Source organism: Winogradskyella echinorum (genome assembly GCF_014297365.1).
Lineage (GTDB): Bacteria > Bacteroidota > Bacteroidia > Flavobacteriales > Flavobacteriaceae > Winogradskyella > Winogradskyella echinorum.
The window spans coordinates 1-57,671 of record NZ_JACOQD010000001.1 but is presented as its reverse complement, the minus strand read 5'-3'; the positions used below and the strand labels follow the sequence as shown (position 1 = coordinate 57,671).

Genomic DNA, 57,671 nt, shown 5'->3' with positions numbered 1-57,671 from the left:
AAAATGAAAAAAATATTTTTATTATTAGGAACATTATTAACAATAACTGCGTGTAATAATGATTTGGATCAAGTTCCACCTAATATTGCTACTGCAGATTCTTTAGACGATTTTGGAGGTGTATTAAATGCAGCATACTATTACCAGCTTGGGTCTGTAACGCCATTAGCTGTAATGGGTGACTTTAGAGCAGATAATGCTTTAATGATTGAAGAACCTTATCCTTCATTTGATAGGTTTAATAGCGATTTATTAGATATGGAAGATCAATTTTTCGAACCTTTTTATATTGCTTTATATAGATCGATAGTAAGTGCAAATAATGTTATCGAAAACTCGGATAGCCCAACAGATGTTGGAGAAGCTAAATTTTTAAGAGCGTTATCTTATTTCAAATTAGTAAAAGTGTTTGGAGATGTTACTATAATTTTAACTCCGGGTACACTAATTACAGATACATCTCTTTTAGTAAGACAACCTGCAACTGATGCTTACAATGAAGTAATCATTCCAGACTTGCAAGATGCTATAGCTTCACTAGATAATTCTGGATTATCAAGTGGCAGAGCAACACAAATTGCTGCACAAGGTTTATTAGGAAAAGTTTATGTTCAAATGGGCAATTTTGCAAGTGCAGAGCCTCATCTTGCGGCCGTAGTAAGCGGAGCAGCAGGAGCTGGTGTCACTTTAGAATCTAATTTTGCTGATGTTGTAACAGATGATAGCTCAGAAATTCTTTTTGCAACTCAAGTATCTAGTTCAATACCAGACGAATATGGTTTTACAGAATTTACAGGATGGTTTATAGGAAATGATTCAAAATCTTTTGAGCCATTAGATATGGATTTAGTAGCTGCTTTTGATGCTGCAGGAGATGTGACAAGAAAAAATTTAACTGTAGATGTACCTAATATTAGATCAATAAAGTATGGGTCAGAAAATCCAGATCAAGACTTTATAGAACTAAGGTTATCTGATGTTATTTTATTGTATGCTGAAGCATTAAACGAAAATAATAATGCAAGTGGTGCACAATCTGCAACTATATTATCGTCTTTAGATGCTATTAGAACTAGAGCTGGTTTAGGTAGCTTAAGTGGAACAGCTACTACTCAAGCAGAAGTTAGACAGGCAATTGCTGATGAAAGAAGATTAGAATTAGCTTTTGAAGGTCAAAGATGGTTCGATTTAGTAAGAACAGGCACCGTTGATGCAGAAATGGGTGAAACAATTAACTCTAATTATCATTTATTTCCAATTCCAGTTTCAGAAATTCTTGCAACTGATGGGGCAATTACTCAAAACGCTGGATATTAATTAAGAATAGTTTAATTAAGTTTTTTTAGTCCCAATATTTTTGTTGCATTCCTGCAAAAAAATATTGGGATTTTTTGTTTAAATATTTATGCATTTGTCAAATATTGCTTCAATTCTAATTCAATAGTTATTTTAATTTGGCAATATGTTGATTTGTAAACATATATGGTTTTTTGCGAGTAATGATTATTGTAGAAATAAATTTGGTTTAACAAAAAAATAACATATATTTGGTAAACCAATCTGGTTAACCAATATAAAGTTGATTAACCAAGAGTTATCAAAGCTCTTTAAATGTAATTAACTAATCTAATCTAATATGAATTTAAAAATTAAACTGACATTAATTCTTGCATTATTATTTAGTGTAACAATTTTTGCTCAAGAAAGTTTTACCATTACTGGTACTGTCACCTCGACAGATAAGATGCCTATACCTGGTGCTAATATCATTGTGGTAAATACTACAAGAGGAACTTCAACAGATTTTGATGGTAAATATCAATTGGTAGTCTCTAAGGGCGATGTTCTTCAATTTTCTTATGTAGGCTATGTATCAAAGACTGTAATCATAGATAATCAAAAAACATTAGAGGTTGTTCTTGCTGAAGATACAAATACTCTAAGCGAAGTAGTTGTTATTGGTTATGGTTCTCAAAAAAAGAGCCACTTAACAGGTGCGATTTCTAAAGTTGTCAATGAAGATTTAGATCAAATAGCAGTGTCTCGTGTAGATGATGCTTTAATTGGTCAAGTTTCTGGGGTCAATATTCAGGCTACAAATGCTGAGGCTGGTGGTGCTCCTACTATAAATATTAGAGGTGTAGGATCTGTTACTGCTGATTCTGGTCCTGCTTTGGTAATTGATGGAGTAGTTGTAAGTTCTGAATTTCTTGGAAATTTAGACATGAATGATATTGAATCTTTTGAGGTTTTAAAAGATGCAGCTTCGGCGGCTATTTATGGTAGCGAAGGAGCAAATGGTGTTATTATAATAACAACAAAGAGTGGTAAAGAAGGTAAAACAAAATTTAGTTTTCAAACTTATACTGGTTTTAAAGAGGCTCATGGAAGTGATGACTACAGAAAAAGTGTTTCGGATTGGGCTAAGGCTGAACAAGCAGCAACTGGTACACTTTCTGGGGAAACTTTATATGCACAATTATTAGTTGCTACTACGGGAGTAGATAGGGATTGGCAGGATGTTTTCTTTAATGGAGGTGTTATTACTAGTCATTCTTTTTCAGCACGTGGTGGTAGCAAAAACACTAAGTTTAGTACATCTTTAAGGTATTTAGATGATGAAGGAGTTGTAATAACTGATAATTATAGATTATACACTGGTTCGGTAAAGATAGATACTAAGTTTGGTGATAGGCTTAAATTTGGAATTAGAGCAACACCGTCTTACTCTAAGCAAAGACGTTTGCCAACATCTATTCATAACCCTACAAGACAGTCACCTTGGTTGCCAATATATCACACAGAGGAGACTTTACAATTTATTGATCGTGATAGTTATCCAGATGTTGGTGTTGGAGATTATTTTTGGGAAGACCATTTAGATAATTTAGATTTAGATGATGATGGAAGTACAGAAAGGCCGCGTACTTCAGGTGATTCTAATCCGTATCAACAATATGTTGAAAGAGAACATTACGAGTTTAATACAAAATTATTGGGCTCTACATATTTGAGTTATAAGATTTCCGACGGTTTAACAGCTAAGACGTCTTTAGGTATTACTGTAGATCAAAGAACAAGAGAAAGATGGGATGGTACCAATTATCATGCTTCAGGAGCAAGTAGATCATTATATAATTTGCAAAATAGATTTAGAACTAGAATTATTTCTGATAATACTTTGAATTTTGTTAAAGTATTTGGGGATAATCATGAGATTAATTTACTTGCTGGGCTTACCATACAAGAAAGAAAAAGCAAAAATAGTGATGTAACAGGAAATGGTTATACCAATGATTTTCTTCCAAATCTGCAAGGTGCAACTTCCGTTTCAGAATTTGAAGAGATAAAAACAACTAGAAGAAAAATAGGATATTTTGCAAGGGTAAATTATGCATATGCAGATAAATATTTAATTAATGCGTCCATTCGACGAGATGGTAGTTCCGTATTTGGCTTAGATACAAAATGGGGTACTTTTCCGGCTGTATCTGTAGGTTGGAATGCGCATAATGAAGATTTTTTGGCTGATAGTGATTTAATTAGTAGATTAAAATTTCGAATGAGTTATGGACTCACAGGTTCGGAGAATTTTAATGTTGGTAACGATATAGTAAATACTTGGCCTTATTTAGCGCTTTTAGAAAGTACTAATGCTATTATTAATGGAAATGTTGCTACAGGTTTTTCTGCATTAAATATTGCAAACGGTAGTTTAGGTTGGGAAGCTTCAGAAGAGTTTAATCCTGCAGTTGACTTCGGGTTTTTTAATAATAAAATTTCAGGTTCAGTAGATTATTATAGAAGAACTAGTGATGAGTTACTATTATTAAATCCAGTTTCATATGTCACAGGTTTTAATTCTGGAATTATAAACTTAGGTAAAGTGCAAAACAGAGGCTGGGAAATTGAACTGAGAACTAGAAATATTTCTAATGAGAAATTTTCATGGACTTCTACTCTTATTGGATCCGCAAATCAAAATGAGTTGCTGGCTTTCGGTGAATCTAATAATGCCTTATTGGAAGATACATACGGTAGAAATTCGCAATGGATTAATAGAGTAGGAGAACCTATATCATCTTTCTGGGGCTATGTCGTGGATGAAGAGGCTTATGATGACACAACCTTTAGAACTACCTATGTTGATAATCCATGGAATAGAATTAATGGACAAGCTGAAGATACCATTGTAAAAGATCTTAATGGTGATGGTATAATTACAGATGAGGATAAAACTATTTTAGGTGATCCTTATCCAGATTTAGTTTGGAGTTTTACAAACGATTTTAAAATTGGCGACTTTGATTTTTCATTTATGTTACAAGGTAGTTTAGGTGCTCAAGTTAATAATATAGGTGATCAATATTTTTATAATTGGTTTGGAAATTCAACTAGAAGTGGAGGTGCAGCACAAGCGGTAGCAGATGGTTTAGTACCACATGAATCTTTTATACAAGAAAAAGTATTAACTAGTGAGGTTATAGCTAGTGCAGATTATTTCTCTTTAAGAAATGTGAGTATGGGTTACAATTTTAATGATGATTTTACTTCAAAAATTGGCTTATCGTCATTAAGAGTATATGCAACAGCGCAAAATTTATTATATATTACTGCAGATGATTATCATGGCTTTAATCCAGAACATGTAGATGGATCCAATCCTAGAGCTTATGGTTCGCAGAGAGCAGGTACTCCGATATTTAGTACAGTAACTTTAGGTTTAAATGTTGAATTTTAATTTTAAAAAAAACGAATTATGAAAAATATAAAATATTTAGTTGTTATCATTTTTGGTTTTATACTTTATGCCTGTGATACTGAAGATTTTTTGAATCCTGATCCAGAATCAGCAATTACTCAAGATACATTTTTTCAAACAGATGATGATGTTTTAGCAGCTATTGTAGGTGTTTATGATGCGTTTCAAGGTGTTAATGAAAATACAGATACAAATATTGGTAGGGTTAATAGAGGAGTGCAATTTGAACACCTTTTAACCGAGCATAGGTCAGATAATACTAGAAATGCAACCTTAGAAGGTTCTAAGTCAGATTTTCATAGATATACTGTAGTAGCAAATAATGTAGAGTCTGAGGATTATTATGCTTCAATGTATCAAGCAATTTTTAGAGCAAATACAGTATTAAATTTTATTGGAGTAGCAGACGAACAAAATCAAGCAAGTTATCAAGCAGAAGCTAAATTTTTAAGAGCTTATGCCTATTTTAAGCTTGTAAGAATGTATGGGGACATACCATTGGTTACTACACCAGTTGAAGCTGAAAATTTAGATGCTCTTTTTACAAGAGTTCCTGTAGCTGAAGTTTATGCCCAGATTGTAGAAGATTTACTAGAGGCTGTTAACAATTTAGATAATACTTATAAGTCTAGAGCGTCTAGAGCAGCAGCACAGGGTATATTGGCAAAAGTATATATGTCACAACCAAATCCTAATTATACAGGAGCTCGACTATTATGTGAAACAATAATCTCTGGAATGGATTATAGTTTGCAGAGTAATTATAATGATGTATTTTATAATGAGTTAAATAGTGAAATTATTTTTGCAATACAATACCAGACAGGTAATGCTCTAGAAAGTCAGAGTTTTTCTTCTGAGTTCACGTCAACTTTCCGTCAAGGTAGAGAGGATGGTCAAAATATTGTTAACGCTAATCTATTTGCAGATTTTACAACATATGGAGGAAATAGAACAGAATTTTCAATTACAAATTTAGGTTTTCTTGGACAAGATGAGAATGAAGTAATAAAGTATTTGCCAGATGGTTCAGATATTACTACATCACCACCAACGTATGGTACAAGTACTCGTGATGCAGGTAATGATTATATTGCTTTACGCTATGCTGACGTACTTTTATTACATGTAGAAGCTGTTATTGGTGATGGTACAGTTACTAGTGATCCAGATGCATTGAATTCTTTTCAAGAGGTGAGAAATAGAGCAGGTTTAACTGATTTAGTTACTAGCGTTTCAAAATCCGATTTATTAAAAGAAAGACGAGTAGAGTTGGCTTTTGAAAATCAACGTTGGTTTGATCTACTTAGATTTGGTGTTGCAGATACAGTATTAGCCTCGCATGCAGCTGATAGAGGATATGTTTTTAATCCAGGTAGAGATTTATTGTTACCAATCCCAGCAAGCGAAATAAACTTAAGTGGTGGTCGTTTAACACAAAATCCAAATTATTAAATAAAAAATGTAATTATGAAAAATAGTAAAATAAACATTTTTAGGCAGACATCATTATTACTAACTAGTATAGTTATTGCTGTATTCTTAGTTGGATGTGTTGGTGACGAACTTTTTAGAGATGAATTGCCAGATTCAAATAGTAAAGAAGATTTAAAAGGTCCAGAAGCTAATTTTTCTTATGCTTCTACTCTTGAAGATTTTAGAACAATTAATTTTAGTAATCTTTCAAACGAGTCAACGACATACTTATGGGATTTTGGAGGCGGAAATACATCGACTGAGCAGAATCCTACATTTACTTTTGAAGATGGAGAAGGAACCTATCCAGTAACATTAACGGCTAGTGATGCCTTAAATGCAATTGGTACAATAACTATTGATGTAATTGTAGTTGAAGGTCCATTTCAACCAATTATTTTAGAGCCAGGTTTTGAAGATGATACTTTACCAGGTGGTGGTGGAGATGGTAGAGATTCTTGGAGAAATAATGATTTAGGAGGAGTTATTCAAATTACGGGTAGCCCTGTAACTTTTGGAGATCAAGGAGCTAAATTGCCAACACCAGCAGGAGACCGAATCGGATATCAAGAAATCACAGTTGAGCCGGATACTAATTATGATCTTAGGTTTTACTATACAATGTTAAACAATGCAACAGATCCTTGGTTAACCGTTGCTGTTCTAGGTGTTACAGAACATGGATCACCGACTAATACACAAGAAGTTCTTGATGCCACTATCGCTTCTAAAACTGTAAACGATACTGAAGATCCTTCAGTTTATATCCAAGAAACTTTAGCTTTTAATTCAGGAGTTAATAATACTGTTGCTATTTATTTTACCAACGGACCTGTAGAATGTAGATTAGACGATTTTACTATAGATGTTGGTGCTGATGGAGCTGTACCACCTTCTGCAGGATTTAGTTCTGAACAAAGTGAAATTAATTATTTAGAGTATACATTCTCTAATACATCCACTGGTGCAACAAGTTACTTATGGGATTTTGGTGATGGCAATACATCAACTGAAGAATCCCCAACACATGTTTATGATGTTCATAATACATACACGGTTACACTTACAGCCACAAATGATGCTAATTTGTCAACAACTCTAACTCAAACTATAGACATTCAAGCACCTGTAACTGCTGATTTTACATATGAAGTAGATCCAAATAATTACAGAACATATTCTTTTATGGATGCTTCTGAAGATGCTGTAATGTTACTTTGGGAATTTGGTGATGGTTTCCAATTTACAGGAATGAATCCATCACATACATATGCAGAAGATGGTATTTATACTGTAACGTTAACTGCTACAAGCGTTACTGGTAGTATGAGTGTAGCTAGTGCAGAACTGGTTGTTTCACAAGGCTTTGTAGTACAAGTTCTAAATGGTACTTTCGACCTTTATGGAACTACAGTAGGATGTGATGGAGAAAGTACTGGAGATAACGCAGATGCTTGGGATATGACACCTAATTCTACGATAAAAGATTGTGATGGTAATAATATTCCTAGTCCATATGATCCTCTTTGGGATAATGGTGCTTTGGATTCTTGGCTAGATAGCTTTTATGGAGATGACAGTGAGCAAGCTGGTTCTACAAGTGAAGGAAATAACGGTACAAGAGGAGCTAAATTAGATGAAGCAGGTCGTCGTCTGTATCAGGTAGTTACAGTACAGCAAGGTGAGTCTTATACCTTTTCTATTGATGTAAAAGGGGATAGTGATGGATTAACACCAGAAGTATTTCTATTAAATACTGAGATTCAAGATGAAATAGGAATTAATGCTTCTACTTCCGATGCTGCAGTGGATGCATATTCTCAAATTGCTGCAACTACTAGTTATGAGACATATTCTTTCGATTTTACGGCATCTTCAGGTCAGATAGTAATCTATGTAAGAAATGTAGTCGGTTCAGTTAGAATCGACAATATAACTATACAATAATAAATGAAGAGTTTGATCACCTAGACTAGACTTAAGTCATTATTCTAGCTAGGTGGTTAATTAATAAATTAATAATTGGAAATAAGTGGTATAATTTTTAATACCTGTGCTATTAATTTTTTGTATTGAATGAAAAACTTGAGAAAAAAAATATTAATTACTTTATTCGCAGTAGCAATATCTGCTAGCGTAACTTCACAAGAAAAGAAAAGTGAAACTACTGGATCGGATACAAAAATTGAAAAAACAAAGAAAAAAAAGAAGAAAAAAAAGAAAAAAGTAAAGCTCCCAAAAATTGATTTAAGTCATTGGAAAGTAACATTACCTATTACAAATGACAAGGGCAAGCCTTATGAGATAGAGCCACCAGAAATTTCAGAATTTGCTTCTAACGAAATTGCAAAACCTTATATGTATATTGATTCTACTCGAGGAGCCATTGTTTTTCATGCTATGCCTACAGAATCTAAAACGAGAAACACTAAATATACTAGGTCAGAGCTTAGAGAACAAATGGTACCTGGTGATAATAATGCAAATTGGACATTTAAAGATGGTGCCTACATGAAAGGTAAGATTGCAATCGATGAGGTTACAAGAGATAAAGATGGTAAATACCATAGAGTTATTATAATGCAAATTCATGGTAGATTAACTAATGAACAAAGAGATTTAATAGGCGAAGATGATAATAATGCTCCACCAATGTTGAAAATTTATTGGGATAAGGGTAAAATAAGAGTAAAAACTAAGGTTTTAAAAAATCTGAGTGCTTCAGATACAGAGATATTACATGAAGATGCTTGGGACAATGATGAGGGATTTAATTTTGAACAAAAAGTTGGGTTTAGAAAATTTACTCTTGAAGTGAAGGTTTCAGATGGTAAAATGGTAATTATACTTAATGAAAATGAATATAAAGTATATGAAAATATCCACATAAAAAAATGGGGAATATTTGAAAATTATTTTAAAGCAGGCAATTATTTTCAAACAAGAGATGAAGGTGCATATGCTAAAGTTAGGTTCTATGAATTAGAAGTGAGTCATTAAAAATATTTTGAGTTAGTTGCTTATTGAATTCTGCTATTTTAATTGATTTAGGTAGGATTCTTTAAGCACTAATAAAAGTAAATATTTTATTACAATTAGTGTTTAAATTCCATAAATTTAGCATATAATTCAAGTTTGTTAACGTAGAAAATTTAAGGTATGAAACTAGAAATATTAGCAAAAACGGATAGCCAAAACTTACAAAAGACAATTATAGGTAAAATAGGTGACCTTATTAATTATAAGAACCTTGAACCAGGTGATAAATTACCTTCTGAAAGAATGTTGTCTGAAAAGTTTGAGGTGAGTAGAAGTAATGTTAGAGAAGCAATTCAAAAGCTAGAATTTTACGGACTATTAGAATCTAAACCTCAAAGTGGAACCTTTATTGCTAATATTGGAGTGGTTGCAATGAATGGTATGATTGAAGATATTTTAAGGTTAGAAGATCCAGATTTTAAATCTTTAGTTGAGACCAGAATTTTATTAGAACTTAAAACCGTTCGCTTAGCATCTATTAGAAGATCAGAAGATGACTTAAAGAAAATCAAAGAAGCTCTAGAAGCATATACAAAAAAGGTGTTAGAAGGTGAAGATGCAGTTCAAGAGGATCTATTATTTCATCTTGCCATTGCAAGAGCTAGTGGTAATAGTACTATGAATACGTTTATGTTAATTATTACTCCAGAGATTATTACCAATTTCGAAAAATATCATGTTTGTGATACTGGGCTTTCAAAAAGAGGAATAAAAGAGCATGAAGAAATTTTTGATGCCATAAAAAAGCAAAACCCTCAATTAGCAAAAGCAAAAATGAAAGAGCACTTTAGTGTACTATATCAATATTGCTATAATGTTTAAAACTAAATAAATGAAAGAAGTAGGAAAAAAAATGAAAGGCCTAAGATGGTGGGTTGTAGGCCTTGTGGCATTAGCAGCTATTATAAATTATATTGATAGACAAGCATTTGGTGCATTATGGCCAGATATTGCTAATGATTTATTTCCTGATATGGATAAAGATGGACATAAGGCCATTTATGGTACTATATCTACTGTATTCATATTGTCTTATGCTGGAGGTCAAGCACTCTTTGGTAAAATTTTCGATTGGATAGGAACCAGACTCGGTTTTGCACTATCCATAGGTGTATGGTCTATAGCAACAATGTTGCATGCCTTTGCACAAGGACTGTTAAGTTTTTCAATTTTTAGATCAATATTAGGTATTGCTGAAGCTGGTAACTGGCCAGGAGCAGCAAAGGCTAATGCAGAATGGTTTCCAACGACGGAGAGAGCACTTGCACAGGGTATTTTTAATTCTGGTGCTGCAATTGGCGGTATAGTTGCATATCCAGTAATTGGTTTGTTATCGTATTACTTTGATTGGAAAGCAATTTTTATTGTAGTAGCTGTACTTGGTTTTTTATGGTTAATACCATGGTTCTATGTCGTAAAGAGCCCACCAAAAACTCACCCATGGTTAACCGATGATGAAAGAAAATATATTCTCTCTGGGCAAAGAAATCAAGATATTAATGAAGATGGAACTTATGATGAAGGCTATACACCAACGACTGGTGAATTATTTAAACATAAAGAGAGTTGGGGAGTTGTAATTGCATCTGCAGCAATAGATCCAATTTGGTGGTTGTTCATTGTTTGGATTCCTTTATACTTATCAGAAGTTTTTGGGATGGATGTTAAACAAATAGCATTCTCGGCTTGGGTACCATACGTTGGTGCAATGATTGGTGCCATATTTGGTGGTTTACTTGCTAAAAATAGAATAAAAGCAGGCTGGTCTGTGGATAAAACACGAAAGATGACAATCACTTTAGGAGTGGCATTAATGATTCCTTGTTTTTTCCTTTTAAAAGCACCAGGAACTGCTATTAATGCTGTAATTATCATGGCAGTATTACTTTTTGGATTTCAAGTGGCAATTGGGAACATACAAACCTTGCCAAGTGATCTGTTCAGCGGAAAAATTGTTGGAACATTATCTGGCTTTGCGGGTATGGCAGCAAAACTTGGAGCTGCAGGATTAACTGCCTTAGTTACATTAATTACAACTGGAGGAAACTATACACCAGCTTTTATAATAGGTGGAGTATTAGCAATAGTTGCACTTTTAGCAGTTTGGTTTTTATGCCCTAAAATAGAACCGTTAAAACCTAAAATTTAAATTTATTACTAAAACATAAAACAAGAATAATTTAAGAATTAATAATATGAGTAAAAACACTGGAAAAGTTGCTATTGTCACAGGAGCAACAGGAGGAATAGGATTTGAAGTAGCAAAAAGATTAGGCAAAGATGGTTATACAGTAGTATTAAATGGTATTGAAGACAGTGCTGGTGCTAAACGAGTTGAAGAACTTAAAGCAGAAGGTATTAATGCCGAATATTATGGGTTTGACGTTACAAAAGAATCAGAAGTTACTTCAAACATTACAAAAATCGGTGAAAAATACGGTAGAATAGATGTACTAGTAAATAACGCTGGTGGATTAGGTGGAAGATCTCGTTTTGAAGAGATGACAACAGATTTTTATAGATTTGTTATGGCATTGAATTTAGATTCAGTCTTTTTTGCATCAAGAGCAGCAATACCATTTCTAAAAAAAGGGGAACATCCTTCAATCATTAACTATACATCTAATGCAGGTTGGACTGCTGGTGGACCAGGTGCAGGAATCTATGGTACATCTAAAGCAGGTGTGCACGCTATAACTAGAGCTTTGGCAAAAGATTTAGCTGAATATGGAATTAGAGTAAATGCAGTATCTCCTGGTACTATCGATACACCTTTCCATGCACAGATTAAAGCAACTAAGCCAGAAGTATTTGCTTCATGGGCTAATAATATTATGTTAGGAAGATTAGGCCAGCCAGAAGATGTTGCAGGAGTTATTTCTTTCTTAGCAAGTAAAGATGCAGCATTTATTACAGCAGAAACTATTCAAATTGGTGGTGGACAAGCATTAGGTATATAATTAGAAAATTTTACTAAATGAAATATGCCTTTCTACTTTGAAAGGCATTTTTTTGTAAATTAATTGAAAATAAACTAACCATGAATCAAACAGTAACATTTGGCGAAGTCTTAATGCGACTTTCCCCTGAAGGAAATAAAAAGTTTATGCAATCTAACCGTTTAGAATTTTATTTTGGAGGTACAGAAGTTAATGTTGCTATTTCAATTGCAAATTTTGGTGGAAAAGTAAGACATGTTTCATCTATTTCAGATGATTTTATTGGTGATACTGCAAAATCATATTTAAGAAAATTTGGGGTAAGTACATCTGCTATTGTCAGATCTAAGCGTCCGTTGGGTGTTTATTTTTTAGAAGTAGGTGCAGTGATGCGTCCAAGTTCTATTTCTTATAATAGGTCGCATTCTGCCTTCTCAGAGATTACGCCAGATATGGTAGATTGGGAAAAATCACTCAGAAAATGTACTTGGTTTCATTGGACAGGTATAACACCAGCACTAAGTGAAGGAGGTTATCTTACATTAAAAAAAGGATTAAAATTAGCAAAAGAAAAGGGTATAGAAGTCTCTGTAGATCCTACGTACAGAAGTGGATTATGGAAATATGGTGCTAACCCACAAGAAACACTTTCGGATTTAATGGACTATTGTACCATTTTTATTGGTGGTATCAATGAAATGAATGAAGTTTTAGGAACTAATTATAAGTATTCTAATGAAGATTTTATTGAAGCCAGTAAAGCCTTAATCAAAAAATTCCCATCCATAAAGAAAACATTTGATAAAATTAGAACTCCAATAAATGCCTCTTGGCATAAAATACGGTCTAGAATGTGGAATGGAAGCGAGTTTAGAGAAACTACAGACTTAGATATAACTCATATAGTAGATAGAATAGGCACTGGTGATGCTTTTGCTGGTGGCTTAATATATGGATTACAACATTTTGATGACTATAAAGCTATGGAGTTTGCTGCAGCTGCGAGTGCCTTAAAACATACTTACGAAGGAGATGTTAATTTTTCTAATGTAGATGAGGTAATGAATATTTTAGGAGGCAACACATCCGGAAGATTCAATCGATAAGCTATCTGTTTGAAGAGCTTCTTATTATCAACTCAGATTTTAAAATATTTTTTTCCAATTTTGGAGTCCAATTGTCTGTATTAATTCTTTTAATAAATGTTTCTGCTGCAATTTTACCAATTTCATTACTGTGTTGATTTACAGTAGAAATTGAAGGGCTAACTAAAGAGGTAAAAGGTTCATTACCAAAACCTACTAAACAAATATCTTCAGGTACTCTTATCTTCTGTTCATTTAAAACTTGAAGTGCTCCCAATGCAGCATAATCACCAGCAACATAAACTGCGTCTGGTGGGTTCTTTAGTTTAAGTAATTCCTTCATCTTTGCCCTTCCATCTTCAAGTGTTAAACTACTTTCCAACAATAAATGATCCTCATGTGGTAAATTATATTTATGAATTGCATCTACATAGCCTCTAATTCGGTTATTAAAAATTCTTGTACGTCTAAAGCCACCAATATGAGCAATACGTTTACAACCTTTAGATATTAAATGCTTTATAATCATATGGCTACTTTCGTAATCGTCAATACCAACATAATCTACATTTAAGTCATTTTCACCTCTATCAAATAAGATTAACGGAATACCTTTAGATTTAACTTTTTCATAATAAGATAAATCTACAGTCTCATTAGCCATTGAAGCTATAATACCATCAACTTGTGTAAATAATAATGTATCAATATTACTACACTCTTTTTGGAAAGACTCATTAGATTGTGTAATTATAATATTATAGCCTTCTTTATTAAGTACTTCTTCCATATTTTCTATTACGGAAGAGAAGAAGTTACTATTCGTTCTTGGAACAATAACACCAACCAAATTACTTTTTCCTTTTCGTAAAGCACTCGCTATATGATTAGGTTGGTAATTCAATTCTTTTGCAACACGATTAACAGCTTTCTTTGTTTTATCACTTATCCGAGAGTCATCGTGCATTGCTTTAGATACTGCAGCAGGAGAAATGTTTAACACTTTTGCTATGTCTTTGAGTGTTGTTCTTTTTTTATTGGCCAAGTTTTTATATATTTGCTTAATCGATTAAGCAAATATACTGTTTTACTAAGAACCTTCAAAGTTTTAAACATTTTGATTTATTTTTTAACTAATTTGCTTAATCGATTAACCAAACAACAATTATATAACTAATTAAACTAATATTAAAGAATGAAAAAAGTAGTCACTTTTGGCGAAATAATGCTAAGATTAGCGCCACAACAATTTTTAAGATTTTCACAGGCATCAAGTTTTGATGTGGTTTATGGTGGTGGAGAATCTAACGTTGCAGTATCATTAGCTAATTATGGAGTTCCTGTAGATTTTGTAACTCGTTTACCAAAAAATGACATTGGCGAGTGTGCAATGATGGAAATGCGAAAAAGAGGAGTTGGTGTAGATAAAATTATATACGGTGGTGATCGTTTAGGAATTTATTTTTTAGAAACTGGAGCCGTAAGTAGAGGTAGTAAAGTGGTTTATGATAGAGCACATTCTGCAATTTCCGAAATTGAGCCAGGTATGGTCGATTGGAAAGCTGTTTTTAAAGATGTAGCTTGGTTCCACTGGACAGGTATAACACCTGCAATTTCTCAAGGTGCTGCAGATGCGTGTTTAGAGGCTGTTAAAGTTGCCAGTGAAATGGGAGTTACTATTTCTACAGATTTAAATTATAGAGCAAAATTATGGACTTATTGTGATGATGCGCACAGAGAAAAAATAATGACTGAACTTACTTCGTATTGTGATGTTGTTTTAGGAAACGAAGAAGATGCTGAAAAGCACTTTGGGATTCATCCAGAAGGTTTAGATGTTCATAAACATGGACACGATGTAAAGGCTGAAGCTTTCTTATCAGTTTGTAAACAAATGATGGAAAAATTCCCAAGAGCTAAAAAAGTAATTACTACTTTAAGAGGTTCAATTTCTGCATCGCATAATACTTGGGCAGGTGTTTTATATGATGGTAAGAAAATGTACGAAACACGTCAGTATCAAATTACTGATATTGTCGATAGAGTAGGTGGAGGTGATTCATTTATGGGTGGATTAATCTACGGATTATTAAAGTATCCAGAAGATGATCAAAATGCATTAGATTTTGCTGTTGCAGCTTCATGTTTAAAACACACAATTAAAGGAGATGCTAACTTAGTAACAGTTTCTGAAGTGGAAAAATTAATGGGAGGTGATGCCTCTGGACGTGTAGCAAGATAAATTATGGCAAATTATACAAGAATTGAAGTTGCAAATGTTATGAAACAAACCGGAATGGTTCCTCTGTTTTATAACTCAGATATAGAAATTAGTAAAAAAGTAATAAAAGCAACCTACGATGGTGGAGCACGTTTATTAGAATTTACTGCTAGAGGTGATTTTGCTCACGAAGTTTTCGGTGAATTAAATAAGTGGGTACTTAAAGAATTACCAGGAATGATTATGGGAGTTGGTTCTGTAACAGATGCTGCTTCTGCTTCTCGTTTTATGGCTTTAGGTGCTAATTTTATTGTAACACCTGTTTTAAGAGAAGATATTGCAATAGTTTGTAATAGACGTAAAGTAGCTTGGTCACCAGGATGTGGATCGTTAACTGAAATTTGTAGAGCTGAAGAATTGGGTTGTGAAGTTGTAAAGCTTTTTCCAGGTGGTATTTATGGACCAGATTTTGTTAAGGCTATAAAAGGGCCTCAGCCATGGACAAGTGTTATGCCAACTGGTGGTGTTTCTCCTACCAGAGAAAATTTAGAAGGTTGGTTTAAAGCCGGAGTAACATGTGTTGGTATGGGTTCTAAGCTCATAGCCAAAGGTGCTGATGGTACTTATGATTTGGCTAAGATTGAATCTGACACTAGGAATGCATTGTCAATTATTAAAGATTTAAAATCATAGAATTTGAAATCATCGGCTGTTACAATAAAAGAAATTTCTTCTCTGTCTGGATTTTCTATATCGACGGTCTCTAAGGCTTTAAATGATAAATTAGAGATTAGTAAAACCACACGAGAAGTAATTAAAACAATAGCAAAACAGCATAATTATGTACCAAATAATTATGCTGTATCGCTTAGAACGCAAAAAACAGGTTCCATTGCCGTAATATTACCAGAGGTAACTAAGACTTGTTATAGCCAATCATTAGGTCATCTTCAAAAAACAGCTGAGAGTTTTGGATATAGAATACTATTTTATCAATCCCATAATTCTTACACTAAGGAATTAAACTATATAAAAAGTCTTAGTGATGGTTCTATTGACGGAATTATTATTATTATTTCAGAAAAAAGTAAACAAATAGATCAATATGGTAGTCATGCAATACCAATTGAATTTCTAAAAATTAACCTAGATCAATCTATTGAGGAGATAAAGCATCGCTCTCATAAAAGTTTGATAGAATTACTTAAAAGTTAAATTTGTTTTTTGGTCAGTGTCCTTCATTATATTTGAATTACATTGTTTTAACTTTCAAAATTTAATAATAGTTTATAAAGCAACACTCTGAAAAAAGTAATACTATACATGGTAATTAGTGCTTTGGCATTTACATTTTTAAATGTATTTGTGAAGTCATTAAAAGATTTTAGTGTTTACCAGATTGTCTTTTTTAGAGCCGTTGGATCTTTGTTTTTTACAATTCCTTTTTTATTAAAAAACAAAATTTCATTGTTGGGTAATAAAAAGAAATTATTAGTAATACGAAGTGTATTCGGTCTTATCTCAATGACCTTATTCTTTTTATCCTTAAAGTATATAGCTGCCGGAACAGCAGTTTCAATAAGATATATTGCTCCAATTTTTGCAGCATTCTTTGCTTTAATTATTTTAAAAGAAAAGGTAAAGCCTATTCAATGGTTGTTTTTTGCAGTGGCTTTTTCGGGTGTTTTAATATTAAAAGGTTTTCAAAAAGACGTACAATTAGAAGGTGTTTTATTCGCTTTAGTGTCCGCCATATTTGCCGGATTGGTATATATTACAATTAGAAAAATTGGTAATGCAGACCATCCTGTAGTAGTGGTTAATTACTTTATGATTATTTCTGCAGTAGTTGGTGGATTATTATCTATTAACGGTTGGATAAATCCTATCGGTATAGAATGGCTAATCTTACTTAGTTTGGGTAGTTTCGGTTATTTTGCCCAATTGTATATGACCAAAGCTATGCAAGTTGGTGAGACTAACCAAGTAGCTCCTTTAAAATATATGGAGGTTCTTTTTACCATATTAATTGGGGCAATTTGGTTAAATGAAACTTATACTATAATTAGTTTATTAGGAATATTATTAATTTTAATAGGACTAATATTAAATTTTGTTGTAAAACGCGAAATAAAATAAAAGTAATTTACAACAAGAAAATAATTCTACTTTATTTTTCAAAATAGTGATTACCGATTATGTTTTCATTTTATTTAGAAATTTTTTACTTAAGTTTAGTATATCTATTTTAAGACCATGCAAGAAGATTTTCTTCATTACATCTGGAAACACAAAGCATTTGGTTCCTCTCGGATTAAAACAACAAAAAATGAACCTATAAGCATTAAACAACTTGGGCAACATAATCGCAATTCAGGTCCAGACTTTTTTAATGCGCAATTAACTATTGGAGAGCAACTATGGGCAGGTAATGTTGAGATTCATATAAAATCATCTGATTGGTATGTTCATAATCACGAAGTTGATGCCGCTTATGATAATGTCATTTTACATGTGGTTTGGGAGCATGATACTGAAATTTTTAGGAAGGATAATTCAGAAATTCCTACTTTAGAAATTAAGAATTATGTTGATAAAAGTTTAATCCATACCTATCAGAAATTAATGAGTTCTAGGTCTTGGATTAATTGTGAAAACGATTTTCATCAAGTTGATGATTTTTTGTTAAACTATTGGTTAGAAGTCTTGTATATTGAAAGATTAGAACGGAAATCTAAAGGTATTCACCATCTTTTAAAAACATCAAATAATGATTGGGAGTCAGTGCTTTTTAAGATGCTAACTAAAAATTTTGGTCTTAAAGTAAATGGAGATTCCTTTCTAAGTTTAGCTAATTCGTTTAATTTTTCAATAGTTAGAAAGCTTCAAAATGACGTTTTAGATTTGGAAGCTTTATTCTTTGGACAAGCCAATTTACTCAGTGATGATGTACAAGAGACTTATTATTTAAATCTTAAAAAACGATATCAGTTTTTAAGGCATAAATTTAATATTGATAGTCAGGGTGTGTTACCTCTTCAATTCTTTAGATTAAGACCTCCAAATTTTCCAACAATTCGCTTATCGCAACTAGCAACCTTATACAATAGAAATACAAATATTTTTTCAGAAGTTATAGCTGTAAATTCTAGAGAGGAAACTTATAAAATATTCAATATAGAAACTTCAGATTTTTGGAAATCTCACTACACATTTTCTAAAAAATCTAAGGTGTCTAAAAAAGCACTAACCGCTTCGTTTATAGACTTGCTAATTATTAATACTATTATACCTTTAAAATTTACTTATTCAAAATCTCAAGGTAAATCAATAGATGATGCTTTATTTAATCTTATTAGAGAATTAAAAGTTGAAAATAACAGTATCGTTACCAAGTTTTTAGATTTAAAATTAATAGAAAAAAATGCTTTAACGTCACAGGGATTAATTCAATTAAAGCAAGAATATTGCGATAAAAATAAATGCTTGCAATGCGCTATTGGTAATAGTTTAATAATTAAAAATTAACTAAATTGCAGTATGAGTTTATTCTATACTTTGCTGCATTATTTTCAAAAACGAGGATATTATGTTTGCCAGCGAATAGCAGACCGTTTAGGCATTAGAGCCAAAATTGTAAGAACATCATTTATGTACTTAACTTTTGTAACTGTTGGCTTTGGTTTTGCGTTATATTTGTTTTTAGCGTTTTGGATGCGAATTAAAGATATTGTTTACACAAAACGCTCATCGGTTTTTGATTTATGAATGTAGATAATCCATTAATTAGACTTTTTAGATCTAAAATTTATACAGCAATAACGTTATTTTTTTTGTTATTGTGTATAGGTGTACTTGGATTTAGAATTATTGCTGATTACGAATGGATTGATGCTTTATACATGACGGTTATAACAATGACCACGGTTGGTTTTGCAGAAGTAAATCCACTAGATGTAAATGCTAAAATATTCACTATCTTTTTGATTTTAGCAAGTGTAGTAATTGTAGGTTACGCAATTTCTATAATTACTGAATATATACTCAGTAGAAATAATTTTGATGATATAAAACAGAGGAAAATGCAAAAGAAAATTGATGCCATGACTAACCATATAATTATTTGTGGTTATGGACGTAATGGAAAGCAAGCGGCTAAAAAATTATTAGCATACAAAAAGTCTTTTGTTGTTATAGAGCGTGATAAAGAAGTAATAGAAAAGTTTCAAGAAGACGATATTCCTTTCATTTTTGGAAATGCTAATGAAGACGACATTCTTTTAGACGCAGGTATAAAACGTGCAAGTACTTTAATAAGTGCATTACCAAGTGATGCTGATAATTTATTTGTTGTACTGTCTGCTAGGCAAATGAAAAAAGACTTAGTTATCATTAGTAGAGCATCACAAGAAACATCCTATAATAAGCTAAAACTGGCTGGTGCCAATAATGTTATCTTACCAGATAGAATTGGAGGTGACCACATGGCTTCATTAGTCGTTATTCCGGATTTAATAGAATTTATTGATAATTTGGGTATTGTAGGAGAACGTAATATTAATATTGAAGAAGTTAAAGTAGAACTACTTTATGACGCTTCTGAAGAAAAAACAATTAGAGATCTAGATTTACGCAAAAAGACGGGTTGTACAGTGATTGGATTTAAAGGCAGTAAAGGGGAATATATAGTTAATCCAGAGGCTGATACAAAGTTGATTCCTGGTTCAAAAATAATTGTTTTAGGGAGGCCAGAACAAATACATAAGCTAAACTCAGAATATAATATAGCTTAAGTTACTCAGCCATTTTAACGCTATAGGCTTTAAAAACTCAAAAATTTTTAGCATCTTGTCACCATTAAAACTAAAAACTAACTAATAACTACTCTCATGAAGAAATATCTTCTATCTATTTTTGCTTTAGTATTACCATTATTAAACTTTGCTCAAGAGACCCAAGAAATGGGTATTGACCAAAAAATCGACCAAGCATTCGGTAATGCTACAGGATGGTTTGTAGAAGCCGTATTTTATCAAATTCCTTTCACAGATACTGTTAGTGTTTATTGGGTATTATTTCCTTTGATTTTAGGAGCACTATATTTTACATTTTATTTCAATTTTATAAATTTTAGAGGATTTTTAACTTCTATAAATATTGTAAGAGGAAAATATGATGAAATAGATCATCATGAATCTTTGGTTGCTGCAGGTGATGCTACTCCAGGTGGTGATATTAGAGAAACAATAGCCGTTGAAGATCATGACGGTGAGGTGTCTCATTTTCAAGCATTAACAGCTGCATTATCCGCAACCGTTGGACTTGGTAATATTGCAGGCGTTGCCATAGCAGTTTCAATTGGTGGTGCGGGTGCTACGTTTTGGATGATTATCGCTGGTTTCTTAGGGATGGCATCAAAATTCGTCGAATGTACACTTGGTGTTAAATATAGAGATATTGGTGAAGATGGAACTGTTTATGGTGGTCCTATGTATTACTTAACTAAAGGACTAAAGTCTAAAGGTATGGGTGGATTAGGTAGAGTACTAGCTGTTTTATTCGCCATTTTCGTTATTGGAGGATCTTTCGGTGGTGGAAATATGTTCCAAGTTAATCAAGCTTTTCAATTAGTTGAAAATATTTCAGGTGGAGAACAATCTATACTAAATGGTTATGGTTGGGCATTTGGATTGGTAATGGCAATACTAGTTGGTATCGTAATTATTGGCGGTATCAAGAAAATTGCGAAAGTTACTGATAAGATTGTCCCTTTTATGGTTGCTATATATGTAGCAGCGTCATTGTTCGTTATTTTTGCCAAATTTGATATGGTAGGTAGTGCATTTGCAGCAATATGGAATGGAGCTTTTAGTCCAGAAGGAATTGCAGGTGGAGCAGTTGGTGTTTTAATTCAAGGATTTAGACGTGCGGCTTTCTCAAATGAAGCAGGTATTGGTTCGGCTTCTATTGCGCATTCAGCTGTTAAAACTAAATATGCAGCAAGTGAAGGTATGGTAGCATTGTTAGAACCTTTTATAGATACAGTTGTCGTTTGTACAATGACAGCTTTAGTATTAATTATTACTGGTTTTGTAGATCCTTTAAACCCACCAGCAAATGATGCGCAAGCTATATTATTAACTTCTAGTGCATTTGAATCTTCTATATCATGGTTTCCATATGTATTGACAGTTGCAGTGGTATTATTTGCCTTTAGTTCAATGATTTCTTGGTCTTACTATGGTTTTCAAGGGTGGTCTTATTTATTTGGAAGATCTAAAAAAACCGAATATACCTACAAAGTGATTTTCTGTATTTTCGTTATTATTGGTGCGGCAGCTAGTTTAGATTCAGTTATTGGTTTTTCTGATGCCATGGTATTTGCAATGATGGTACCAAATATGGTAGGTTTAATACTCTTAGCACCAAAAGTAAAAGAAGAACTAAAAAGATATATGAAAGCAATTAAGGTCTCAAAAGCCTAAATTTCATTCATAAGTTTAATAGTATATGAAATCCCATTTCCAGTTTTCTAATCAACAACGGAATGGGATTTTTTTATTGATTTCAATTATTCTTGTGGCTCAAATAATTTACGCATTTGTAGATTTTTCAGAAGATGAACCGCAATCAAATCAAAATGAACTTGATGCTTTTAGAAAAGAGTTAGATTCCTTGCGTTTAGTTGAATTAGAAAAAAATAAGCCAAAATTATATCCATTCAATCCTAATTATATTACAGATTATAAAGGTTATACTCTAGGGTTATCGAATGAAGAAATTGACAGACTTCATAAATTTAGAGAAAGTAATCAATGGGTAAATTCAGCTAAAGAATTTCAACAGGTTACTAAAGTTTCAGATTCTTTATTGGATAAAATTTCACCATATTTTAAATTTCCAGAATGGGTTACTAATCCTAAATCCAAAACAAATTCCTATAATAATGCTTATTCAAGTAATAATACTCCAAAAACCTATGCTCAAAAAGTTGATTTAAATAAAGCGACGTCAAGTCAATTACAAAAAGTAAATGGAGTTGGTGAAAAACTCTCCGAGCGTATCGTTAAATATAGAGATAAATATAAGGGAGGTTTTATTTCAGATGTGCAATTAGCTGAAGTTTGGGGTTTAACTCCAGAAGTGATTAATCGTATTAAGAATGATTTTACAGTAAAAACTCCAAGACCAATTCAAAAGTTTAATCTCAATACAGCAACAAGAGATGAACTAGTTACCATTCAATATATAGACTACGAAGTGGCTAACAATATTATTGAAGAAAGAACCCTAAGAGATGGTTTTAAATCGCTAGAAGAATTAACAAAAGTTGAAGATTTTCCTGTAAAGAAGATAGAGATAATTAAGTTATATTTGCACTTATAACAAATTGTAATACATGTCTAATTTATATTTCACGGAAGAGCATAATTTATTTAGAGAAAGTCTAAGAGATTTTTTACAAAAGGAAGTTGTTCCTCACATTGATAAATGGGAAGAAACGGGTCATATAGAGCGTTTTATCTGGAAGAAATTTGGAGACATGGGTTACTTTGGTTTAGCAACTCCGGAAGCTTATGGTGGATTAGATTTAGACTTATTTTACACCGTTATTTTTCTTGAAGAAATGCAGCGTATTAATTCTGGTGGTTTTGCTGCTGCGATGTGGGCGCATGCATATTTAGCAATGACGCATCTTAATAAGGAGGGAAATCACGAACAAAAAGAAAAGTATTTAACACCAAGCGCATCAGGTGATGCTATAGGTTGTCTTTGTATTACTGAACCTTTTGGTGGTAGTGATGTAGCAGGTATGAGAACTACTGCTGTTAAAAAAGGTGATACGTATATTATTAATGGATCTAAAACTTTTATAACAAACGGAGTTTATAGTGATTACTTAGTAGTTGCTGCAAAGACAAATCCAGAATTGGGAAATAAGGGTATTAGCATATTTGTAATGGATAGAGATACACCAGGCATTTCTGCTACAAAATTAGATAAGTTAGGTTGGAGAGCATCAGATACAGGAGAAATTGCTTTTGATAACGTAGAGATTCCTACTTCAAGTTTAATGGGTGAGGAAAACCAAGGTTTTCCATATATAATGCAACACTTTGCATTAGAACGATTAATTATGGGAGTTAATGCGCATGCACGTGCTGAATTCGCTTTAGAATATGCAAAACAATATATGTCTGAGAGAACAGCTTTTGGCAGAACTATAGATAAATTTCAAGCATTGAGACATACTTATGCAGATTGCGAAACACAAATGGAAATTTGTAAGCAATTTAATTATTATGTTACAAAGCGTTTAGATATGGGAGATTATGTGGTTAAAGAAGCTACAATGTCTAAGTTGCAATCTACAAAAATGGCTGATGATGTTATTTATCAATGCCTTCAGTTTTTAGGTGGTTATGGATATATGGAGGAATACCCATTGGCGCGGATGTCAAGGGATAGTCGTTTAGGACCAATTGGTGGAGGTACATCAGAGATACTCAAAGAAATTATCGCTAAAATGGTAATTGATAATAAGGATTATAAACCAGCAACTTAACGATTAAATAGATTTACTTGTTAGGTAAAACATATTGTTAAATTTACGAACCTGTGAAAATATTCACGGGTTTTTTGCGTTTTATCGAATTTATTGCTAAAAAAATAGCGATTTATCAACACGAAAACGTTTTCGTAATATTCTAAATTTTAATTCTATGTGATATTAATTTAGTTTTAGATATAACCAATTTCTAAAATTTATGAAATATTTAAAACTTATTGGTATTACATGTTTAATGTTATGCCTTTTTAATTGTAGTCAAGATGAGATCGCTACAGAAGAGCAATCTAATCATTCAACTAAGCCAAATACTTCAAATGCTAAAAATGGACTAAAACCAATTGGTTCTGGTGTAATGATGCAAGCTTTTTATTGGGATGTACCAGCAGGTGGTACTTGGTGGAATACCGTAAGCTCTAAGGTAGCAGATTGGAGTAATGCTGGTATTGATGCTATTTGGGTTCCACCAGCATCTAAAGCACAAAACGGCCCATTTTCTATGGGTTATGATCCTTTTGATTATTACGATTTTGGTGAATATAACCAAATGGGAAGTATAGAAACACGCTTTGGTTCGAGAACTGAATTAATCAACATGGTTAATGCGGCACATCAAAACGGACTTAGCGTTATTGCAGATATTGTTCTTAATCATAATAGTGGTGGAGATAGTGAAGCAAATCCATATACAGGAGGAAATACATGGACTGATTTTAACCCAATGTCAGGAAATTTTTATCGCTCTGCTACAGATTTTCATGCCAATAACGTACATTCAAATGATACAGGTGCATTTGGAGGATTTCCAGATTTATGTCATCACCAAAATTACGTTCAAGATTGGCTATGGAAAAACTCAAATAGTGTAGCAAAATACTATAGAGATGTCATTGGTTTTGATGGCTGGCGATTCGATTACGTAAAAGGTTTTGAACCATGGGTTGTAAAAGATTGGAAAAATGAAGTTGGAGGTTTTTCTGTTGGAGAACTTTGGGATAGTAATGTGTCTTTATTAGATTCTTGGACAAGTTCTGCCGAAGCTAGTGCTTTTGATTTTGCATGTTACTATAAAATGAAAGATGCTTTTATGGGGAACAATCTAAATGCACTTAATGATAATATGCTATGGAAACAGAATGCTTCTAGGGCAGTAACATTTGTAACTAATCATGATACAGATGAAATTATAAACAATAAAATTCTAGCTTATGCATACATATTAACACATGAAGGTTATCCAACAATCTTTTATAAAGACTATGAAGAATGGTTAAATAAAGAAAGAATGAATAACCTTATATGGATACATAATAATCTTGCTGGCGGATCCACCAATATTTTACACGTAGATAACGATGAATATATTGCAAGAAGAAATGGGTATAATAATTCGGGTCTTGTGGTATATATTAATAACTCAAATTCTTGGCAAGAGCGATGGATAGAAACCAATTGGTCTAGTACAGTAATAAAAGATTATACAGGTCATTCTAATTGGGAGCCAACAACCCAATCTGGTAAATGGGTTAAAATTCAAGCCCCACCAAATAGCTATTCTGTCTGGTCGGTTAAATAATTGATGCTGAACTTTAAATTAAAAATCCTGACATAGTGCAGGATTTTTTTTGTTCAAAATCTAATATAACTTATAACTAATAGTTATATTTAGTATCAATCTTAAAAAGACATGAGCCTCAAAGCATTTTCAGATTATTTATTGTTAGAAAAGAAGTATTCCAAACATACAGTATTGGCTTACTCTAGAGATATTGAAATGTTTAAGGACTTTTTAAACGAACACCACCAATCTGAATCTTTTTCAAAAGTTGGATATTCAGAAATAAGACAATGGATAGTTGAACTCGTTAATAGTGGGATTTCAAATAGAACCATTAACAGAAAAATATCTTCTCTAAATACTTATTATAAGTTTTTATTAAAAATCCAAACAATAGATGTTAATCCTTTAAAACAACACAAAGCTTTAAAAGTTGGAAAGAAAGTGCAATTACCTTTTTCCGAGGAAGAATTAAAAGCGGTCCTCGAAAACTCAATAGAGATAAACGATTTTGAAAGTGCCAGAAACCATTTAATTATAGAATTGTTTTATGCCACAGGTATAAGGAGAATAGAGTTGATAGAAATAAAGATAAATGATATAGATTTTGAAAATAAACATATAAAGGTATTAGGAAAACGAAATAAGGAGCGATATATACCTTTAATAGATTCTTTAATAATTTCTATAAAAAGTTATTTAGAATACCGATCGCAATTAAATGCTATAGATGATAAAGAGATGTTATTTTTAACCCAAAAAGGTCTTAAAATTTACGAAATGCTTGTTTACAGAATAATAAATAAGTATTTTAGTAAAGCATCTTCTAAGGCAAAATGTAGTCCACATGTATTAAGGCACTCTTTTGCAACACACTTATTAAATCAAGGTGCAGATTTAAATGCAGTAAAAGAACTTCTTGGACATACCAGTTTAGCAGCCACTCAAGTTTATACACATAATAGTATAGCAGAATTAAAAAAAGTGTACGCTAATTCTCATCCAAGAAATCTTCGTTAAGTTTTTACTTAGCAATAATTAATTTGTGTTAAATAATTTTTAGCACACATGTTTAATCTAAAAAAAAGTTTGTGAAACATTCATAAATATACATTTCAATAATTGAAGAAATGATTTTTATGAATGTTTCATATATCTATTAATAAATAAAAATAAAGACATATGAAAGTAAACACTCAGTCCGTAAATTTTAATGCAGATAGTAAGTTAATTGATTTCATTCAAAAGCGAATGGATAAATTAGATATGTTCTACGACAAAATAATTCAATCCGATGTCTATTTAAAAGTAGAGAACACAAGTGATAAAGAAAATAAAATTTTTGAAGCCAAGGTAAGTGTACCAGGAGATAGTTTCGTTGTAAAGAAACAATGTAAAACGTTTGAAGAGGGCACAGATTCAGCAATTGCGTCGCTTGAAAGGCAAATCAAAAAAAGAAAAGAAAAATTAAGAGCAAAAGTTAGATAAAATTTTTTCAAAAATGTTTTGAATAAAAAAATAAAACATTACATTTGCAGTCCGTTAGAAATAGCGGGCTTTTTTATGGTCAATTTTTGATAGTAAAAAAGTAAGAAAAAGCCGATATAGCTCAGCTGGCTAGAGCAGCTGATTTGTAATCAGCAGGTCGTGGGTTCGAGTCCCTCTATCGGCTCTTTTAAAAGTCTAAATTTTAATTTAAAGTTTGGATTTTGAAATTGAAATAATGAATTATTTGGGGAGATACTCAAGCGGCCAACGAGGACAGACTGTAAATCTGTTGGTTTTCACCTTCGCAGGTTCGAATCCTGCTCTCCCCACAAACAATTTGAAATAAGAAGTTGTCAAAAGCTAGCTTTTGTAAAACTGCGTTTTAAAATTGTTTGGATTGGTTTACCAATCCAGGATCACCGAGCGTAGCGAGGTAATCTTCAAAAACGAAGTTTTGGTTGATGAAGATTGAACTCAGCGAAGTAATCCAAACTTTGAAATATTGAAACCAATCAATCGTCAAAGATTAAATCATTTTTCATTTTTGGAATTTTGAATTTGATTTTTTTGAAATTGAAAAAAAGCGGGAGTAGCTCAGTTGGTAGAGCGTCAGCCTTCCAAGCTGAATGTCGCCGGTTCGAACCCGGTCTCCCGCTCTATTTTTTCTGCGAAGGCAGAAATCTCATTTACTAATGAGAATCTAAACACTTTACGCCGGTGTAGCTCAGGGGTAGAGCGTTTCCTTGGTAAGGAAGAGGTCACGAGTTCAAATCTCGTCATTGGCTCTTTTTTCTAAGAATGATTTTAGAATTAACAATTGAACACTAATAATAATTAAGAATAAAATAAATTAAACATGGCAAAGGCAACTTTCGATCGTTCAAAACCACACCTTAATATAGGTACTATTGGACACGTAGATCACGGTAAAACAACTTTAACTGCTGCTATTACTAAAGTATTAGCTGATGCAGGTTTATCTGAAGCAAGATCATTTGATCAAATTGATAATGCACCAGAAGAAAAAGAAAGAGGTATAACAATTAATACTTCTCACGTAGAATATGCAACTGCTAATCGTCACTACGCTCACGTTGACTGTCCAGGTCACGCGGATTACGTAAAGAACATGGTTACTGGTGCTGCTCAAATGGATGGTGCTATATTAGTTGTTGCTGCAACAGATGGTCCTATGCCACAAACTCGTGAGCATATCTTACTTGGTCGTCAGGTAGGTATTCCTCGTATCGTTGTATTCATGAATAAGGTGGATATGGTTGATGATGAAGAGTTATTAGAATTAGTTGAAATGGAAATCAGAGATTTATTATCATTCTACGAATATGATGGTGATAATGGTCCTGTAGTAGCAGGTTCTGCTTTAGGTGCACTTAATGGTGAGCAAAAGTGGGTTGATACTGTAATGGAATTAATGAATCAAGTTGATGCTTGGATTGAAGAGCCTAAGCGTGAGGTTGATAAAGATTTCTTAATGCCAATCGAAGATGTATTCTCAATTACTGGTCGTGGAACTGTAGCAACAGGTCGTATCGAAACTGGTATTGCTAACACTGGTGATCCTGTTGAGATTATTGGTATGGGTGCTGAGAAATTAACTTCTACTATTACTGGTATTGAAATGTTCCGTCAAATATTAGATAGAGGTGAAGCTGGTGATAACGCTGGTATCTTATTAAGAGGTATTGAGAAAACTCAAATCTCTAGAGGTATGGTAATTGTTAAGCCAGGTTCTGTAACACCACATGCTAAATTCAAGGCTGAGGTATATATCCTTAAAAAAGAAGAAGGTGGTCGTCACACACCATTCCATAATAACTACCGTCCACAGTTCTACGTTCGTACAACTGATGTAACTGGAAATATCCAATTACCTGATGGAGTTGAAATGGTAATGCCTGGAGATAACTTAACTATTACAGTAGAGTTAATCAACACAATTGCAATGAACGTAGGTTTACGTTTCGCTATCCGTGAAGGTGGTAGAACAGTTGGTGCTGGTCAGGTAACTGAAATTTTAGACTAAACAATATAGTTGAATTTATAATTAAGGTGTCCCGATTTTTCGGGATGCCTTGATTATTGTATACGGGTTTAGCTCAGTTGGTAGAGCACTGGTCTCCAAAACCAGGTGTCGGGAGTTCGAGTCTCTCAACCCGTGCAACGCAGGTTTGTTAGTAAAAAGTTTACTGAGTAGTAAATAAATTAAAACTCTCAAATCGTTCAAAAATAATTATGGATTAGTTTTTTTTAATCCAAAAAAATAAATCAAATGGCAGGATTAATAACATATATAAAAGAATCTTTTGAAGAGTTAAAGAACAATGTGTCATGGACACCTTGGCCAGAAGCTCAAAGATTAACAGTAATTGTAGCTGTGTTTTCAATTATATTTTCGCTAGCTATTTGGGGAGTTGATACTGTTTTTAGTAGAGCAGTAAAAGCTTATTTCGAAATGATTCACTAACAATTATACAAGTAGAATATGTCTGATAAAAAATGGTATGTTGTTAGAGCGGTAAGCGGTCAAGAGAACAAAATCAAAACTTATATTGAAAATGAAATTTCAAGATTAGGTCTCGATGATTTTGTAGATCAAGTACTAGTGCCTACTGAAAAAGTAATACAAATACGTAACGGAAAAAAAATAAACAAAGAGAAAGTTTATTTTCCAGGTTACATTATGATACAGGCCAATTTAAGTGGTGAAATACCTCACATTATTAAATCTATCACTAATGTGATTGGTTTTTTAGGTGAAACAAAAGGTGGTGATCCTGTGCCATTAAGACAATCTGAAGTAAACAGAATGTTAGGTAAAGTTGATGAATTAGCAATTGAAGCAGATGCAAATGTTGCAATTCCATTTACTAAAGGAGAAACTGTAAAGGTTATCGATGGTCCATTCAACGGATTTGATGGAACTATCGAAAAAATAAATGAAGAAAAGCGTAAGCTTGAGGTGATGGTTAAGATTTTCGGAAGAAAAACACCATTAGAGTTAAGTTATATGCAAGTAGAGAAAGTTTAATAATTGTTACAATAAAGAGCGTTTTATCTATGCTTCCAATATAGATAGGCGTATAAACATTAAGAAATGGCAAAAGAAATAGACAAAGTAGTTAAGCTACAAGTTCGGGGAGGTGCTGCGAATCCATCGCCACCGGTAGGACCCGCTTTAGGTGCCGCTGGAGTTAATATCATGGAGTTCTGTAAGCAATTTAATGCTAGAACTCAAGATAAGCCAGGTAAAGTTTTACCTGTGGTAATCTCTGTTTACAAAGACAAATCATTTGAATTTGTAATCAAGACTCCACCAGCAGCAGTACAATTATTAGAAGCGGCCAAAGTAAAGAAAGGATCAGGAGAACCAAACCGACGTAAAGTAGCAAAAGTAACTTGGGATCAAGTTAAGCAAATTGCTGAAGACAAAATGGTAGATTTAAATGCCTTTGAAATCGGATCAGCTATGAAAATGGTTGCCGGTACAGCAAGATCGATGGGTATCACTGTTAAAGGAGGTGAAGCTCCAAACTAAATTTTTAGAAATGGCAAGATTAACAAAGAAGCAAAAAGAAGCGCAAGCAAAAGTAGATAGTAATAAAGTTTACTCTCTAGAAGAAGCTTCAGCTTTACTTAAAGAAATTACATACACTAAATTTGATGCTTCAGTAGATTTAGCAATTAGATTAGGTGTAGATCCACGTAAAGCCAATCAAATGGTTCGTGGTGTAGTTTCGTTACCACACGGTACAGGTAAGGACATGAAGGTACTTGCGTTAGTAACTCCAGATAAAGAAGCAGAAGCAAAAGAAGCTGGTGCTGATTATGTTGGGTTAGATGAATACTTACAAAAAATTAAAGATGGTTGGACCGATGTAGACGTTATCGTTACTATGCCAAGCATTATGGGTAAGTTAGGACCATTAGGTAGAGTATTAGGACCAAGAGGTCTTATGCCAAACCCTAAGACAGGTACAGTAACAATGGATGTGGCTAAAGCAGTTGCAGAAGTAAAAGCTGGTAAGATAGATTTTAAAGTAGATAAGACAGGTATTGTACATGCACCAATTGGTAAAGCATCGTTTAGTACTGATAAAATTGTTGGGAATGCTCAAGAATTATTATCTACAATTATGAAGTTAAAGCCAACGTCGTCAAAAGGTACGTATGTAAAAAGTATTTACATGTCTAGTACTATGAGTCCAAGTATCTCAATTGACACAAAAATAGGATAGTAGTTAAACTTAGAATATTATGACAAGAGAAGAAAAATCCCAAGTAATTGAAGAGTTAACTGCTCAATTAGCAGATAATACAAATATCTATTTAACAGATATTTCTGGATTAGATGCAGTAGCGACTTCAAATTTAAGAAGAGCATGTTTTAAATCTAACATAAAGTTAGCTGTAGTTAAGAATACACTTTTAGAGAAAGCTATGGAAGCATCGGAAAAAGATTTCGGTGACCTGCCAACAACTTTAAAAGGAAATACATCAGTAATGTATTCTGAAACTGGAAATGCTCCAGCCAAAGTAATTAAAGAGTTTCGTAAAAAATCTGAAAAACCTTTATTAAAAGGTGCTTTCATTGAAGAAGCAATTTATGTTGGCGATGAATTATTAGATACATTAGTAGATATTAAGTCTAAAGAAGAACTTCTTGGCGAGATTATTACATTATTACAATCTCCTGCTAAGAATGTTATTTCAGCACTTAAATCTAGTGGTGGTACAATCGCAGGTATTGTAAAAACATTATCCGAAAGAGAAGGATAATCTTAACAAGTACACACATTAAAAAAAAATAAACACACACACATTATTAAAACAATAGAAAAATGGCAGAATTAAAAGATTTCGCAGAACAATTAGTTAATTTAACAGTAAAAGAAGTTAACGAATTAGCAACTATATTAAAAGAAGAATATGGTATCGAGCCAGCAGCAGCTGCAGTAGCAGTAGCAGCAGGTGGTGGTGCAGCAGGTGGTGATGCCGCTGAAGAAAAAACAGAATTTGATGTAATCCTTAAAGCAGCAGGTGCTTCTAAATTAGCAGTTGTAAAATTAGTTAAAGAATTAACTGGTTTAGGCTTAAAAGATGCAAAAGGTTTAGTTGATGATGCACCAAGTGCAATCAAAGAAGGTGTTTCTAAAGACGAAGCAGAAGGCTTAAAATCTTCTTTAGAAGAAGCTGGAGCTGAGGTTGAGCTTAAGTAAGCTTACCTTAACCTACAACATATGGTTTAGGTCTGGAGTAGTGCTCTAAGACCTAAACCCTTTTGTGTATATAAACGTTATATACATTTATTAGTATTTTTTAATAAAAATCTCGTTCATCAATGTTAGCAAAAAAGGCTGAAAGAATTAATTTCTCTTCTATTGTAAATAGAACAGATTACCCAGACTTTTTGGATATTCAAATTAAATCCTTCCAGGATTTTTTCCAATTAGAAACAAAGTCAGAAGAAAGAGGAAATGAAGGCTTGTACAATACCTTCATGGAAAATTTTCCAATTACAGACACACGTAATCAATTCGTATTAGAATTTTTAGATTACTTTATTGATCCACCTAGATATTCAATAGAAGAATGTATAGAAAGAGGATTAACATATAGTGTGCCTTTAAAAGCAAGATTGAAATTATATTGTACAGATCCTGAACATGAGGATTTTGAAACAATCGTTCAAGACGTATATTTAGGTACTATTCCTTACATGACACCAAGTGGTACATTTTGTATCAATGGTGCTGAGCGAGTTGTAGTTTCACAATTGCATAGATCACCTGGTGTATTCTTTAGCCAGTCTTTCCATGCTAATGGAACAAAATTATATTCTGCAAGAGTCATTCCTTTTAAAGGATCTTGGATTGAATTTGCTACAGATATCAATCAAGTAATGTATGCTTACATTGATAGAAAGAAAAAGTTACCTGTAACAACGCTTTTCCGTGCAATCGGATTTGAGCGAGATAAAGATATTTTAGAAATTTTTGATCTTGCTGAAGAAGTAAAAGTTTCTAAATCTGGATTAAAGAAAGTTATTGGTCGCAAGCTAGCGGCTCGTGTACTTAATACTTGGCACGAAGATTTCGTTGATGAAGATACAGGTGAAGTTGTATCTATTGAACGTAACGAAATTGTATTAGATCGTGACACAATTATTGACAAAGACAATATTGAAGAAATCCTTGAAGCAGAAGTAAAAACTATTCTTTTACACAAAGAAGGTGCGCAACAAGGAGATTATGCAATCATTCATAATACATTACAAAAAGACCCAACAAATTCTGAAAAAGAAGCTGTTGAGCACATCTACCGTCAATTACGTAATGCTGAGCCGCCAGATGAGGAGACAGCACGTGGTATTATTGATAAATTATTCTTCTCTGATCAACGTTACTCTTTAGGTGAAGTAGGTCGTTACAGAATGAACAAAAAATTACAGTTAGATATCGGAATGGACAAGCAAGTTTTGACCAAATTAGATATTATAACTATCATTAAATATTTAATTGAGCTTATCAATTCTAAAGCAGAGATTGATGATATCGATCACTTATCTAACCGTCGTGTACGTACAGTGGGTGAGCAGTTATCTTCTCAGTTTGGTGTTGGTTTAGCGCGTATGGCACGTACTATTCGTGAGCGTATGAATGTACGTGATAACGAAGTATTTACTCCAATAGATTTAATTAATGCTAAGACGTTATCGTCCGTAATTAATTCATTCTTTGGTACAAACCAGCTGTCTCAATTTATGGATCAAACGAATCCTCTTGCAGAGATTACGCACAAGCGTCGTCTTTCAGCATTAGGACCAGGTGGTTTATCAAGAGAAAGAGCAGGTTTCGAAGTACGTGATGTTCACTATACTCACTACGGACGTTTATGTCCTATTGAAACACCAGAAGGACCAAACATTGGTTTAATATCTTCTTTATCTGTATTTGCGAAAGTAAATTCTATGGGATTCATTGAAACTCCATATAGAAAGGTAGAAGATGGTGTTGTAGATATTAAAAATGCACCAACATATCTAAGTGCCGAAGAGGAAGAAGATATGTTAATTGCACAAGCAACTATAGAAGTAGATGAAAAAGGTAAAATACTACCAGAGAAAATTATCTCTCGTCAAGAAGGTGATTTCCCAGTAATTGAACCTACAAGTGTAAATTACACTGACGTTGCACCAAATCAAATTGCATCGATTTCAGCATCTTTAATTCCATTCTTGGAGCATGATGATGCCAACCGTGCATTAATGGGATCTAACATGATGCGTCAGGCCGTACCATTATTGCGTCCTGAAGCACCAATTGTAGGTACAGGTTTAGAGCGTCAAGTTGCATCAGATTCTAGAGTATTAATTAATGCTGAAGGAGCTGGTACAGTTGAGTATGTTGATGCTGAAAAAATTACAATTAAGTACGAACGTACTGAAGAAGAAGGAATGGTTAGTTTCGATAGTGATACTAAAACTTATCCTTTAGTAAAGTTCAGAAAAACGAATCAAGGTACTTCTATTAACTTAAAGCCAATCGTAGAAAAAGGAGATAAAGTTGCTAAAGGTCAAGTACTTTGTGAAGGTTACGCAACTCAAAATGGTGAATTAGCACTTGGTAGAAATATGAAAGTAGCCTTTATGCCTTGGAAAGGGTATAACTTTGAGGATGCGATTGTAATTTCTGAAAAAGTAGTTAGAGAAGATGTATTTACATCTATTCATATCGATGAGTATTCATTAGATGTTAGAGATACTAAGTTAGGTAACGAAGAGTTAACTAATGATATTCCTAATGTATCTGAAGAAGCTACTAAAGATTTAGATGAGAATGGTATGATTCGTATTGGTGCGGAAATTAAGCCAGGTGACATCTTAATTGGTAAGATTACACCTAAAGGAGAATCTGATCCAACTCCAGAAGAAAAACTTCTTAGAGCTATCTTTGGTGATAAAGCTGGTGATGTAAAAGATGCTTCCTTAAAAGCGTCTCCATCATTAAGAGGTGTTGTTATCGATAAGAAATTATTTGCTAGAGCAGTAAAAGATAAACGTAAAAGAGCTCAAGATAAAGAAGATATCGAAAAGCTAGAAGATGCTTACGATAACAGATTTGATGATCTTAAAAATATTCTTGTAGAGAAATTATTTAACATTGTTAATGGTAAAACGGCTCAAGGTATTTATAATGATTTAGGAGAAGAAATTATTCCTAAGGGTAAGAAATATACGTTAAAGATGTTAAATGCTGTAGATGATTACACACATTTAACTTCTGGTAGATGGACTACAGACGATCATACAAATGAACTTGTTGCAGACTTAATCCACAATTATAAGATTAAAGAAAATGATTTACAAGGATCATTAAGACGTGAGAAGTTTACAATTTCTGTAGGTGATGAGTTACCAGCAGGTATCATTAAATTAGCTAAAGTTTACATCGCTAAAAAACGTAAACTTAAAGTTGGTGATAAAATGGCAGGTCGTCACGGTAACAAAGGTATTGTTGCCCGTATCGTTCGTCAAGAAGATATGCCGTTCTTAGAAGATGGAACTCCAGTAGATATTGTATTAAATCCACTTGGTGTACCTTCTCGTATGAATATTGGTCAGATATACGAAACCGTATTAGGTTGGGCTGGTCAAGATTTAGGAAGAACATACGCAACACCAATTTTCGATGGTGCTACTTTAGATCAGATTAATGAATATACAGACGAAGCTGGTATTCCAAGATTTGGTCATACTTATCTATATGATGGTGGAACAGGTGATCGTTTTGATCAACCAGCAACAGTTGGTGTTATCTATATGATTAAACTTGGTCACATGATTGACGATAAAATGCACGCACGTTCTATTGGACCTTACTCATTAATTACACAACAGCCATTAGGTGGTAAAGCACAATTTGGTGGTCAGCGTTTTGGAGAAATGGAGGTTTGGGCACTTGAGGCTTATGGAGCATCTAGTACACTACGTGAGATCTTAACTGTAAAATCAGATGACGTTATTGGTAGAGCAAAAACTTACGAAGCTATCGTTAAGGGTGAGCCAATGCCAGAACCAGGACTTCCAGAATCATTCAATGTACTTATGCACGAATTGAAAGGTTTAGGATTAGATATTAGATTAGAAGAATAAAAAATAGTAGGCAGTCGTCAGTATGTAGTAATCACTGCATACTGAAGACTGAAGACTGAATACTATAAAGAACATGGCAAGAAGACAAGATAAGAATACAGTACAGAAATTTAATAAAATTTCTATTGGTTTAGCTTCACCTGAGTCTGTTTTAGCAGCATCTAGAGGAGAGGTATTAAAGCCAGAAACTATTAATTATCGAACACACAAACCAGAACGTGATGGTTTGTTCTGTGAGCGTATTTTTGGTCCTGTAAAGGATTTTGAATGTGCTTGTGGTAAATATAAAAGAATACGTTACAAAGGTATCGTTTGTGACCGTTGTGGTGTAGAAGTAACAGAAAAGAAAGTACGTAGAGATAGAGTAGGGCACATTAATTTAGTTGTACCTGTAGCTCATATCTGGTATTTCCGTTCGTTACCAAATAAAATAGGTTACCTACTTGGATTACCATCTAAGAAATTAGATATGATTATCTATTATGAGCGTTATGTAGTTATCCAACCGGGTATTGCAATGAATGCTGAAGGGGAACCAGTTCAAAAAATGGATTTCTTAACAGAAGAAGAGTATCTAAATATTTTAGAATCTATTCCACAAGAAAACCAATATCTAGATGATACAGATCCTAACAAATTCATCGCTAAGATGGGTGCTGAGTGTCTTATCGATTTATTGGCTCGTATTGATTTAGATCAGTTATCATACGATTTAAGACACAAGGCTAATAATGAAACATCTAAACAACGTAAAACTGAAGCTTTAAAGCGTTTACAAGTAGTAGAAGCATTTAGAGATTCTAACGAAAATAGAGAAAACAGACCTGAGTGGATGATTATGAAGGCTGTGCCTGTAATTCCACCAGAATTAAGACCTTTAGTGCCTTTAGATGGTGGTCGTTTTGCAACGTCTGATTTAAATGATTTATACCGTCGTGTAATTATCCGTAACAACCGTCTTAAGAGGTTAGTTGAGATAAAAGCACCAGAAGTGATTTTACGTAATGAAAAGCGTATGTTACAAGAATCTGTAGATTCATTATTTGATAACACACGTAAGTCATCTGCAGTAAAAACAGATTCAAACAGACCATTAAAATCATTATCAGATTCACTTAAAGGTAAGCAAGGACGTTTTCGTCAGAACTTACTTGGTAAGCGTGTTGATTATTCTGCACGTTCTGTAATTGTTGTTGGACCAGAATTAAAATTATTTGAATGTGGACTGCCAAAAGATATGGCAGCGGAATTATACAAGCCATTTATTATCAGAAAACTGATAGAAAGAGGTATTGTGAAAACTGTAAAATCTGCAAAGAAAATTATAGATAGAAAAGAGCCTGTAGTTTGGGATATCTTAGAGAATGTTCTTAAAGGACATCCAGTATTGCTAAACCGTGCTCCTACGTTACACAGACTTGGTATACAAGCATTCCAACCTAAGTTGATTGAAGGTAAAGCAATTCAGTTACACCCATTAGTTTGTACTGCATTTAATGCCGATTTCGATGGTGACCAAATGGCGGTGCATTTACCATTAGGACCAGAAGCAATCTTAGAAGCACAACTTTTAATGTTAGCTTCTCACAATATATTAAACCCAGCAAACGGTTCGCCAGTAACAGTACCATCTCAGGATATGGTTCTTGGACTTTATTACATGACCAAACTTCGTAAAACTGATGATACTTATACAGTTAAAGGTGAAGGCTTAACATTCTATTCTCCAGAAGAAGTAACTATTGCTTATAACGAGAAGAAAGTTGACCTTAATGCTGGAATTAAAGTAAGAACTAAAGATTTCAATGAAGAAGGAGAGTTAACAACTCAAATTATTGAAACTACAGTAGGTCGTGTACTTTTTAACGAAAAAGTACCAGAGGTAGCAGGATATATAAATGAAGTATTAACTAAGAAATCTTTACGTGAAATTATTCACGGTATTCTTAAAGTAACTTCTGTTCCTGAAACAGCTGAGTTCTTAGATGAGATTAAGACTTTAGGATATAAATTTGCATTTCAAGGTGGATTATCATTTAGTTTAGGTGATATTATTATTCCACAAGAAAAGCACACCATGATTGATGCTGCAAATAAGCAGGTTGATGGTATTATGGGTAACTATAACATGGGACTTATAACTAACAATGAACGTTATAACCAAGTTATTGATATCTGGACATCTACAAATGCAGAATTGACAGAATTGTCTATGAAGCGTATTAGAGAAGACCAGCAAGGATTTAACTCGGTGTTTATGATGCTAGATTCTGGCGCAAGGGGTTCTAAAGAACAAATTCGTCAGTTAACTGGTATGCGTGGATTAATGGCTAAGCCTAAAAAATCTAATGCAGGTGGTGGTGAAATTATTGAAAATCCAATTCTTTCTAACTTTAAAGAGGGACTTTCAATTTTAGAATACTTTATCTCTACTCACGGTGCACGTAAAGGTCTTGCAGATACGGCTCTTAAAACTGCCGATGCAGGTTACTTAACACGTCGTTTAGTAGATGTTTCTCAAGATGTCATTGTTTACGAAGAAGATTGTGGTACACTTAGAGGAATCGAAGTTTCTGCACTTAAGAAAAACGAAGAAATCGTTGAAAAACTTGAAGCTAGAATTGTTGGTAGAACATCATTAAATGATGTTTACGATCCGCATACAGAAGAGCTATTAGTAGAAGCTGGTGGTCATATTAATGACGTTATTGCTAAGCAAATAGGTGATTCTGCAATAGAATCTATTGAAGTACGTTCACCATTAACTTGTGAAGCTAAAAAAGGTATTTGTGTTAGTTGTTACGGACGTAACCTAGCTACAGGTAAAATGGTACAACGAGGTGAAGCTGTTGGTGTAGTTGCTGCTCAATCTATTGGTGAGCCAGGAACTCAGTTAACATTACGTACATTCCACGTAGGTGGTATTGCAGGTAACATTTCTGAAGAGAATAAATTAACAGTTAAGTTTGATGGTGTTGCTGAAATTGAAGATCTTAAAACTGTAAAATCTAAAGATAACGAAGGAAACGAAGTTGATGTTGTTATTTCTAGAACTTCAGAACTTAAATTAGTAGATGCTAAAACAGGAATTGTTTTAAGTACAAATAATATTCCTTATGGTTCATTTATATATGTGAAACCAGGTGACAAGGTTAAGAAAGGTGATGTAATTTGTCAGTGGGATCCTTACAACGGTGTAATTATTTCAGAATTTGCTGGTAAAGTGAAGTATGAAAACATTGAGCAAGGTGTCACTTATCAAGTTGAGATAGATGAGCAAACAGGTTTCCAAGAGAAAGTAATCTCAGAATCTAGAAACAAGAAGTTGATACCAACTTTATTGATTGAAGATTCTAAAGGTGAAACTATACGTTCTTACAACTTACCAGTTGGAGCTCACATTATGATTGATGATGGAGATAAAATTGAAATCGGTAAGATTTTAGTTAAGATACCTCGTAAGTCTGCAAAAGCAGGTGATATTACGGGTGGTCTTCCTCGTGTAACTGAATTATTTGAAGCACGTAACCCTTCTAATCCTGCTGTAGTAAGTGAGATTGATGGTGTGGTTTCTTTTGGTAAAATTAAACGTGGTAACCGTGAGATTATCATTGAATCTAAATTAGGAGAAGTTAAAAAGTACTTAGTGAAATTATCTAATCAGATTCTTGTACAAGAAAATGATTATGTAAAAGCTGGTATGCCTTTATCTGATGGTTCTATAACACCAAACGATATTTTAAATATTAAAGGCCCTTCTGCTGTACAACAATACTTAGTTAACGAAGTACAAGAAGTATATCGTTTACAAGGTGTAAAGATTAATGATAAGCACTTTGAAGTTGTTGTAAGACAGATGATGCGTAAAGTTAGAATTATTGATTCTGGGGATACAATTTTCTTAGAAAATCAATTAGTTCACAAATCAGATTTCATTGAAGAAAACGATAAGATGTTCGGAATGAAAGTGGTTGAAGATGCTGGTGACTCAGAGAATTTAAAATCTGGTCAGATTGTATCTGTAAGAACTTTAAGAGATGAGAACTCTAGCTTACGTAGAGAAGATAAGAATCTTGTAACAGCAAGAGATGTAAGTCCAGCGACTGCAACTCCTATCTTACAAGGTATTACTAGAGCTTCATTACAAACTAAATCGTTTATATCTGCAGCATCGTTCCAAGAAACAACAAAGGTTCTTAACGAAGCAGCTGTAAATGGTAAAGTTGATACTCTTGAAGGACTTAAAGAAAACGTAATTGTTGGTCATAGAATACCAGCAGGTACAGGTGTGAGAGAATATGAGCACATCATCGTTGGTTCTAAAGAAGAGTTTAATGAAATGATGAAAGCTAAAGAAGAGATGAACTTCAACTAGTAATTGTCATTCCTGCGAAGGCAGGAATCTATATACTATAAGCCTTCACGCATTAATTTGTATGAAGGCTTTTTAATAAATAATAGTAATAAAAAGTTTTTAATATTATGGCAGACGAAAAGAAAAATCCTAAACCAGGACAAATTAATATAGAATTAGATGAGAAAATAGCTGAAGGTACCTACTCAAACCTAGCAATTATTAATCATTCCGTTTCAGAATTTGTGGTGGACTTTGTAAGTATTATGCCTGGTACTCCAAAAAGTAAAGTTAAATCTCGAATAATTTTGACACCACAGCATGCAAAACGATTATTAAAAGCATTAGGAGATAATGTTACACGTTTTGAAAAAGCCCATGGTGAAATTAAGGATTACGAGCAACCACCTATACCATTAAATTTTGGACCAACCGGTCAAGCTTAATTGTAAGAATTCATACAAAGCTTGAATATGTTAAAGTGGTTCTCGAAATGTTTAATTACGAGCAAACCACCTTTACCATTAAATTTTGGACCAACTGGCCAAGCTTAAGAATTGGAATAGATATTAACTATATTAAAAATAGATATGAGAAGTAGTTTTAATAGTTTTTCTCAATTAAATTTGATTTAGTTTAAGCGTGGTTTAAAATGTTTTTAAAATCACTACATATAAATGTAGTTCTTTATGAATTAATCGTCTTAAAACGCTTAAAATGAATTTTAACTGCTAAATTGAGCATTTTACAAACTAAAAAGCCCTTTGAATTTAATTCAAAGGGCTTTTTAGTTGCTTAAGTTGTTTTAGGCAACATCTTTTTTGTGCAGATAATATTTTAATGCACCAGATGGACATTTATCTACCTGATTTATAATTGCATCAGTTTGCGCTCCTTCTAAATCTATCCAAGGAATCACAGATTTTCTAAATACATCTGAAAGTTGTAATGCACAAATGCCTGCATTTGCACAACAGCTCGGTTCGTAGGTCACAGTAATCTTATCGTTACTGTAAACGTTTGCATTAGTTTCCATAATAAGTAGATTAGTTTGGGGTTAATCTTTATATCAATGTATAAATTGACACTCAAGAATAGTTTAAATAACGATAAAAAGCAAAATAATTCGATAAAATGCATTAAAATTTATCACTATTCGACGAAATACTTGCTCTATTTATTTAAATTCTGACGTCATATGGAACGTAATGCTTGGATACTTTTGCTGTGTCATTTGTAAAGAAAACATAGAATCTGCTAAAAATACCAGTTGATTATGCTTGTCTCTAGCGAGGAAACGTTGCTTAACTCTCAAGAATTCTTTAAATTCTTCACTCTTTTCGTTGTCAGTTTCAACCCAACAAGCTTTATGCACATTAAGGTTTTCGTAAGTACATTTCGCACCATATTCATGCTCTAATCTATATTGAATTACTTCGTATTGTAAGGCACCAACCGTTCCGATAACTTTTCTTCCATTCAAATCTAAAGTAAATAATTGAGCGACTCCTTCATCCATTAGCTGATCAATACCTTTATAGAGCTGTTTAGATTTCATTGGGTCAGCATTATTAATATACCTAAAATGTTCGGGTGAAAAACTAGGCACACCTTTATAATTAATAATTTCTCCTTCTGTTAGAGTATCACCAATTTTAAAATTACCAGTATCTTGTAAACCTACTATATCACCAGGATATGATATATCTACAATTTCTTTCTTTTCTGCAAAGAACGCGTTTGGGCTAGAAAATTTTAATTTTTTGTTATGTCTTACATGTAGGTAAGGGGTATTACGTTTAAACTCACCAGATACAATCTTTACAAATGCTAATCTGTTTCTATGATTGGGATCCATATTGGCATGTATTTTAAATACAAATCCACTAAAAGTTTTTTCATTTGGTTTTACTAAACGTTCTTCACTTTGCTTAGGTCTTGGTTTAGGTGCAATTTCAACAAAACAGTCTAATAATTCTCTAACTCCAAAATTATTTAAAGCAGAACCAAAAAATACAGGTTGTAAATCACCATTTAGATACTCTTCTTTATCAAATTTAGGGTATATGCCATCTACTAATTCAATTTCATCTCTTAGTGTTTGGGCAGCTTTTTCTCCTATTAAATTATCTAACTCTTCAGATTTTAAATTAGAAATCTCAACAGTATCATCAATAGCTTTCTTACTATCTCCACTAAATAGATTAACATTCTTTTCCCAAATATTATAGATGCCTTTAAAATCGTAACCCATACCAATTGGGAAACTTAATGGAGTCACTTTTAATCCTAGTTTTTGCTCAACTTCATCTAAAAGATCAAATGCATCTTTTCCTTCACGATCTAACTTATTAATAAACACAATCATTGGTATGTTGCGCATTCTACATACTTCAACCAATTTTTCTGTTTGTTCCTCAACACCTTTAGCAACATCAATGACTACGATTACACTATCTACTGCTGTTAAGGTTCTAAAGGTATCTTCTGCAAAATCCTTATGTCCTGGTGTATCTAAAATGTTAATTTTAATGCCATTATACTCAAAAGCTAATACAGAAGTAGCGACAGAAATTCCACGCTGACGTTCTATTTCCATAAAATCACTTGTAGCACCTTTTTTAATTTTATTACTTTTTACAGCACCAGCTTCTTGTATAGCTCCACCAAATAGTAATAACTTTTCAGTTAAAGTTGTTTTACCTGCATCTGGATGCGAAATAATGCCAAAAGTTCGTCGTCTGTCAATCTCTTTTATAAAACTCATAATAAAATTTAAAATGATTGCGAAGATACTAATATATACAATTGAAAAAATGTTAGGGAACAAATTATAAATTGAAAATTTGGATGTTAAGTTGTTCAGAATAAAATTTAACAATCAATTTTTTACAAATTGGTTAATCGTTATAACAAGTGCTAAATGTTAAAAAAAAGTGTATTTCATCGAAAAAATATGAATTTCCTTGAGGATACAGTAGTCTAAATGTTAAATTGTTAAATAATCAAGTGTGATTTATATTACAAATCGGTAATGGTCCTTTTGATTACATTAATTTTTAAATGTTGACTAATCATTTAAATTTATTTCCCCTTAAGAAATAATTTATTAATGAACACTAATGCGATAGGTCCTTGTAATAAAGGATGTTATGTTAACGCATGCGTCGTGTTCAATTTTACAGGAATCGGCTGAATATTTGGCCAATTGCTTGTAAATGTAATTTAGATTTTAATCTCAAATACTAATAAATTATGTCAACACCTACTTATCACTACTTTGTTTTTAGAAAAGTCTTTCGAGTAAATTCAATGCTTTTTTTGATGGTAATTGCATTGGTCTTCTCTTCTTTTGCACATGTTGATAATCATGGCTTTTACGAAGAGAGCAATCCTATTTTTGGTCCAATTACTATTCCCTGTAACACAGATTTACCCGTTCCTATTTCGTTACCAGAACAAGACGATTTAAATGTAACATCCATTACGACTGGCATATGTGTCTTGGGTTGTGGTGTTCAGGATGCAGATAATTTAATAGATGTTGATCAAAGTAATTTTGCTTCTTTAACCACTGCTATTGGCTTGGGTGTAACCCATACACTTACTGTCTCAGATAATACTGTAGACGAGTTTTATAGTGCTGGCGGTTTTGCAGGATTTTTAATTGAAAACAATTCAGTTTTACAATTAGATTTACTAGACGCGATTGTTATTAGAACATATTTGGATGGAATTGAACAAGAATCCGAATCGAGTAACTCTTTAGCCACAATAAATAGTGCTTTGTTAGTTGGTGATCAATTCTATGTAGGTTTTTACACCACTGAAGATTTTGATACTGTGGAAATTTCAATATCTAGTTTAGCAGGTGTATCGACTACTACTAACGTATACTATGCTGTAACTAACGATTTTTGTTTAGGTCCAGCATTAGAGTGTAATACCCCAACCGTACTTACTAAACCAGATTTTCCTGCTAGGATAATAGATGAACATACAGGTATGGGTGGTCTCTTAGGTGTTGGAAGTGTTATTAATGCTGATGCAGCTGTAGATTCAGATCCTAATTCTTATGCTAGTATAGACTTTAATTTAGGGGTCTTGGCTACAGGTAGTTTATCTATAAAAGATGAATTAACTGATTATTCAGCTAATACTTACGCTGGTTTCGATATCGAAAATTCAACTATATTAAATTTAGATTTACTCAATGGAATTACTGTTATAACCTATCTAGATGGTGTTTTACAAGAAAGTAAAACAGGAAGCTCAGAATTATTATCTGTTGATAGCGGTTTACTGTTTACTGGAGCCGAACGATCTCAAATTGGCTTTGTTGCAACTTTACCATTCGATGAAGTACAGATAGCTATTCAACAAACACTAACATTAGATTTAGGAAGTACAAGAATTTATGGGCTAGTTTTAGAAGCATTTTGTGAAGGCTCATTAGAATGTAATATAGCCACAGTATTAAGTAATCCATCTCAACCAGTAATAATTAATAACCAGAATTCTGGTGTGGATGGTATTGCATGTGTTGGTTGTGTGGTTAACAATGCTACTAATGTTATTAGTGAAGATAATTCTGATTTTGCGACAATAAATGTTGCAGCAGGTGTTGCTAATACAGCTTCAATTTCAGTTGAGAATGTACTGAGTGTATTTCCTGCAGGCAGTCATGCTGGATTTGTTATTCGCGATACAAATGATTTATTAGAGATAGATTTATTAAATTCAATAGAAATTACAACTTACTTAGATGGAGTTGTTCAAGAATCTCAATCAGGTGCTAATCTACTTGCATTAGAAGCATTAGGTTTAATTAATATTACTCCTTCATCAACAGATGGTTTTTATCTATTAGGATTTACGACTACTTCAACTTATGACGAAGTTAAACTTTCGGTTAATGCACTTTTAGCACTTGTAAATAGTATTGAAGTATATGGTAGTTATGTTGATTCAACTATTCAAATTGAAGGAACAGTTATAGATGAAACCTCTATAGGATCATCAGACGGAAGTATAACAGTTTCCGTATCAGGAGGAACACCACCATATTCATATATGTGGAGTCCTAATGGAGAAATAACGGATACAGTAAGTGGTTTATCTCCAGGAACGTATTCGGTAACAGTAACTGATGCTTTAAGTTGTGAGGCAACTTCAGAATTTACAGTGAATACAGTTGGTGTTCAACTTCCAGTTCCTTGTAATACAATAGAGCCTGTTGCTATTGTTGATTCAGGCTTTACAGATTTAACTGTTTCTGAATCTACCACAGGTGTTTGTGTTATAGGTTGCGGAATCACAAATGAAGAAAACATCATTGATTCAGATACTGACAATTACGCTACAGTAGCTACACTAGTTGGTTTAGGAGTAACGCATACTTTAACTGTAACTGATGAAACTAGTGATGAATTTTTTACAGCAGGAGGTTATGCAGGCTTTTTAATTGAGAATAATGCTGTTGTTAGAGCAGATTTACTTGATGCAATTGTTATTAGAACATACTTAGATGGTGTTGAACAAGAATCAAATACAAGTATAAATTTATCGACAATTGAAAGTTCAGTATTAACACCAGATGCTTACTATGTAGGTTTTTATACCACAATGGATTATGATGCTGTTGAAGTGTCTATTTCAAGTCTTCTTAATGTTGTTTCTTCAACCAATGTTTATCATGCAGTAACTAATCGTTTTTGTGAAGGTCCAGAATTAAGCTGTAATGCGCCTATTTCAGTTACTAAACCAGAATATCCGGTAAGAATTGTTAATGAACGTACAGGTATTGATGGCTTGCTGAGTGTTGGAAGTGTTAATAATACTAATAACCTATTTGATGCAAATCTTGGAAATTATGCAACCATTAATTTGATTGCTGGTGTTGCTGCAACAGGATCAATAGCTGTTAAAGACGAAGTTGCTGAATATCCAGCTCAAACCTATGCAGGCTTTGATATTGAAAATGCCACAATTTTAAATTCACAATTATTAGATGCTATTACAATTTCAACGTATTTAGATGGAGTATTAGTAGAATCGCAAACAGGAACAAGTCAATTAATACCTGTTAATTCAGGATTACTATTAACGGGCACTGAGTCTGTAAGAGTTGGTTTTGTTACATCAGCACCTTTCGATGAAGTGCAAATTACATTATCTCAGATAGTATCATTAAATTTAGGCAGCACAAGAGTTTATGGTATGGTGCTTGAAATTTTTTGCGCCAGACCAATAGATTGTGACTCAGCATATGCCTTAGATAATCCTAACGACCCAGTTATAATTAATAACAACTTAACCGGAATAAACGGAATAGCTTGCGTGGGTTGTGAGGTAGATAATACTCAAAACCTTATTTCTGGAGATAATAGTGATTTTGCACTGATTAACATTACTGCTGGTGTTGCAGCAACAGCATCTTTTTCTATAAAAGATGTGCTTTCAGACTATCCAGCTGGTACTATGGCTGGTTATACCATAAGAGATACCAATGGCTTATTAGAAGCGGAATTATTGAGTTCTATTACTATTACAACTTACCTTGATGATGTTCAGCAAGAGCAGCAGACAGCAAGTAATTTAATAGCTTTAGATGCATTAGGAATTATTGATATTATACCATCATCTACAGATTCATTTTATTATATAGGCTTTAATACAACTGTAGATTTTGATGAAGTACAGATGACAGTAGCGTCACTTGCTGGTGTAATTAATTCGCTCGAAGTTTATGCCTGTTGTGTTGATGCCACAAATTTAGATTTATGTGATGATGCAGATATTGCTTTAGTAAAAACGGGTGCTTTTAATGATGAAAATGGAGATAATTGTAGCGATGCAGGGGAAACCATTACTTATACATTTACAGTTACTAATGAAGGTAATTCAAGTATTAACTCTGTTGAATTATCAGATCCATTATTAGGTGGAGTTATTGCGCTAGATTCTGGGGATACTGATTTAGATAATGAATTAGATACTAATGAAATATGGATTTACACAGCAGATTATACAATTCTACAATCTCAAATAGATGCCGGAGAAGTTATAAATCAGGCTACTGTAACAGGTATCAGCCTAGAAGGTAATGCTTTAAGTGATTTATCAGACAATGATAGTGTATTAGAAGATGAAAATACAGTAACAACTTTATGTCAACGCTCAGACATAGCCTTAATAAAAACAGGTGAATTTAATGATGAGAATGGAAACGGTTGTAGTGATGTAGGAGAAACTATCACTTATACATTTACAGTTACTAACCAAGGTAATACAAGCATCAATACAATAGAATTATCAGACCCATTATTGGGAGGAGTAATTACTTTAGGGTCGGGAGATACAGACTTGGATAATGAATTAGATGTAGACGAAATATGGATATATACTTCAGATTACGCAGTTAATCAAACTGAAATTGATGCAGGAATTGTTCTTAACCAGGCCACAGTAACGGGAGTGAGTATAGAAGGAGCAGTTATCAGTGATTTGTCTGATGATGATGCTTCGTCTGAAGATGATACTACTGAAACAACTCTATGCCAAGTAGCAGATATAGCCCTAATTAAAACAGCTGTATTTAATGATGAAGATGGTGATGGTTGTAGTAGTGTGGGTGAAACAATTACCTATACATTAAGTGTTTCTAACCAAGGTAATACAACCATAAGTTCTGTAGAAGTGGTGGATTCTATGTTAGGTGGAGTATTAGTCTTAGCATCTGGAGATATTGATTTAGATAATGAGTTAGATATAGACGAGTTATGGGTTTATACGGCAGATTACTCAATACTTCAAACAGATATAGATGCAGAACTTGTAGTGAATCAAGCTACGGTTACGGCAATTAGTTCTGACGGAGTAGTGTTAAGTGATTTATCAGATAATGATAGTGTTACGGAAGACGATACTACAGATACAGTTTTATGTGATAACCCTGGTTCAATGTCTTTCGAAAAAGTTGGTGTGTTCATGGATGATAATGGTGATAATATGGCAGAAATTGGTGAAACTATTGCTTATACATATAAAATTGAAAATATTGGTTTAAAACCATTATTTGATGTTGTGGTACAAGATGCTATTCCAGGTACTTTAATCGTGGGAGATCCTATAGCTGTATTAATGCCAGGTGATATTGATACTAGTTCCTTTACAGCAACGTATCAATTAACACAAACGGATCTAGATAATATGCAAGTTACAAATCAATCTACTGTAGTTGCTAAAAATGAAGATGATGAGGTAGTTACTGATTTATCTGATGATCCATTTGATTTAGAAGATTTCGATGAAAATAATGATGGAGAACCAGACGATCCAACGGTAACACTATTACCCGATATTCTAGACCCTGATTTCGAAATATTTAACGGAATTTCTCCAGATGGAGATAGCGATAATGAGTTTTTTAGAATTGTAGGTATAGAACGTTATCCGAACAACAATTTAAAAATCTATAATAGATGGGGAATTTTAGTCTACGAGATGGATGGGTATGGTATAAACGACAAAGTCTTTAGAGGTATTTCTGAAGGAAGAGCAACCATTAAAAAGGACGAAGAATTACCTACCGGAACTTACTTTTACATTCTAAGAAGATTCCTAGACAGCGAGACCCTTACCAACAATGGCTATTTATATATAAAGAGAAAATAAACCCCAAAATCGTATGAAAAATTATTACACTTTATTATTAGTTTTAATGTGCGCTTATTTTGGCAATGCACAGCAAGATGCACAATACACACAATATATGTATAATACTCAGGTGATTAATCCTGGTTATATTGGGTCTAAAGAAGCATTAAGTTTTGGTTTGTTGTATAGATCGCAATGGGTCGGATTTGATGGAGCACCTAAAACAGCAACATTTACAGTAAGTAAACCATTTGGTGAGTTAAAGCAATCTAGTCTCGGTTTATCTCTTGTAATGGATAAGATTGGGCCTTCAACAGAAACAAATCTTGTGGTAGATTATTCGTACTCATTAATTTTATCGGAAGAAGGAAGACTATCTTTTGGAGTTAAGGCAGGTGTTGATTTACTTAATGTAGATTATACAAAATTGAATATTTACGATAGCAACGACGTTCAATTTTCAGACAATTTAGAATCTAAATTACAACCGCAACTTGGTGCAGGTGTTTATTATAATACAAATAAATTATATCTAGGTTTATCTGTACCTAATTTATTGAATTCCAAGCACTATAATTCAGAGAATTTAGATGATATCAATGCAGATGCTTATGCTATTGATAGATTACACTACTTTTTTATCGCTGGTTATGTAGCCAGTATTAGTGATGAGGTAAAGTTTAAACCTGCAACTATGCTAAAGTTTGTTAGCGGATCTCCACTACAAGTAGATCTTTCTGGAAATTTTCTTATCAATGATAAGTTTACGATTGGAGCTTCGTACCGTTGGGATGCTGCAATAAGTGCTATGGCAGGATTTCAAATTAATAACAAGATGTTTATTGGTATGGGATATGATTTTCAAACAACTGATGTTGAAGATTATAGTGATGGTTCTTTCGAAATTTTCTTAAAATTCGATGTTTTTGAAAAAATTGAGAAAATATTAACCCCAAGATTTTTCTAAATTATAAAAAATATGAAAACATATATATATAAAACTATTTTAAGCTTTTTAGGCCTTATTGTTTGTGCTAATTCTTTTGCTCAGATATCAAAAATTCAAAAGGCAGATGCAAAATATGACAAGTATCATTATATAGATGCGCGCGAAATTTATTTAAAGGTGGTTGAAAAAGGATATCATTCTGCAGAGATTTATAGAAAATTAGGTGATACATATTATTTTAATAGTGAATATTCAGGTGCTACGAAATGGTATTATAGTTTAATACAAGAATTTCCTAGTGAAGCAGTAACAATAGATTATTTCAGAGCTGCACAATGTCTAAAAAGTATTGGGCAACATAAGGAAGCAGATAAATTAATGGCCATTTATAAGTCCAAAGGCGGAAAGGCTATAGCTATAGATTCTTATAAAAATGTTGCAGATACACTTTTCGAAAAAGGAGTACATGATAAACTCTTTGAAATTGAAAAAATTAAAGTAAATACTGAGTTTTCTGATTTTGGACCGTCATTTTTTGGGGATAAAATTGTTTTTGCCTCAAGTGATAAGTCTATAAATGAATTTGAGGATAAAAATGTAGACCTTTCCGGATGGGATAAACAGCCTTTTTTAGATTTATACCAAGTAGTTGTAGATGAAGACCTAAATCTTCAAGAGGTAGAAATTTTAAAAGGGGATGTAAATACAGAGTACCATGAGTCATCTGCGGTATTTACAAAAGATGGAAATACCATGTATTTTACTAGAAATAATTTTTTATATGGTAAAAAAAGAAGGGATAAAGATCATGTTGTTAGGCTTAAAATTTATAAGGCTACCAAGATTGGCGATACTTGGGGAAATGTAAAAGAACTTCCATTTAATGATGATAGTTACTCAATTGGTCATCCTGCACTAAGTCCGGATGAAGATAGACTGTATTTTGCTTCTGACATGCCGGGAACTCTTGGTATGTCTGATATCTGGTATGTAGACATTTTGAGTGAAGACCTTTATACAACACCAACAAACTTAGGAGATAAAATCAATACAGTGGCTAGAGAGACATTTCCATTTGTTAGTGCAGAAGATAATCTCTATTTCTCAAGTGATGGCCACAAAGGATTGGGTGGTTTAGATATTTTTATTACTAAAGTAATGGAAGATGATTTCGGTGAAATAGTAACGTTTGGAGAACCTATTAATAGTACTAAAGATGATTTTAGCTTTATAATAAAGGAAAATAGAATTGGGTATTTTACATCAAATAGAGAAGGTGACAGAGGAAGTAAAAGTGATGACATATATCAAATTTGGGAGCGTTGCCAAATTACTATTCAAGGCCCAATATTAGATGAAGAAACAAATGAATTAATACCCAATGCAGAAGTTGCCCTCTTAAATAGTAATAACGATGTAATACAGACCATGACAGTTGGTGATGATGCTATTTTTACATTCAATTTAGATTGTAATGAAGCATATGTTTTAAGAGCTAAGAAAGATGGTTATAATCCCGAAGAGAAAGTACTAGAAACTCCTAAAAACCCTAAAACTATCGAAATGCCTATTGTTTTAAATATGCCTATGACCCTAAAAGAGACAGATCCTTGTCCGCCTAATGACTTGGGCTGTAAATTAACACTTCAGCCCATTTATTTTGATTATGATCAGTCTAATATTCGATTAGATGCAGAAATAGAGTTAGCTAAAATTTTAACGGCATTAGATGAATACCCTCAATTAAAGATTAGTATAGAATCGCACACAGATTCTAGAGGTAAAGATTCTTATAATTTAAAGCTGTCACAAGCTAGAGCAAAATCGACTTTACAATGGTTAATTGATAAAGGTGTATCTAAAAATAGGTTGTCGGCTAAGGGGGTTGGTGAATCCCAGTTAATAAACAAATGTGTTAACTCTGTTGAATGTACAGATGCTGAGCATCAATTAAATAGAAGGTCAATGTTTCTTATTAAAGAATAAAATCGTTTTATGTCTAAAGCTTTTTATTACGTACTTTTCAATAATATAGAGTTGTTACTTTTCTAAATTATTTTCACATTTTTATTCTATAATCTTTTTACGCGAAATTGTGTAAAAAGATTATAGAGTTATGCGAGTTAGTAGGATAAACTTCACTTTTTTAAAACCAGGCTATTATCAAATTCGTAAGTATTAAAAAGATGTTATTCTTTTTTGTAATTTTGCGTTAAGAAAATTTTAGAACTGATTTTCTTACATTTTTTTTGAAGTTGACTAATAGCTAATCTCTTCATAAAAAAAGATTTTGATTTTAAAAGCAAAATCTTAATGTGACTTGTAGACATCCTAATGTGTCTTATATATCATATATTTTAAATAAATATTGAATCTATTTTTTATTGATTAATTCTATAAAAATTTGTTTTTATGCGTTTCGTCGGATATATTTGTCACTTTAACGATATTTTTGAATTTAATTTTACAGATAGATTGAATAAGTAATACGCGCTTTATCTAAGAAATATGTGCTTTAGCGAAAATGCTTGGTACAAATTAGGTTTAAGGTGTTTTAATAAAAAGAATAATACTGTAGCATAATTTTACTCTTATAATAATATGAAAATTTCTAATCAATTCTTTTTTAGTAAGAATATCAATTATAATTTATACTTAGACTTTGTTTTGGATAAACTAATCTTACTTAAGGTTAGTTTTATTTTTGGTTTATTATCGTCATTTCTTATTGTCAATGCACAACAAAGTGTTACGACTATATATGGTGACCAAGGAGGGTTTTTTGAGTCGTCAACGGTGTCCTCTGTAATAGCCACAGATTCAAATAATTTATTAGGGTTTATAGCTAATGGAATTACTTATTCTACTGGTGTAGATGATGCAGTACTCACCTCTAATGGAATTACATTTACGCCGACGAATTTTCGTGCTTTCCCCATTCCAGGAGAAATAAATTATAGTAATCCAGAATTATTGGGTGTCGCTTATAACTGGGGAGGGGTTAATCAGACAAATACAGCTTCAGATTATATTTATAGCTATTCGCCTATTGTTCCTACAAATTTCGTTAGGGATGGATCTAATGGTCTAGAAATGAGTACAAATTTTTTTAATATTGATTCACAAGATATTGAATATGATGATTTAACCGTACTTTCTGTAGCAAATATTACTGATAATATTCCAGACATAATTGTAAATCAGACTGGTGCGCCAGGAGGAAGTGACACTTTTAGGTTTGTTGATAATTTAGGTAATACTGTGGGTAATTTAGTTGTAGTAGATTTTTCTTCTACACCTGTAGTTGCTGGGGTTAACTGGACAATTTATAGAGTTGATCCTAATACTGGAAATGTTGTTAGTACATTTGCTGTTAACTCTTATCGAGACTTCAGAGTATTAGCATTTTTATTAAGTGATTTTGGAATAACTGCTGGAAATTCCGCTCAAATAGTAAAGTTTATACATACAACCTCAGGAAACACTGATATAGCTTTTACCGCTTATAATTCTGATAGTTTAGGTTTTAATACATCCATAGATTTAAGTATTGATGCCGATATAGAGTCGTCAACAAGTGTATGTACATCTTCATCGATAAATATTATTACTACTGTTACTAATAACAGTGCAAATTATGCAAACGATTTTGAGATAGAAGCACCATTACCAGCAGGTTTAACTTACACAAATAGCACAGCAATTTTTTCGTCAGGATCAGGATCCGCGACATATAATTCAGTAGATAATAAGTGGGTGATTTTTGGTTTACAACCAGGTGAGAGTGTAACACTTACAGTAGAAACAAGTGTTTCGTCAATTACATTGCCTATAACATATAGTGCAAAAATAAATGGACTAACACAAACAGATACAAATCTTTCAAATAATAAAGTAAGTATCTCTGAAAATGATAAAGATTGTGATGGTGTATTTGATTCGTCGGATTTAGATAATGATAATGATGGGATTTTAGATGCAAATGAAGGTTGTACTCCAATTACCGCTACACCATTTAATTTAAATACGGCTCTTAGTCAAACAGGTGATGTTGATACTCCAGGTCGATTAGTTTATGAAGATGCGCAAGGAAATCAAGTTATTCTGACTGCTGCTGGAGGTAACGGTACAAACAATATACTCGGAGTTGGTCCCAATGATGGTACAATAATAAATGATACAACAAATGGGACTATCTATTTTGAGGTCGGTAGTAATGATCCTAATGATCAACCAAAACTTTTAATAACAGCGGTTTCTGCCAATGGTGTGCCTTTTAATATAGAATCAATTGGCTTTGGCAATATTGGTAATATGGATAATTCTACAGCCAAGGATGTAATAGCCGCAGATGTTACTGGTACATGGTCTAATTTAACTAGTGGAACTAATACACTTGCTTCTGCCCAGATTGTTACATTTCCTGCAGGTGCCACTCCAGTTTCAGGTGTTACTCAAGCAGAACTCGATGGTTGGAATTTTACTAATTTAGTTGCTCAAGGTGCTGTTTCAGAAGCAATCTTTAATAATGGAGACAATGGAATTCAATTTGGTTATGGAGCAACATTTATACCAGATACACCAACAAGCTCTTTTAATTTAATAGTTGATGATATTGATGGTTCTAGAAATATTATTACAGAAATCACAACAACTTCTATTACAATTTCTGGAGTAGTATGTCAAGATACGGATGAAGATGGTATAACCGATAATTTAGATATAGATAGTGATAATGATGGTTGTAATGATGCCATAGAAGCAGGTCATGTAGATGATAATAACGATGGTGAAGTTGATGGTTCGGATTATGACTCTAATGGCCAAGTAACAGGGGCAACGACAGCTTACAGCGGTACTAATAGTAATGTAACAACAGCTACTCAAGTTAATTATACTGCGCCAGCAAATCAATCAGAATTGGCGGGTAATACAGCGACCTTTAGTGTTGAGAATGCGACAATCACAAGTACTTCTGTTTACACTGGTACAGCACCAAATACAACTCCAGATTTCACAGACCCTTCAGCAACTACTGCCGCTACTGGTTTTATATATCAATGGTATTTAGGTGATCCAAATTCAGGTGGGACTACGTTAGTTGATGATGCTACTTATTCTGGTGTAACTACTTCGGTACTTAGTGTATCTACAGATGCTTCATTGGATGGTAATCAATATTGTGTAATTATCACAAATACTAATAATTTATGTGAAAATGTAGAATGTGCTACATTAACGATAAGCCCAGACCCTTGTGATGCAGTGGCATCAGGAAATCCAGATAATGATGGAGATGGTATTAGTGATCTATGTGATGAGGATGATGATAATGATGGTATTTTAGATATTAATGAATTAGACTGTTCATCGGGCTTTGTCACTTTAGGTCAAACATTTAATGATAATTCTAGTGATCCAGTTGTTGTCAATAACATATATGCTTATGGCGGAGTTGATGTTGATGCTACTTTTGATTTACAGGGAAGTGCTGGCTGGAATGGTGGTGTGGAAGATGATACAGCAGCTGGTGTTACAGGTGCATTTGTAAGAACACAACCGAACAATACAGATTTTACCAATGGTGATGTTGCTGTGTATACATATACATTCTCAGAACCTGTATATAATGTAAACTTTAAGTTTGGAGGTTTAGATAATCAGGATAGAGCGGATTTTACTGCAATAAATGGAGCGCAGAATGTTCCAATAAATATAGTGGGTGTAGATCCAGTAGGAGAGCCCAATATTACTATTACTGGGCAAAGCGTAGTGAGTACTCAAGGAGGTGCAAATGCCCCAAATAATGCTATTGAAGTAGATATTAATGGACCAGTTACAACGATCGAGATAACTGTAGGAAAACAAGTTGCATCAGGAGGTAGTGACGTGACTATGCAGTTTTATGAACTTAGTTATTGCGTGTCCTTAGATACAGATAACGACGGTGTCGATGATATTTTCGATTTAGATTCTGATAACGATGGCTGTAACGATGCAATTGAAGCAGGACACATAGATACTAATAATGATGGAGAAGTAGATGGGACCGGTTATGATGGTAATGGTCAGGTAATAACTTCAGGAACTGCGTACACTGGTACAAATACAAATGTAACCACAGCAACAGAGGTTGCAATAGATAGTTCACCAACTAATCAATCAGAAACTGATGGAAATACCGCTGTATTCGCAGTAACTACTACAGCAACAGCTACTACAGATTATACAGGAACAGCACCTAATACTATACCAAACTATAGTGGTGGTTCTGCTGTAAATGTTTCTGGGGCTACTACTTATCAATGGTATTTAGGAGATCCTGCTTTAGGAGGTACAGCATTAGTAAATGATGCCACGTATTCTGGGGTAACAACTGCTAACTTAAATATTATTACAAACCCTACATTAAATGGGAATGATTATTGTGTAGTGATCTCTCATCCCGATTTAGAATGTTCTCAAACCCAATGTGCTACTTTAGCTGTAACAGCCGACCCGTGTGATGCTGTGGCATCTGGTAATCCAGACAATGATGGTGATGGTATAGCGGATTTATGTGATGAAGATGATGACAATGACGGTATATTAGACGTAGATGAAGGATGTGGAAATCTTGTAGTAAATGGAAATTTTGAACTTAGAGATTTTTCTAGTCAAGCAGAATTCCCTGATGCAAGTAACACGAGTTCAGCGGGCACATTTATAGGTGCTACTTATAACACTAATACTTTAACAGGATGGAATTACACGCAGAATTTAGATGGCTGGATAGGTGGACAATCGCCTAGTTGGTCGTCTAATACTTTTGCCAATGCATATAATGGTAATCAATACTTAGATGTATTAGGAAACAATAATGTTACTGGTGGTGTAAATAATGTACTATCTCAGACTATAAATACAATTCCAGGAGAAACTTATACACTTTCTTTTTACTGGGGAGAAGATGTTGGTCATACTACTGGTACTGATGTAACTTTAGATGTTGATGTATTGGATGCAACTAACGCATCGCTTTACAGTCAAACGCTTTCTGCAATTGCTCAAGGAGAAATAGGCGGGATTATTGGTCCAAAAACTTGGTATTTATTTTCACAAACATTTGTAGCTACAACGAGTGCCACAACGATTCAATTTGAAGCAACTCCTCCTGGTAGCTCTACTTCCGCAGGAGCTGCGCTCGATTTTGTTAGTGTTTTCTCAAGTAACTGTGCCGATTCTGATGGTGATGGTGTTGATGATGTTTTTGATTTAGATTCAGATAACGATGGAATATTCGATGTAGATGAAGCTGGTAATGGTAGTCAAGATGATAATAATGACGGAGTTATAGACGCTTCAGATGTTGGTTTTTTCTCAGATCTTGATGGAAATGGTGCTGATGACACAGCTGAGGCT

The 57,671-nt window shown here is 33.2% G+C and carries 39 protein-coding genes and 5 tRNA genes; 41 read left to right on the top strand and 3 right to left on the bottom strand.

Annotated elements, in window-relative coordinates:
- Window positions 1–3 precede the first annotated feature (3 nt).
- From H8K90_RS00220 to H8K90_RS00180, 9 genes are all read left to right on the top strand, one after another.
- Entirely contained in the window at window positions 4–1,317 is a 1,314-nt protein-coding gene (locus tag H8K90_RS00220) for a RagB/SusD family nutrient uptake outer membrane protein (protein ID WP_186843937.1), read from the top strand.
- 319 nt (window positions 1,318–1,636) lie between these two features.
- On the top strand, window positions 1,637–4,741 hold the full coding sequence (locus H8K90_RS00215; protein ID WP_186843936.1) for a SusC/RagA family TonB-linked outer membrane protein: 3,105 nt from the start codon (window positions 1,637–1,639) through the stop codon (window positions 4,739–4,741).
- Window positions 4,742–4,759: 18 nt separating this feature from the next.
- The gene (locus H8K90_RS00210; RefSeq protein WP_186843935.1) at window positions 4,760–6,217 is read left to right on the top strand and encodes a RagB/SusD family nutrient uptake outer membrane protein; all 1,458 of its coding nucleotides are present in this window, start codon (window positions 4,760–4,762) and stop codon (window positions 6,215–6,217) included.
- Between the two features lie 15 nt (window positions 6,218–6,232).
- On the top strand, window positions 6,233–8,185 hold the full coding sequence (locus H8K90_RS17035) for a PKD domain-containing protein (RefSeq protein WP_186843934.1): 1,953 nt from the start codon (window positions 6,233–6,235) through the stop codon (window positions 8,183–8,185).
- A 129-nt stretch (window positions 8,186–8,314) separates the two neighbouring features.
- The gene (locus H8K90_RS00200) at window positions 8,315–9,238 is read left to right on the top strand and encodes a polysaccharide lyase family 7 protein (protein ID WP_186843933.1); all 924 of its coding nucleotides are present in this window, start codon (window positions 8,315–8,317) and stop codon (window positions 9,236–9,238) included.
- 159 nt (window positions 9,239–9,397) lie between these two features.
- Complete coding sequence (locus H8K90_RS00195; RefSeq protein ID WP_186843932.1) at window positions 9,398–10,099, top strand: FadR/GntR family transcriptional regulator; 702 nt, start codon at window positions 9,398–9,400, stop codon at window positions 10,097–10,099.
- A gap of 10 nt (window positions 10,100–10,109) precedes the next feature.
- Complete coding sequence (locus H8K90_RS00190) at window positions 10,110–11,426, top strand: MFS transporter (RefSeq protein WP_186843931.1); 1,317 nt, start codon at window positions 10,110–10,112, stop codon at window positions 11,424–11,426.
- A 46-nt stretch (window positions 11,427–11,472) separates the two neighbouring features.
- Window positions 11,473–12,237 carry an SDR family NAD(P)-dependent oxidoreductase gene (locus tag H8K90_RS00185; protein ID WP_186843930.1) on the top strand — a complete coding sequence of 255 codons (765 nt, stop codon included), beginning with the start codon at window positions 11,473–11,475 and terminating at the stop codon, window positions 12,235–12,237.
- Between the two features lie 80 nt (window positions 12,238–12,317).
- Complete coding sequence (locus H8K90_RS00180) at window positions 12,318–13,322, top strand: sugar kinase (protein ID WP_186843929.1); 1,005 nt, start codon at window positions 12,318–12,320, stop codon at window positions 13,320–13,322.
- Window position 13,323: 1 nt separating this feature from the next.
- On the opposite strand, the gene H8K90_RS00175 is transcribed toward H8K90_RS00180, so the two are convergent.
- Complete coding sequence (locus H8K90_RS00175; protein ID WP_186843928.1) at window positions 13,324–14,346, bottom strand: LacI family DNA-binding transcriptional regulator; 1,023 nt, start codon at window positions 14,344–14,346, stop codon at window positions 13,324–13,326.
- A 150-nt stretch (window positions 14,347–14,496) separates the two neighbouring features.
- On the opposite strand from H8K90_RS00175, the gene H8K90_RS00170 reads away from it, so the two are divergent.
- The 28 genes from H8K90_RS00170 to H8K90_RS00035 all read left to right on the top strand — a co-directional run bounded on the left by H8K90_RS00170 (window position 14,497) and on the right by H8K90_RS00035 (window position 41,109).
- A complete protein-coding gene (locus H8K90_RS00170) occupies window positions 14,497–15,543 on the top strand; it encodes a sugar kinase (RefSeq protein ID WP_186843927.1) in 1,047 nt (348 codons plus the stop codon).
- Window positions 15,544–15,546: 3 nt separating this feature from the next.
- Entirely contained in the window at window positions 15,547–16,215 is a 669-nt protein-coding gene (locus H8K90_RS00165) for a bifunctional 4-hydroxy-2-oxoglutarate aldolase/2-dehydro-3-deoxy-phosphogluconate aldolase (protein ID WP_186843926.1), read from the top strand.
- A 3-nt stretch (window positions 16,216–16,218) separates the two neighbouring features.
- A complete protein-coding gene (locus tag H8K90_RS00160; protein ID WP_186843925.1) occupies window positions 16,219–16,737 on the top strand; it encodes a LacI family DNA-binding transcriptional regulator in 519 nt (172 codons plus the stop codon).
- 87 nt (window positions 16,738–16,824) lie between these two features.
- On the top strand, window positions 16,825–17,661 hold the full coding sequence (locus H8K90_RS00155) for a DMT family transporter (protein WP_343043645.1): 837 nt from the start codon (window positions 16,825–16,827) through the stop codon (window positions 17,659–17,661).
- A 117-nt stretch (window positions 17,662–17,778) separates the two neighbouring features.
- The gene (locus H8K90_RS00150) at window positions 17,779–19,050 is read left to right on the top strand and encodes a DUF2851 family protein (protein ID WP_186843923.1); all 1,272 of its coding nucleotides are present in this window, start codon (window positions 17,779–17,781) and stop codon (window positions 19,048–19,050) included.
- Between the two features lie 12 nt (window positions 19,051–19,062).
- Window positions 19,063–19,290 carry a PspC domain-containing protein gene (locus tag H8K90_RS00145; protein WP_186843922.1) on the top strand — a complete coding sequence of 76 codons (228 nt, stop codon included), beginning with the start codon at window positions 19,063–19,065 and terminating at the stop codon, window positions 19,288–19,290.
- Complete coding sequence (locus tag H8K90_RS00140; protein ID WP_186843921.1) at window positions 19,287–20,315, top strand: potassium channel family protein; 1,029 nt, start codon at window positions 19,287–19,289, stop codon at window positions 20,313–20,315. The genes H8K90_RS00145 and H8K90_RS00140 overlap by 4 nt, the downstream gene beginning before the upstream one ends.
- Before the next feature lie 96 nt (window positions 20,316–20,411).
- Window positions 20,412–22,007, top strand: coding sequence for an alanine/glycine:cation symporter family protein (locus tag H8K90_RS00135; protein ID WP_186843920.1), 1,596 nt, complete (start codon window positions 20,412–20,414; stop codon window positions 22,005–22,007).
- 25 nt (window positions 22,008–22,032) lie between these two features.
- Window positions 22,033–22,908, top strand: a complete 876-nt coding sequence (locus H8K90_RS00130) for a ComEA family DNA-binding protein (protein ID WP_186843919.1) — start codon at window positions 22,033–22,035, stop codon at window positions 22,906–22,908.
- A gap of 13 nt (window positions 22,909–22,921) precedes the next feature.
- Window positions 22,922–24,088: an acyl-CoA dehydrogenase family protein gene (locus H8K90_RS00125; RefSeq protein WP_186843918.1), complete on the top strand. Its 1,167-nt coding sequence runs from the start codon at window positions 22,922–22,924 to the stop codon at window positions 24,086–24,088.
- A 202-nt stretch (window positions 24,089–24,290) separates the two neighbouring features.
- Window positions 24,291–25,667 (top strand): alpha-amylase, encoded by a 1,377-nt coding sequence (locus H8K90_RS00120; protein ID WP_186843917.1) that lies wholly within the window; start codon window positions 24,291–24,293, stop codon window positions 25,665–25,667.
- Window positions 25,668–25,778: 111 nt separating this feature from the next.
- Window positions 25,779–26,669 carry a tyrosine-type recombinase/integrase gene (locus H8K90_RS00115; RefSeq protein ID WP_186843916.1) on the top strand — a complete coding sequence of 297 codons (891 nt, stop codon included), beginning with the start codon at window positions 25,779–25,781 and terminating at the stop codon, window positions 26,667–26,669.
- 162 nt (window positions 26,670–26,831) lie between these two features.
- Window positions 26,832–27,137: a ribosome hibernation-promoting factor, HPF/YfiA family gene (gene hpf, locus H8K90_RS00110; RefSeq protein ID WP_186843915.1), complete on the top strand. Its 306-nt coding sequence runs from the start codon at window positions 26,832–26,834 to the stop codon at window positions 27,135–27,137.
- A gap of 110 nt (window positions 27,138–27,247) precedes the next feature.
- A tRNA-Thr gene (locus H8K90_RS00105) sits at window positions 27,248–27,321 on the top strand.
- Between the two features lie 62 nt (window positions 27,322–27,383).
- Window positions 27,384–27,466 (top strand) — tRNA-Tyr (locus H8K90_RS00100).
- 254 nt (window positions 27,467–27,720) lie between these two features.
- A tRNA-Gly gene (locus H8K90_RS00095) sits at window positions 27,721–27,793 on the top strand.
- Window positions 27,794–27,850: 57 nt separating this feature from the next.
- Window positions 27,851–27,922, top strand: a tRNA-Thr gene (locus H8K90_RS00090).
- 71 nt (window positions 27,923–27,993) lie between these two features.
- Window positions 27,994–29,181 (top strand): elongation factor Tu, encoded by a 1,188-nt coding sequence (tuf, locus tag H8K90_RS00085; RefSeq protein WP_186843914.1) that lies wholly within the window; start codon window positions 27,994–27,996, stop codon window positions 29,179–29,181.
- A gap of 62 nt (window positions 29,182–29,243) precedes the next feature.
- Window positions 29,244–29,316: transfer RNA gene (locus H8K90_RS00080), tRNA-Trp, on the top strand.
- Window positions 29,317–29,427: 111 nt separating this feature from the next.
- On the top strand, window positions 29,428–29,622 hold the full coding sequence (gene secE / locus H8K90_RS00075) for a preprotein translocase subunit SecE (RefSeq protein WP_186843913.1): 195 nt from the start codon (window positions 29,428–29,430) through the stop codon (window positions 29,620–29,622).
- Window positions 29,623–29,640: 18 nt separating this feature from the next.
- Window positions 29,641–30,186: a transcription termination/antitermination protein NusG gene (gene nusG / locus H8K90_RS00070; RefSeq protein ID WP_186843912.1), complete on the top strand. Its 546-nt coding sequence runs from the start codon at window positions 29,641–29,643 to the stop codon at window positions 30,184–30,186.
- A gap of 66 nt (window positions 30,187–30,252) precedes the next feature.
- Window positions 30,253–30,693, top strand: coding sequence for a 50S ribosomal protein L11 (gene rplK, locus H8K90_RS00065; RefSeq protein WP_186843911.1), 441 nt, complete (start codon window positions 30,253–30,255; stop codon window positions 30,691–30,693).
- A gap of 10 nt (window positions 30,694–30,703) precedes the next feature.
- Window positions 30,704–31,393 (top strand): 50S ribosomal protein L1, encoded by a 690-nt coding sequence (rplA, locus tag H8K90_RS00060; protein ID WP_186843910.1) that lies wholly within the window; start codon window positions 30,704–30,706, stop codon window positions 31,391–31,393.
- A gap of 19 nt (window positions 31,394–31,412) precedes the next feature.
- On the top strand, window positions 31,413–31,934 hold the full coding sequence (gene rplJ / locus H8K90_RS00055; RefSeq protein WP_186843909.1) for a 50S ribosomal protein L10: 522 nt from the start codon (window positions 31,413–31,415) through the stop codon (window positions 31,932–31,934).
- A 62-nt stretch (window positions 31,935–31,996) separates the two neighbouring features.
- The gene (rplL, locus tag H8K90_RS00050; RefSeq protein WP_186843908.1) at window positions 31,997–32,374 is read left to right on the top strand and encodes a 50S ribosomal protein L7/L12; all 378 of its coding nucleotides are present in this window, start codon (window positions 31,997–31,999) and stop codon (window positions 32,372–32,374) included.
- Between the two features lie 122 nt (window positions 32,375–32,496).
- Window positions 32,497–36,309 (top strand): DNA-directed RNA polymerase subunit beta, encoded by a 3,813-nt coding sequence (rpoB, locus tag H8K90_RS00045; RefSeq protein ID WP_186843907.1) that lies wholly within the window; start codon window positions 32,497–32,499, stop codon window positions 36,307–36,309.
- Window positions 36,310–36,382: 73 nt separating this feature from the next.
- A complete protein-coding gene (gene rpoC, locus H8K90_RS00040) occupies window positions 36,383–40,684 on the top strand; it encodes a DNA-directed RNA polymerase subunit beta' (protein ID WP_186843906.1) in 4,302 nt (1,433 codons plus the stop codon).
- A 107-nt stretch (window positions 40,685–40,791) separates the two neighbouring features.
- Window positions 40,792–41,109, top strand: coding sequence for a DUF3467 domain-containing protein (locus tag H8K90_RS00035; RefSeq protein WP_186843905.1), 318 nt, complete (start codon window positions 40,792–40,794; stop codon window positions 41,107–41,109).
- A 359-nt stretch (window positions 41,110–41,468) separates the two neighbouring features.
- On the opposite strand, the gene H8K90_RS00030 is transcribed toward H8K90_RS00035, so the two are convergent.
- Both H8K90_RS00030 and H8K90_RS00025 read right to left on the bottom strand, forming a co-directional pair.
- Complete coding sequence (locus H8K90_RS00030; protein WP_186843904.1) at window positions 41,469–41,699, bottom strand: (4Fe-4S)-binding protein; 231 nt, start codon at window positions 41,697–41,699, stop codon at window positions 41,469–41,471.
- Window positions 41,700–41,840: 141 nt separating this feature from the next.
- Window positions 41,841–43,430 (bottom strand): peptide chain release factor 3, encoded by a 1,590-nt coding sequence (locus H8K90_RS00025; RefSeq protein WP_186843903.1) that lies wholly within the window; start codon window positions 43,428–43,430, stop codon window positions 41,841–41,843.
- A 488-nt stretch (window positions 43,431–43,918) separates the two neighbouring features.
- On the opposite strand from H8K90_RS00025, the gene H8K90_RS00020 reads away from it, so the two are divergent.
- The 4 genes from H8K90_RS00020 to H8K90_RS00005 all read left to right on the top strand — a co-directional run.
- Complete coding sequence (locus H8K90_RS00020; RefSeq protein WP_186843902.1) at window positions 43,919–49,339, top strand: DUF7507 domain-containing protein; 5,421 nt, start codon at window positions 43,919–43,921, stop codon at window positions 49,337–49,339.
- A 13-nt stretch (window positions 49,340–49,352) separates the two neighbouring features.
- Window positions 49,353–50,288 carry a PorP/SprF family type IX secretion system membrane protein gene (locus H8K90_RS00015; RefSeq protein ID WP_186843901.1) on the top strand — a complete coding sequence of 312 codons (936 nt, stop codon included), beginning with the start codon at window positions 49,353–49,355 and terminating at the stop codon, window positions 50,286–50,288.
- Window positions 50,289–50,300: 12 nt separating this feature from the next.
- Window positions 50,301–52,256 (top strand): OmpA family protein, encoded by a 1,956-nt coding sequence (locus H8K90_RS00010; RefSeq protein WP_186843900.1) that lies wholly within the window; start codon window positions 50,301–50,303, stop codon window positions 52,254–52,256.
- Window positions 52,257–52,937: 681 nt separating this feature from the next.
- On the top strand, window positions 52,938–57,671 hold a 4,734-nt coding region (locus H8K90_RS00005), incomplete at its 3' end, for a beta strand repeat-containing protein (protein ID WP_186843899.1).

Excerpts from the sequence above, each read along its gene's own strand:
- H8K90_RS00220 (WP_186843937.1), top strand. The coding sequence starts at position 4 with ATGAAAAAAATATTTTTATTATTAGGAACATTATTAACAATAACTGCG.
- H8K90_RS00215 (WP_186843936.1), top strand. The coding sequence starts at position 1,637 with ATGAATTTAAAAATTAAACTGACATTAATTCTTGCATTATTATTTAGT.
- H8K90_RS00210 (WP_186843935.1), top strand. The coding sequence starts at position 4,760 with ATGAAAAATATAAAATATTTAGTTGTTATCATTTTTGGTTTTATACTT.
- H8K90_RS17035 (WP_186843934.1), top strand. The coding sequence starts at position 6,233 with ATGAAAAATAGTAAAATAAACATTTTTAGGCAGACATCATTATTACTA.
- H8K90_RS00200 (WP_186843933.1), top strand. The coding sequence starts at position 8,315 with ATGAAAAACTTGAGAAAAAAAATATTAATTACTTTATTCGCAGTAGCA.
- H8K90_RS00195 (WP_186843932.1), top strand. The coding sequence starts at position 9,398 with ATGAAACTAGAAATATTAGCAAAAACGGATAGCCAAAACTTACAAAAG.
- H8K90_RS00190 (WP_186843931.1), top strand. The coding sequence starts at position 10,110 with ATGAAAGAAGTAGGAAAAAAAATGAAAGGCCTAAGATGGTGGGTTGTA.
- H8K90_RS00185 (WP_186843930.1), top strand. The coding sequence starts at position 11,473 with ATGAGTAAAAACACTGGAAAAGTTGCTATTGTCACAGGAGCAACAGGA.
- H8K90_RS00180 (WP_186843929.1), top strand. The coding sequence starts at position 12,318 with ATGAATCAAACAGTAACATTTGGCGAAGTCTTAATGCGACTTTCCCCT.
- H8K90_RS00170 (WP_186843927.1), top strand. The coding sequence starts at position 14,497 with ATGAAAAAAGTAGTCACTTTTGGCGAAATAATGCTAAGATTAGCGCCA.
- H8K90_RS00165 (WP_186843926.1), top strand. The coding sequence starts at position 15,547 with ATGGCAAATTATACAAGAATTGAAGTTGCAAATGTTATGAAACAAACC.
- H8K90_RS00150 (WP_186843923.1), top strand. The coding sequence starts at position 17,779 with ATGCAAGAAGATTTTCTTCATTACATCTGGAAACACAAAGCATTTGGT.
- H8K90_RS00145 (WP_186843922.1), top strand. The coding sequence starts at position 19,063 with ATGAGTTTATTCTATACTTTGCTGCATTATTTTCAAAAACGAGGATAT.
- H8K90_RS00140 (WP_186843921.1), top strand. The coding sequence starts at position 19,287 with ATGAATGTAGATAATCCATTAATTAGACTTTTTAGATCTAAAATTTAT.
- H8K90_RS00135 (WP_186843920.1), top strand. The coding sequence starts at position 20,412 with ATGAAGAAATATCTTCTATCTATTTTTGCTTTAGTATTACCATTATTA.
- H8K90_RS00130 (WP_186843919.1), top strand. The coding sequence starts at position 22,033 with ATGAAATCCCATTTCCAGTTTTCTAATCAACAACGGAATGGGATTTTT.
- H8K90_RS00125 (WP_186843918.1), top strand. The coding sequence starts at position 22,922 with ATGTCTAATTTATATTTCACGGAAGAGCATAATTTATTTAGAGAAAGT.
- H8K90_RS00120 (WP_186843917.1), top strand. The coding sequence starts at position 24,291 with ATGAAATATTTAAAACTTATTGGTATTACATGTTTAATGTTATGCCTT.
- H8K90_RS00115 (WP_186843916.1), top strand. The coding sequence starts at position 25,779 with ATGAGCCTCAAAGCATTTTCAGATTATTTATTGTTAGAAAAGAAGTAT.
- hpf (WP_186843915.1), top strand. The coding sequence starts at position 26,832 with ATGAAAGTAAACACTCAGTCCGTAAATTTTAATGCAGATAGTAAGTTA.
- tuf (WP_186843914.1), top strand. The coding sequence starts at position 27,994 with ATGGCAAAGGCAACTTTCGATCGTTCAAAACCACACCTTAATATAGGT.
- secE (WP_186843913.1), top strand. The coding sequence starts at position 29,428 with ATGGCAGGATTAATAACATATATAAAAGAATCTTTTGAAGAGTTAAAG.
- nusG (WP_186843912.1), top strand. The coding sequence starts at position 29,641 with ATGTCTGATAAAAAATGGTATGTTGTTAGAGCGGTAAGCGGTCAAGAG.
- rplK (WP_186843911.1), top strand. The coding sequence starts at position 30,253 with ATGGCAAAAGAAATAGACAAAGTAGTTAAGCTACAAGTTCGGGGAGGT.
- rplA (WP_186843910.1), top strand. The coding sequence starts at position 30,704 with ATGGCAAGATTAACAAAGAAGCAAAAAGAAGCGCAAGCAAAAGTAGAT.
- rplJ (WP_186843909.1), top strand. The coding sequence starts at position 31,413 with ATGACAAGAGAAGAAAAATCCCAAGTAATTGAAGAGTTAACTGCTCAA.
- rplL (WP_186843908.1), top strand. The coding sequence starts at position 31,997 with ATGGCAGAATTAAAAGATTTCGCAGAACAATTAGTTAATTTAACAGTA.
- rpoB (WP_186843907.1), top strand. The coding sequence starts at position 32,497 with ATGTTAGCAAAAAAGGCTGAAAGAATTAATTTCTCTTCTATTGTAAAT.
- rpoC (WP_186843906.1), top strand. The coding sequence starts at position 36,383 with ATGGCAAGAAGACAAGATAAGAATACAGTACAGAAATTTAATAAAATT.
- H8K90_RS00035 (WP_186843905.1), top strand. The coding sequence starts at position 40,792 with ATGGCAGACGAAAAGAAAAATCCTAAACCAGGACAAATTAATATAGAA.
- H8K90_RS00030 (WP_186843904.1), bottom strand. The coding sequence starts at position 41,699 with ATGGAAACTAATGCAAACGTTTACAGTAACGATAAGATTACTGTGACC.
- H8K90_RS00025 (WP_186843903.1), bottom strand. The coding sequence starts at position 43,430 with ATGAGTTTTATAAAAGAGATTGACAGACGACGAACTTTTGGCATTATT.
- H8K90_RS00020 (WP_186843902.1), top strand. The coding sequence starts at position 43,919 with ATGTCAACACCTACTTATCACTACTTTGTTTTTAGAAAAGTCTTTCGA.
- H8K90_RS00015 (WP_186843901.1), top strand. The coding sequence starts at position 49,353 with ATGAAAAATTATTACACTTTATTATTAGTTTTAATGTGCGCTTATTTT.
- H8K90_RS00010 (WP_186843900.1), top strand. The coding sequence starts at position 50,301 with ATGAAAACATATATATATAAAACTATTTTAAGCTTTTTAGGCCTTATT.